Below are 55,193 nucleotides of genomic sequence, written 5' to 3' on the forward strand. Positions count from 1 at the left end.
TGGAAGAGTAGGACGTCGCCAAGCACGAACAACCGACCGCAGTCATGCGGTCGGTTTTTTGTTGTTTGGTTTCGGTTTACCTCGCATGTGCGTAATATATGATGAAGAGATGATATCCATCTATATCCTCCCAGAAACAATATGCTGATATTTATAAGCTATGCGACGAATTCAGGTATAAATGTGCGTGATCCGCCCAAGATAATAAGGGAACCTGGAGCATGAAGCCACTTGACCTTTTGAAAAAATTGCGTATAATAAAGTTAAAGTCAAAGAAAGTCAAAGTCAATTTAACTAAAAACTTTGACGATTTAGACTTTAACGGTAGAAGTAGCCGTTGGTTGTTTTGGCAACTTAGGGAGGTTGGCGAAATGCGCAACATTTCCGATCTCATTGAGCAGTATTTGAAGCATATGCTGCAGGAAAGCTCTGATGGCGCAGTTGAACTACAGCGCAATGATCTGGCAGAACGTTTCTCATGTGTTCCGTCCCAGATCAATTACGTCATCAGCACGAGATTCACACTGGAAAAGGGCTATTTTGTGGAGAGTAAGCGAGGCGGAGGCGGTTATATTCGTATCCAACGTGTTGAACTTCCTTCACTAACCGCTCTTCAAGGCCATATTGTACATACAATTGGCGATCAGGTGGATCAAGGTGCGGCAGAGGGATTGATCTATCAGCTGGAGGAAGCGGAATTCATTACTCGCCGGGAAGCAAATTTGCTTCGGGCAGCGATATCCCGCGACTCCATTGCAGTCAAACTCCCGCTGCGTGACGAAATTCGGGCAAGGCTTCTAAGAGCAATGCTGATAACACTGCTTATCAAGTAAAACTGCGCGCCTTGGAGATATAAGAAATGGTCGATGATCCAGCTTATATTTTTAAGGGAAGAACATCATAACCCCAGTTAAGCGAGGGTGATTACGATTTCTTCTTAGCCTTGCAAGAGGAGGGATTGTGCGGAATGCTTTGTCAGGAATGCGGCAAGAAGCCGGCGACACTTCATTTTACGAAGATTGTAAATGGAGAGAAGACGGAGTTTCACATTTGCGAAACATGTGCAAGGGAAAAAGGTGAAGGAATTCCGGGCGCTTCGAACGGATTTTCGATCCACAGTCTGTTATCAGGCTTACTCGATTTTGAACCGAGCAGTTTTGGAGCTAAGCCCCCACAAATCCGTTGTGAGGAATGCGGGCTGACCTATACCCAGTTTAGCAAAATGGGACGTTTTGGCTGCAGCAACTGCTATAAACAGTTTGGCAGCAGGTTAGATCCGATACTCAAGCGCGTGCATGGCAATACCGTTCATGTGGGCAAAATTCCGAAGCGTACCGGCGGACAGATTCAGCTCAAGCGAGAAATTGAAGAGCTCAGACGGAATTTACATGAGCTGATCGATCGTGAAGAATTTGAGGATGCGGCCCAAATCCGCGACCGGATTCGTGAGCTGGAACGAAATGTAGCAGATGTGTAGGTGCCCTTAGGATGGAGGATTCGGGATGACAAAACGATCTTTTGCAGACGAGGCATTGAGTGATTGGATGAAGGGAACCGGCCCTGATGCGGACATCGTCATCAGCAGCCGTATACGAATCGCCCGTAATTTACGAGGCCATCCATTTCCGATGCTGGCAACCAATCAACAAGCTCATGAAGTAATGGAACAGCTGACATCAGTTGCTGAGACAGGTAAATTAAATGATCTCGGTGAATTTGATACGATAGAATTAACCGATCTAACCGAGCTTGAACGAAGAGTTCTTGTGGAGAAACATTTGATCAGCACCAATCTTGCGAATGAATCACGCAGCGGAGCGGTTATACTCAGTGCGAATGAATCCGTAAGTATCATGGTGAATGAAGAGGATCATCTGCGGATTCAATGCTTATATCCCGGGTTTCAAATAAAAGAAGCATGGGAGCTTGCAAGCCGCATTGACGATATTTATGAAGAAGTCGCTAATTATGCATTTGACGAGCGAAGAGGTTTCTTAACAAGCTGCCCTACGAATGTCGGTACCGGTATTCGTTCGTCCGTCATGATGCATTTGCCAGGGCTTGTGCTGACTCAGCAAATTAACCGCATTTTATCAGCAATCACCCAAGTGGGGCTGGCAGTACGCGGTACGTATGGCGAGGGCAGCGAGGCGCTTGGCAACCTGTTTCAAATCTCCAATCAGATCACATTAGGTCAGTCAGAAGACGAGATTATCGAGAATCTGCACAGCGTCGCTAAGCAAATCATTGAACATGAAAGAGCGGCACGTCTGCGTATGCTGAATGAGTCCCGGGTTCGGCTGGAGGATCGGGTATACCGTTCCTACGGTATATTGTCCCATGCTACGATCATGGACTCGAAGGAAGCAGCTCAGCGGCTGTCTGATGTTAGACTTGGTGTTGACTTAGGTCTGATTCAGGATGTATCTCCACAGGTAATGAATGAAATGGTGGTTTTAACGCAGCCGGGTTTTCTCCAACAGGTATTCAATGAAAAAATGACTCCTGAGCAGAGAGATATAAGGCGTGCAGAACTTATACGACAGCATTTACATCGTAAATCCGATCATGGGGGTGTATGAACATGATGTTTGGTAGATTCACGGAACGAGCACAGAAGGTGCTTGCGTTAGCACAGGAAGAAGCGGTTCGTCTCGGTCATAACAACATAGGTACGGAGCATATTTTGCTCGGCCTTAACCGAGAAGGGGAAGGAATCGCAGCCAAAGCTCTGATTGGTCTTGGTTTAAGCCTTGAGAAGATTCAAGATGAAGTAGAAACTTTGATTGGCCGAGGCCAAGAGCAGCCGACCAATATAGCCTACACGCCGCGCGCAAAAAAAGTGATTGAGCTTTCGATGGATGAAGCTCGTAAGCTTGGACATACGTACGTTGGTACAGAGCATATTCTGCTCGGTCTTATTCGTGAAGGCGAAGGGGTTGCTGCACGGGTACTCAATAACCTTGGTATCAGCTTGAATAAAGCACGTCAGCAAGTGCTGCAGCTTCTGGGCAGCAGCGAGGCTGTTTCAAGCAGCCACGGAGCTCCTGCTAATGTAAGCACGCCGACACTCGACGGATTAGCTCGTGATTTGACCGCTTATGCGAAGGATGGCAATCTTGATCCCGTCATCGGACGGAGTAAAGAAATTGAGCGCGTTATTCAGGTGCTTAGCCGAAGAACGAAGAACAATCCGGTTCTAATCGGGGAGCCTGGAGTTGGTAAAACAGCGATTGCCGAAGGGCTCGCTCAGAAAATAATCGCTGGTGAAATTCCCGAGACGCTCCGCGACAAACGCGTCATGACGCTCGATATGGGCTCTGTCGTGGCTGGAACGAAGTACCGTGGGGAATTCGAAGATCGTCTTAAAAAGATCATGGATGAAATTCGTCAAGCCGGCAATATCGTGTTGTTCATCGATGAGCTTCATACGCTAATCGGTGCAGGCGGGGCTGAGGGTGCTATCGATGCTTCCAATATCCTCAAACCGGCTCTTGCTCGGGGAGAATTGCAATGCATCGGCGCAACAACTCTTGATGAATATCGCAAATATATTGAGAAGGATGCTGCGCTTGAGCGCCGCTTCCAGCCAATTACGGTCGATCAGCCATCGCCGGATGAAGCGATTCAAATTTTGCATGGCCTGCGTGACCGTTATGAAGCCCATCACCGGGTGAAAATTACGGATGAAGCAATTGTGCAAGCCGTTAAACTCTCTGATCGTTATATAACAGATCGATTCCTGCCGGATAAAGCGATCGACCTTATCGATGAGGCGAGCTCCAAAGTAAGGCTTAAATCGTATACGGTTCCGCCTAATCTTAAGCAGCTGGAGAACCGTCTGGAGGATATCCGCAAGGAGAAGGATTCAGCGGTTCAAAGCCAAGAGTTCGAGAAGGCAGCGGCGCTTCGTGATACGGAACAAAAGATCCGTGAAGAGCTGGATGTCACTAAGAACCAATGGAAAGAAAAACAAGGCCGTACCGATTCCGAGGTTACTCCTGAAGATATCGCTCAGGTTGTCGCGAGCTGGACGGGAATACCGGTCAGCAAGCTGGCTGAGGAAGAAACACAGCGTCTTCTAAAAATGGAAGATATTCTTCACGACCGCGTCATCGGTCAGCAGGAAGCAGTTAAAGCGGTGTCGCGTGCGATCCGCCGGGCTCGTGCAGGTTTGAAGGATCCGAAACGCCCAATGGGCTCTTTCATCTTCCTTGGTCCGACAGGGGTCGGTAAGACGGAGCTTGCGCGTGCGCTTGCCGAAGCGATGTTCGGTGATGAGAATGCCGTAATTCGCATCGACATGTCGGAGTATATGGAGAAGCATTCGACTTCCCGTCTGGTTGGAGCGCCTCCAGGATACGTCGGCTACGAAGAAGGCGGTCAGCTGACGGAGAAAGTTCGTCGCAAACCGTACTCGGTTGTGCTGCTTGATGAAATTGAGAAAGCACATCCAGACGTATTCAACATTCTGCTGCAGGTGCTTGAGGATGGCCGATTGACCGATTCAAAAGGCCGCGTAGTCGATTTCCGCAATACGCTGATCATCATGACATCTAATGTCGGTGCCGATCAAATCAAACGTAATTCCTCGCTTGGCTTTACTGCGACGCAGGATGCGGGCCGAGACTTTAATGTCATGAAAGATAAAGTGCTGACTGAGCTCAAGAAGAGCTTCCGTCCAGAGTTCTTGAACCGGATCGATGAAACGATCGTATTCCATTCCCTTGATAAAGAGCATATCGCGCAAATCGTGACCTTAATGTCCGATGAGCTGCGTAAACGTCTTCGCGAGCAGGAAGTGGATTACACGCTCACTGATAAGGCGAAAGATTTCCTGGCTAAGGAAGGCTTTGATCCTCAGTATGGCGCGCGTCCTCTCCGCCGTGCGATTCAGAAGCATATCGAGGACCGGTTGTCCGAAGATCTGCTTCTCGGCAAAATTGCTAAAGGCGACACCCTTTTCATTGATGAGAAGGATGGCGAATTAACGGTAACGAAGGATGTTAAAGCAACTGAAGAGACAGCGACTAAATAAAGTATCAGATAGTTGAAATGCCCTTGTTCAATGCCTTTGATTAGGCAGAAGAGCAAGGGTTTTTTCCTTATGCGCCTCTTGAACGATTCGGAACATTTGTTTCTAGTTCTAAGGATTGGTAAACTATATGAATGGCATTAAGGTTGTACAGAATTAAAGCTTTCGGATTAAGCAGAGTATTCCATGAGAAATTTCTAGAAGATTCTACCTATGAAAATTGCTGCAACGGCGGAATTTTCAATAAGCTATTTTTTCATCATGGAAGCTAAAGATTACTTAAAACGGTTAATTGGCTGTAGAAATAGGTTTATCCTAACCGACAGAAATGGTAAACTTTGAATGATACGTTATAGTATAAGGAGCCGTATATGGCAAAACTTAAAATAAAGTTCGCGTGCACGGAATGCGGGACGGAAACACCGAAATGGCTGGGGAAATGCCCGGGTTGCGGTTCATGGAACACGATGGTTGAAGAGAAAGAGACTGTTGTCAAGACGCAAGGAATGGGTTCTTCGATCATTCAGACGAAAGAAAAGCCGCGTCCTATCATACATATAGAAAGTGGTGAGGAGCAGCGCATTGAGACAACGCTCAAGGAGCTTAACCGGGTTCTCGGCGGAGGTGTAGTACCAGGCTCGCTAATCCTAGTCGGTGGAGATCCCGGCATCGGGAAATCGACCCTTCTTCTGCAGACCTCTCATGCGCTTGCTTCTAAAAAACTGACCGTTCTCTATATCTCCGGGGAAGAATCGGTACGCCAAACCCGCCTTCGGGCGGATCGGCTGGGAGCGCTGACCGATAAGCTTTACGTGCTGTGTGAAACGAATATGGAGCAAATTAATGATGCGATTGAATCGGTTCAGCCTGATTTTCTCGTTATTGACTCGATTCAAACGGTGTATGATCCAGGGGTTCAATCGGCGCCTGGGAGTGTTTCGCAGGTTCGAGAATGCACGGCGCATTTCATGCGTGTGGCCAAGATTAAAGGGATTGCTACTGTCCTTGTCGGTCACGTAACCAAGGAAGGCGCTATCGCTGGTCCGAGGATGCTGGAGCATATGGTAGACTGCGTGCTTTATTTTGAAGGGGAACGCCATCATTCATATCGACTATTGCGCGCAGTGAAGAATCGCTTCGGCTCGACGAATGAAATTGGAATTTTTGAAATGGGCGAAGAGGGACTTCGGGAAGTCAGCAATCCGTCCGAATTATTTTTATCCGAAAGACCATTAGGCGTGTCCGGTTCTACTGTAGTGGCGAGTATGGAAGGAACAAGGCCTGTACTCGTTGAGCTTCAGGCACTGGTTACGACAACAAATTTCCCTTCGCCGCGCCGGATGTCCACGGGGATTGACCATAATCGGATGGCGCTTATTATCGCTGTACTGGAAAAGCGCATGGGTATGTTCCTTCAAACCCAGGATGCTTATCTCAATGTGGCTGGCGGGATCAGATTGGATGAACCCGCCGTCGATTTGGCGGCTGCGGTGAGTATTGCCTCCAGTTTCCGTGATGCTCCGACAAGGCCATTTGATGTATTCTTTGGTGAAATCGGACTGACCGGAGAGGTAAGGGCTGTTTCAAGGGCTGAGCAGCGGGTAAAGGAAGCACAGAAGCTCGGATTCAAGCGGGTAATCATGCCCTCGAAGAGCCTGAAGGGCTGGACCCCGCCGTCTGGCATCGATATTATTAGCGTGGAGACCGTGGCAGAGGCGCTGACGGCAGCGTTTGGATAGAGGGGGGAAATGATGAAAGAGCCTAGTCAACTAGAGATTATGAACCAGCTGCTGCAAATGGTTGCACCTGGAATGGCATTCCGAGAAGGACTTGACAACGTACTGCGTGCGAAGACGGGGGCACTGATCGTTGTTGGATACAGTCCAGAGGTGATGGAAGTAGTCGATGGTGGATTTTCTATCAATTGCGACTTCTCCCCTAACTATCTGTATGAGCTGGCGAAGATGGACGGCGCCATTATCCTAAGCGAGGACCGCAAACGAATCTTGTATGCAAACACGCAGTTGATTCCGGATAGCTCGATCTCTTCCATAGAAACAGGTATTCGGCATCGGACAGCGGAGAGGGTAGCCAAGCAAACGGGGAAACTGGTTGTCTCCATCTCACAGCGCCGGAATGTGATTACCTTGTATCAGGGGCAGCTCCGATATTCACTTAAAGATATGGCGGTCATACTTACGAAAGCTAATCAAGCGATTCAAACGTTGGAGAAGTATAAGGTTGTGCTGAATCAGTCTTTCACCAATTTATCTGCGCTTGAGTTTGAGGAAATGGTTACGCTGCAGGAGGTTGCCCATGTCATAAAACGGGTAGAGATGGTTATAAGAGTCAAAATGGAAATCAAGCGTTACGTGAATGAGCTGGGGACGGAAGGCCGTCTGATCAGTATGCAAATGGAAGAGCTTGTAGGCGGGGTGGAGGAAGAAGCGTGGTTCCTGCTTAAGGATTATGCGAAGGAAGCCAATGAAGAGAAGATCCGCGATATTCGTGCTGCCATTCGCAAACTGAATGCGGAGGAGCTGCTGGAGCTGCCCCAAATCATCAAGCTGCTCGGTTATTCAGGAATGAGTGCTGCATCAGAGGATATGGTTGCACCGCGGGGGTATAGACTGCTCAGCCGCATCCCGCGTTTACCGGCTGCCATTATGAATAATTTGGTGGAACGTTTTGAAAATTTACCGCATATTCTTATGGCAACCATCGAGGAATTGGATTCTGTGGATGGCATCGGAGAAGTCAGAGCGCGTGCGATCAAAGAAGGGCTCAAACGGATCCAAGAGCAGATGTTCATTGACAGACAAATCTAAATCCCATACAATGTGAGAATGCAGAAGTCTGTTGTTTAGACCTTACACTATCACTCCATTTCAGAAAACTTGGGCAAGAAGTTTTCATTTTAAGGTTCAAATAAATAAGGAAGAAACTAACTACGTCTTGGTGTATGGCACGGAATCCTCCGTAACCCCATTCGCGAGGCGCAAGCCGGATCTTCTTAACTGCTGCATTACTGCAAATAGCAGTTTTGGGGCATAGTAAAGATGAGGTGGAGCAAAATGATTACGAAGTCGATACCGAGTCTTTTTACGGTGGCGAACCTATTCCTGGGTATCGTTGCCATAATTCTCGTGTTTCCTGAAAATGCAAAGCCCGAAGTAGCTGCGATGATGGTTATTATCGCAATGCTCATGGACGGCGTGGATGGCCGAGTAGCACGAGCACTCAATGCACAAAGTGAATTCGGAAAAGAGCTCGATTCGCTATCGGATGTCATCTCCTTCGGAGTTGCGCCCGCATTTATTATGTACAGTGTTGCTTTTCAAGAGTTAACTCCTGCACCTGCTTGGATTATAACAGCACTGTTTCCGATATGCGGAGCGTTGCGATTGGCAAGATTTAATGTTATTTCCAGCATGCCTGGTTACTTTATCGGGCTGCCGATTCCAGCTGCGGGTGGTGTACTAGCTACATTAGCGCTATTTCATCATGAGATTGCCGTATCTGTTCTTATGGCCAGCACATTAATTCTTTCATTTCTCATGGTTAGCACCATTAAATATCCCAATTTCAAGAAAGTCGGCATTCCCAAAAATGCCATTTGGGTCATACCGATTATTGTTGTTATTGCAGTCGTTCTGGGCATTCTGTTCCCGCATCATTTATCGAAGATCATTTTCGTTCCTTTGGTGCTTTATGCGCTGTACGGTCTAAAAAAAAACGTTGATCGGCGTCTCCCCGGCAGAAAACGCAAACGTCGGATGATCGAAGCGCAGCTGCCGGAAGAGCCGGCAGAACACAGCGCTTAAAGGGATACGCCGTCTTAAACGAAAACCGCCCTGCTTTCTCCGTTAATCGGATGAAGCAGGGCGGTTTTTGTTTAAGACCATTAATGAAAGGAACAAAAACAGAATCTAGGTTAAATTAAATAATCCTAAAGTGGAGCATTTGTCAGACTCATTGGCAACAACATTATCAAGCTGAATCCCGAGCAAATTGCACATTGCAGACATGTAAAACAAATTACGGCCCAGCTCATTTTGAATCGCATCTCTGCAATGTTCGCAGAGTTCGCCATTAATGTGATGGTGAAGCTTAATTTTGGCCTGCTCCAGATTAAAATCATCTTCATACTCTTGTTTCCGTGCATTGAGCTCAATACAGCCGCATTCCGTTACGGATTTGGCTACAGCACGATTAACGGAAGCGCCGGATTGGCCGTATTTCGATAAAACATCAAGTAAGCTGCGATGCCGCAGCAGCAATTCAGATACCTGCTGCTGGAATTGCTCCAACGTTGGGGCGCCCATCGATTCCACCTCGTTTCAGGATTGCGTTGCTATCTCCTATTATAAGCCTGATGGACGGTTAATTCAAAACGGATTTTCCTGTTTTGTCCGATTTTGGGCGCAAGTTAATAAATTCTAATCGTTTCTTCCCTTTCGAACGATTAACGTGCGAATAATTGGCACATAATTGTAATGGAGGTGGATTTATGTGATGAAACGAATAATTCAGTTGATCGGTTTACTGTTCGGCGGTGTACTCGGTGCTCAAATACATAGTTGGATGAGCGCGGGTGCGATCTGGACAGATGCAACGTATGGCATGATGCAGCAATCAGGCGGATATTATCTGAATGTTGGTATCGGTGCGCTTTGCGGACTTGCGGCAGCAACTGTACTGGCTGCCCCTTTCCTGCGCTGGATGCAGCAAGGTGCTGATCGTGCGGCTGCAATGCCAACGGGAGAGCTGATGTCTGGAGCTGGCGGCTTGCTTGTTGGTCTTGCAATATCGGCACTATTGTTCCCGGCTGTTTCCGGATTCTCCGGGGCAGGCATATTCATACCCATTGTTATGACGCTCTTTTTCGGTTATGTGGGTTTGCGGATTGGTTTAAGTAAACGGGAAGAACTCGCTGAGCGATTCTCAACCTTTTTTGAACGAAGGGTTAAAGCGGCAGAAATCGATGAGGAAAGCAGCTATGAAGAACATAAAATTTTAGATACGAGCGTCATTATCGATGGACGGATCGCCGACATTTGCAAAACCGGATTTATTGAAGGGACACTCGTCATTCCAGAATTTGTTCTCGAGGAGCTGCAGCATATCGCGGATTCATCAGATTTGCTGAAGCGCAACCGGGGCCGTCGCGGACTTGATATTCTGAACAAAATTCAGAAAGAGCTTGATGTTAAGGTTCTTATTTATGAAGGCGATGTAGAGGATGGGGAAGTCGACAGCAAGCTTGTTAAGCTGGCGAAGGTGCTGCACGGCAAAGTAGTGACGAATGATTTTAACCTCAACAAAGTTTGCGAACTTCAAGGCGTATCGGTATTAAACATCAATGACCTTGCCAATGCGGTTAAGCCGGTCGTCCTGCCTGGAGAAGAAATCGTTGTTCAGGTCATTAAGGATGGCAAGGAGCATGGCCAAGGTGTCGCTTATTTGGACGATGGCACGATGATCGTTGTAGAAGGCGGCCGTGATTACATCGGCATGACGATGGAAGTGCTGGTGACAAGCGTGCTGCAGACCTCTGCAGGACGGATGATTTTTGCAAAGCCGAAGTTGTTGGAAAAAGCGCTGTAACACGGTATGATAGTACACGGATGATGATTCGCCGGTTTCCGGCAGTCGTCTTACGTTACAGCGAGGCGGTTGAAAGGCATGGAGGCAGCACAGTCAGGTTGGGGCATCGTCGTGGTTGCAGCGGGCCGCGGAACGAGAATGGGCACAGTAGAGAGTAAACAGTACCTGCTGCTGAAGGACAAGCCTATCATCGTGCATACACTTGAATTATTCGAGCATATGGATGAAGTTATAGAGATTGTTCTCGTCGTAGGTGCCCAGGATCTTGCACGCTGCGAAGCATTCGTTCAAGCGTATCGTCTGACAAAAGTAACGGCGGTACTCGAAGGGGGCAGCGAGCGTCAGCATTCTGTACGGCTCGGGCTGCAGGCATTGACTGGCAGCTGGGTTATGGTGCATGACGGCGTTCGCCCGCTTGTGAGCGCTAAGGCGGTTCGTACCTGCATGGCAGCAGCGCTTAGCACTGAGGCCGCTGTGCTGGCCGTACCTGTGAAAGATACAATCAAGCAAGTGAATGAAGCCGGCGTCATTATAGCGACTCCGGACCGTCGAAGCTTGTGGGCGATTCAAACGCCGCAAGCTTTTCGACGTTCCCTGCTAATTCAGGCGCATGAGCATGCTGAGCAGGATGGATTTCTGGGAACGGATGATGCTATGCTCGTGGAGCGGCTGGGTGTTCCTGTGTCCGTTACAGAGGGAGAGTACACAAATATTAAGATTACAACACCTGAGGATCTGCCTTGGGCGGAGTTCTTGCTTAACGGGAGAGGGGATAAGGAACGATGATTCGGGTAGGACAAGGGTTTGACGTACATCAGCTGGTTGAGGGAAGGCCTTGTATTATTGGAGGCGTAACGCTGCCCTATGAGAAAGGGCTGCTTGGACACTCGGATGCGGATGTGCTGCTGCATGCCATTAGTGATGCTGTGTTGGGAGCATTAGGGCTTGGGGATATCGGCAAGCATTTTCCCGATACGGATCCTGCCTTCAAGGATGCAGACAGCTTGAAGCTGCTGCAGCATATCTGGAAGCTGGTCAAAGAACGCGGGTATAAGCTCGGCAACGTGGATTCCACCATTATCGCGCAGCGGCCGAAAATGGCGCCATATATTCCGCAAATGATTGAGATCATCGCAGATGTACTTGAGGCGGACGACTTATCACAGGTCAATGTGAAAGCCACGACGACAGAGCAGCTTGGTTTTACCGGAAGAGGCGAAGGAATCGCCGCACAATCGGTTGTCTGCCTTGTAAAGGTTATGCTATGATCGTGCAATACGCTAAATGACGGAAGGGGTATGAGTATCATGACACAACCGATCCGGGTGCGTTATGCACCTTCGCCGACGGGGCACTTACATATTGGTAATGCAAGAACGGCCTTATTTAATTATTTATTCGCACGCAATCTTGGCGGCAAATTCATTATTCGTATAGAGGATACGGATGTGAAACGCAATGTTGCGGGAGGCGAAGAGAGTCAATTAACTTATCTAAAGTGGCTTGGCATCGATTGGGATGAAAGTGTCGACATCGGCGGAGGATATGGACCCTATCGCCAAACGGAGCGACTTGATATCTATAAAGAATATTGGCAGGAGCTGTTGGACCGCGGCCTTGCTTACAAATGCTACTGCACCGAAGAAGAGCTCGAGAAGGAGCGGGAAGAGCAGACGGCACGCGGTGAAACGCCGCGTTATTCCGGACAGCACCGTAACCTTACCGAGGAGCAGCGGCAGTCGTTTGAAGCGGAAGGGCGCATTCCGAGCATTCGGTTCCGTGTTCCTGAGGGAAAGACCTACAGCTTCAACGATCTCGTTAAAGGGCAAATCAGCTTCGATACGGAAGGCACCGGTGACTTTGTCATCGTGAAGAAAGATGGGATTCCGACCTATAACTTCGCCGTTGCGCTTGACGATCATTTGATGGCGATCAGTCATGTTCTCCGCGGTGAAGATCACATTTCCAATACGCCCCGGCAATTGATGATCTATGAAGCTTTCGGCTGGGAGCCGCCAATATTCGGTCATATGACGCTTATCGTCAATGATCAGCGCAAGAAGCTTAGCAAACGTGATGAGTCGATTGTTCAGTTTATTGAGCAGTATGATAAACTCGGCTATTTGCCTGAAGCGTTGTTTAATTTTATTGCACTGCTCGGCTGGTCGCCGGAAGGTGAACAGGAGATTTTCACACGCGATGAGCTCATTCAGGTATTCAATGCGTCCCGCCTAAGTAAAAGTCCTGCTGTATTCGATGCGAATAAGCTCAGCTGGATGAATAACGAATATCTCAAGAAAACGGAGCTTCCCCGCGTCGTTGATCTGTGCGTGCCGCACCTTCAGCAAGCAGGCCGCTTATCTGAGAATCTGGATGCTGATGCAAGAGCTTGGGCATCCAGTCTGGTTGCACTTTATCAGGATAAGCTCCGTTATGCAGCCGAGATCGTCCCGCTTACTGAGCTGTTCTTCCTTACCGAGGTAACGGATGAAGAGGAAGCTGCGGCCGTTCTTGCTGAAGAGCAGGTGCCTGCGGTATTGCTTGCATTTGCTGAGCAGATCGCTAGCCTTGATCCATTAGAGGTGGACAGCATCAAGGCGGCGATTAAATCGGTTCAGCAGTCGACTGGTTTTAAAGGCAAGCAGCTGTTTATGCCGATTCGTGCAGCGCTTACTGGACAAACTCACGGACCTGACCTTAACCAGACTATCGTGCTGCTTGGTAAATCCAAGGTGGAAGAGCGGATTCGCCTTCGTCTGGGCTAAAGTTTATTTTCGCTAGGAATTGAAGGAAGCCTGTCCAAGGTACTTGTCAGTTATTCGACAGTCAGCTATACTTGAAATACTTCTTTATTTGAGTCGATGTTTAATTCTAAGTACAAAGCTTTGAACAGGAACGTTCATTTTCGTAAGAGGCATTATCAGAGAGGGCGACCTTTTGAGCGGAGCCGCTGCTGCTTTTTTGTAAATGCATGCAAGTTTCGTAAGAATGGCTGAGAGTCGTTTAATCCTTGAAATGAACATTGCGCCTGGGAGCTGCACTATTGAACCGTGCCAACGCTTGATAACATCAAGCTTTGCTGCATGGGGTAGGTGGTGACGAATGATCCGCGTTAAGGATCTTGAGATGGGATTCCGTTATCGTTCGTTGACAATGGACAGTCCCATGCAGAGTGGAACCGCGTTAATGACGCCTCTGCAGCCGTTGGGCTGCAGAGGCTTTTATTTATTTTCCCAGGTACGTGGAAGTTTGAGAGGAGTCTTGACCATGTTTCGTCATTTGAAATCCGACATTCAGACTGTGATTGACAATGACCCGGCCGCTCGCAATAAATTTGAGGTGGTATTCACCTACTCTGGATTACATGCCATTTGGGCGCACCGCATTGCACATTATTTCTACAAGAAGCACTGGTACACGGTTGCCCGCATGATTTCACAGGTGAGCCGATTTTTCACGGGAATTGAAATTCATCCGGGTGCGAGAATCGGGGATGGTCTTTTTATTGATCATGGTATGGGTGTTGTTATCGGTGAAACATGTGAGATTGGGAATAACGTCGTTATTTATCAGGGTGTCACGCTTGGCGGTACGGGTAAAGAAAAGGGGAAACGCCATCCCACCATCGGTAATAATGTTGTCATCGGTTCAGGGTCAAAAGTTCTTGGATCGTTCGAAGTTGGGGACAATGTTAATATCGGTTCTAATTCAGTTGTTCTTCGGGAAGTCCCTTCCAACAGTACGGTCGTTGGAAATCCTGGACGGATTGTAAAGCGGAATGGGGAGCGGGTTAGGGATCGGCTTGATCATACGAAGCTTCCCGATCCGGTTATCGAAATGCTGCGTGCGATGCAGAAGGAAATTTATGATTTGAAAGCTGAAATGGAATCAATGCGGCTGAAGATGCAAGGGGAAGAACAGCAAGAGTTGCCTGAATGGGAAGAGCAGACCATAGCTGGAGGAGAAAGAAGAAAATGAGCCTGCGCATATATAATACAATGAGCCGTGAGAAAGAAGTATTTGAATCGCTTGAGCCGGGTAAAGTGAAAATGTACGTATGCGGACCGACGGTATACGACTATATTCATATTGGCAATGCGCGTCCGGTAATATTTTTTGATGTGGTGCGCCGCTACTTGGAATCCACAGGTTATGAAGTCAGATATGTGGTTAACTTTACAGATGTGGATGATAAATTAATCCGCAAGGCGGAGCAGCTGAATGTAACGGTACCGGAAGTGGCGGAGAAATTCATTGATGCATTCAACGAGAACATAGAAGCCATCGGTGTTCATAAAGCGTCACTGAATCCGCGCGTAACGGAAAACATGGATGAAATTATCGCGTTCATACAGGAGCTGGTCGATCAAAACTACGCCTATGAGAACGGCGGCGATGTATTCTTCCGTACGAACAAGTTTACCGATTACGGGAAATTATCGCATCAGAATATGGATGAGCTTCAGCTTGGGATTCGTATAGGCGTTGATGCACGCAAGGAGAATGGGCAGGATTTTGTGCTTTGGAAGGCAGCCAAGCAAGGGGAGATCTACTGGGAAAGCCCATGGGGAGCGGGTCGCCCGGGATGGCATATTGAATGCTCCGCGATGGCGCGCAAATACTTGGGTGATACATTAGACATCCATGGCGGCGGTCATGATCTTCAATTCCCGCATCATGAATGCGAGATCGCGCAATCGGAATCCTTAACAGGAGAGCCGCTTGCCCGTTACTGGATGCATAATGGGTACATTCATATCAATAATGAGAAAATGTCCAAATCACTGGGTAACGGAATTACGGTAAATGAGCTTGTGAAACGATTAAAGCCTGCGGTCATCCGCTATTTTATGCTTTCCGCTCATTATCGCAGCCCGCTTAATTTCAGTGAAGAAACAATCGCACAGGCTGAGAACAGCGTGGATCGTGTCATTAACTGCGTCATTAATCTGCATCACCGTTTATCCGTAGCTGTAAGTACGGATGATGAGGAAACAGAGGCGCTTCGCGGTAGAGTGAAAGCTATCAAGGAGCAGTTCCAAACGAAGATGGATGATGATTTCAATACACCGGACGCGATTACGGCTTTATTCGATCTTGTAAGCGAAACGAATCAGCATTTGCAAAGACCTATTGTATCGGCTGAGAGCCTGCAGCTCCTTGTGGATACGTTTGAATCCTTCGATCAAATTCTTGGACTGCTGCCGGCCTTGCACAAAGAAGGTTTGCTGGATGCGGACGTTGATGCGCTTATTGTGGAGCGAGTCGAGGCGCGCAAGTCGAAGAACTGGGCGCGTGCCGATGAAATTCGCGACCTCTTGGCAGAACAGGGAATCGTACTGGAGGATACCCCGCAGGGTATTCGTTGGAGACGCAAATGATGGATGTCATGGAGCAAGGCTGGTGGATTCATTCACCAAACAAACCAGTGCAGCTGCTTAACCCGATCGTTCTGGCCTATATCGGAGATTCCGTCTTTGAGCTGCTGGTGAGACAATATTTAGTCTCACAGCCTAATCATAAGCTTCATCACCTCCATAAACAGGCAACCCAATTTGTATCAGCCAAAGCACAGCGGGTGCTGCTCGAGAAGTGGCAGCCCCTGCTGAGCGAGGAGGAAGCAGATGTGGTACGCCGCGGCCGCAACGCCAAATCCGGTACGCCTCCCAAAAATGCGGATACGGCTGATTATCGGCAAGCGACCGCTTTGGAGTGCTTGATCGGGTTTTTATATTATTCCAAACAAAGTGAACGGCTGCGCGAACTGATGGCGGTAGCTTTCGATGAACAAAGTTGAGGGCGAAGGCCACGTTTAAGGAGGAAGAAGAATGACTGAGCACGATCAGGAACATGATGAATCGCAAGAATGGATAGCCGGTAAGCATCCGGTCATGGAAGCCATTCGGTCTGGCCGTGAAATTAATAAGCTCTGGATCGCGGAGCAAGCACAGAAGAATGCAGCGCCTATTGTTGCAGAAGCGAAGAAAGCGGGAATCATCGTTCAGTTTGCGGACAAGCGCAAGCTGGATCAGATGGTCGGAGGCGTGAATCATCAAGGTGTTGTCGCTCAAGCGGCAGCTTACCGCTATTACGAAATAGATGAGATATTGGAAGATGCGCGCAAGAACGGCGAAATGCCATTTTTGTTGCTGCTGGACGAGATTGAGGATCCGCATAACTTAGGTTCAATCCTGCGGACTGCGGAATGCACAGGTGTTCATGGAGTTATTATACCTAAACGCCGTTCAGCTTCGTTGACCGCAACGGTATCCAAAATCTCCGCCGGAGCAGTGGAGTATGTACCGGTTGCCCGCATTACCAATATGGCGCAGACAATCGATAAGCTCAAAGAAGCGGGAATCTGGATTGCGGGAGCAGACGTTGGGGCATCGCAGGATATGTTTGTCTCAAAGACAAGCTTTGATATGCCGCTGGCCATTGTCATTGGCAACGAGAGTAAGGGGATCGGGCGACTCATCAAGGAAAAATGTGATTTCCTCATCAAACTGCCGATGAATGGACGGCTCAACTCGCTGAATGCCTCGGTTGCAGCCGGTGTGTTGATGTACGAAGTGGTGCGTCAGCGCCAAAGCCGCTAACCATGCGCCGTCGTGAGGATGTGCTGCTTGTCGATGGCTACAATATGATTGGGGCATGGCCTATGCTGGCATCTTTGCGGGATAATCAACTGGAAGATGCGCGTGATCGGTTATTGGAAATGCTCGCAGATTATCAAGGCTATACCGGGATGGAGGTCATCGTTGTGTTCGACGCACATCAAGTTCCGGGAACCGGATCGACCTTCAGTCAATACCGCATAACAGTAGTCTACACAAAGGAAAAGGAAACGGCGGATGCATGCATCGAACGCCTTGCCTCGGAGCTGGCCATGCGCAGCCGCGATCTGTATGTGGCAACCTCTGATTTAGTGGAGCAGCATGTGGCCTTTGGTAAAGGGGCATTGCGTATTTCAGCAAGAGAACTCCTTATTAATATTCAACAAAATCGTAAAGCGATTGAAAAATCAATGGATTACGAAATGAAAACGCGCAATGAACTGAATAATAACCTTAGTTTAGAAGTTAAAACTCAACTCGAGAGATGGAGAAGAGGCCAAACCTAATGATGGTTAATGGTTAGAAATTTATGTTATGTTTTCTGACATTAACCGTTCATTATACGGGGGAAAATTCCAGAATTGCTAGATAATTAACGAACATTCGACATGAACTTGATTGACGCTTCAAGGTTACATAATGTATACTGAGTCTATGTTTCTTTTGAGAGAACGGTAGAATAAACCAATTTGTCCTATTAGTGTGATGAATAGGATCTCTTTTTTGAATGAGATGGTAAGTCGTCAAATTAGATTATAGCTTTAGTATTACGGAATGTACGCCTTTCGAACCGGAGGGATTGTTCGTGAGCATCGACCTCAAAGAATGGAAAACGCTGGACTTTGACTGCAGAACGGACGAAGACATTGTAGAAGCGGTTCGTGAAGGTGAAAGTGAAGCGCTGGAATATCTAATCAATAAGTACAAGAATTTTGTCCGTGCTAAAGCGCGTTCCTACTTTCTTATTGGGGCTGACCGCGAGGATATTGTTCAAGAAGGAATGATAGGATTATACAAAGCAATACGAGATTTCAAAGGCGATAAGCTTGCGTCCTTCAAGGCGTTTGCAGAGCTCTGTATAACGCGCCAAATCATTACAGCCATTAAGACGGCGACGCGGCAGAAGCATATTCCTCTGAATTCTTATGTTTCTTTGGACAAGCCCATCTACGATGAAGACTCCGATCGAACGCTGCTTGACGTTATCTGCGGGACGAGGGTTTCTGACCCGGAAGAATTAATTATCAATCAAGAAGAATTTATAGGTCTTGAAGACAAGATGTCAGAGATCTTGAGCGATTTAGAACGCAAAGTTCTGATGCTCTATCTCGATGGCCGGTCCTATCAGGAGATCGCGGTAGATTTGGATCGTCATGTGAAGTCAATTGATAATGCGCTTCAACGGGTTAAACGTAAATTGGAGCGTTATCTCGAAGTGCGGGACATAACCAATTAATTTCGATTGTTAGAGAGCCTTCGCGGCTCTTTTTTATTTGCGATAGTAGATTGATGGTTTGAAAAGAGGCTTGGCTGGAAATAATGAGCAAAGCGAGAGTCGGAAAACGGTCTATTTGCTGTGCGGAAATGCCTGTGTGCAGGGTGGAAATTACCAAGTGAATGTTATGGATTACGAATAGTTTCACGTTGACACTCCCCTATTGCTTATGATAAAGTGTTTTAGGTAGCCCTAAATTAGGTCTTTTTTTATGATGGGTACTGAATCAGGCGAGTTCCACATACAAACGCTTCAAACTTTTTTTATTTATGGTTGTTCGGGAGGTGTACAGCAATGCGGGTAATTATTACGTTGGCTTGCACAAACTGCAAACAAAGAAACTATGCTTCAAGCAAGAATAAACGGAATCACCCAGACCGCATCGAGATGAAGAAGTTCTGTAAGTATTGTAACGAACATACTCCTCATCGCGAAACTAGATAGGTCAATTGGAGGTGTGGACGTGGCATTTTTAGCTAAACTGAAGCAAAGCTTCGGATCGACGTTTTCCTTCTTTACCGACAGCTTCGCAGAATTGAAGAAAGTCCGCTGGCCAAGCCGGAAAGAGCTGACAAGCTATACACTCGTTGTTTTGATCACGATTATAGCGGTTACGATCTACTTTTGGGTGCTTGACATTGGAATTTCCGCACTGGTCGAACTGATTGTTTAAGAAGGGGCCAAGGGTGGCTTGTTATGGAAAAAGAAATGGAAAAAAGATGGTACGTTGTCCATACCTATTCTGGGTATGAAAACAAAGTAAAAGCGAACTTAGAGAAGCGTGTTGAATCTATGGGCATGGAAGATAAAATTTTCCGCGTGCTCGTTCCGATGGAAGAAGAAGTGGTGAACAAAGACGGCAAGTCAAAAGTCGTCATGCGTAAAGTTTACCCTGGATACGTCCTCGTAGAAATGGTTCAAACCGATGACTCTTGGTATGTTGTTCGCAATACACCTGGTGTTACTGGATTTGTCGGTTCGACAGGTTCAGGCTCGAAGCCAACTCCGCTGCTGCCTGATGAAGTGGAAGGAATCTTGCGTCACATGGGTATTGATGAGCCGAAACCGAAAATCGAATTCGATTTGCGGGAAACAGTTCGCGTCAAAGTTGGACCATTCGCTAATTTTGTCGGTACGGTGGAAGAAATTCTGCTCGACAAAAGCAAGTTGAAGGTTCATGTTAACATGTTTGGCAGGGAAACGCCGCTTGAACTCGATTACACGCAAGTGGAAAAGATTTAACGGTTCCATAACTGTCTAACAACATGTATAGTTGTAATGATGTAATGTCATTATGACGATGTGGATTACTCTGGCAAGGAGGTGTCAACATGGCAAAAAAAGTCATCAAGATGGTAAAACTGCAAGTTAATGCGGGTAAAGCGAATCCGGCTCCGCCGATCGGTCCTGCGCTAGGTCAAGCGGGTGTAAACATCATGGCGTTCTGTAAAGAGTTTAATGCTCGTACAGCCGACCAAGCTGGTTTGATCATTCCGGTTGAGATTACGGTATTTGAAGACCGTTCTTTCACATTTATCACTAAGACTCCACCAGCTGCTGTTCTTCTTCGCGTCGCAGCAAAGATTGAAAAAGGATCTGGTGAGCCTAACAAGAAGAAAGTTGCTACAGTTAAACGTGCAACAGTGCGTGAAATCGCTGAGCAAAAAATGCCTGACCTTAACGCAGCTTCAGTTGAAGCAGCTATGCGTATGGTTGAAGGTACAGCGCGCAGTATGGGCGTAGTAATCGAGGACTAATTCGATTCTCGCTGCTGCTGCAGGGCACGCCAGATGGCGTTGTCTGACTGAGGGGACTTATGGTCTCGCTCGGGTGGGAGGATCTCCATCAATGGAGGATTTTCCGTTATTACCACACAAGGAGGAGATTTTCATGGCTAAGAACGGTAAAAAATATCAAGAAGCTGTAAAGCTAATTGACAGCGAAGCTGCTTATGAGTCATTGGAAGCCATTGAACTCGTTAAGAAAGCAGCTACTGCAAAGTTCGACGAAACAGTTGAAGTTGCTGTTCGTTTGGGCGTAGATCCTAAGAAACAAGACCAAGCCGTTCGTGGGGTAGTTGTACTTCCGCATGGTACTGGTAAAACAAAACGCGTTCTCGTTTTTGCAAAAGGTGAAAAAGCCAAAGAAGCAGAAGCTGCAGGCGCAGATTATGTCGGCGATGCTGATGTAATCGCGAAAATCCAACAAGGCTGGTTCGAATTCGACGTTTGCGTCGCTACTCCGGACATGATGGCTGAAGTTGGTAAACTCGGACGTATTCTCGGTGGTAAAGGTCTCATGCCGAATCCGAAAGCGGGTACGGTAACATTTGATGTTACTAAAGCCGTGCAAGAGATCAAAGCCGGTAAAATCGAGTACCGTCTCGATAGAGCAGGTCAAATCCATGCGCCAATCGGTAAAGTATCGTTTGATGCAGATAAGCTGAACGAAAACCTTCGTACACTGGTAGATGCGCTTAACCGTGCGAAACCGGCAGCTGCTAAAGGGGTTTACCTGAAAAACATCGCCGTTTCCTCAACGATGGGCCCAAGCGCTCGTCTTAACGTTTCTGTATACCGTTAAGAGGATCGGAACTAAGAATTGAATATGCATACCGTAGACAGTAGGTGCCGGGAGGCTTAATTTCCTACCGAGGTGTTATGATAAACGTGTTTGTAAGCTTTTCGCCTTTATGGTTGAAATGATATACGGACCATCATGGCCTTCGCAATGTCTGCGGAGGCCTTTCTCATGCATCGCGGGAAAGGAATCCGCTGCAGCAATCGGGATGTGGATAACATAACGGGAGGTGTACATTATGGCAAACGCAAAAATCATCCAAGGTAAAGAACTGGCTGTTGGTGAGATTACGTCGAAACTTCGCGAAAGCTCCTCCTCAGTTGTTGCTGATTACCGTGGATTGAACGTGAAGCAAGTAACTGAGCTGCGTAAGCAATTGCGTGAAGCGAACATTGAGTTTCAAGTATTGAAAAACTCCTTGGTTCGCCGTGCTACTGCGAATGCTGAATTGACTGAACTTGATGCTATTTTGGCAGGCCCAACGGCTATCGCTTTCAGTAAAGAAGATGCAGTTGCTCCAGCTAAAATTTTGGCTGACTTCGCTAAGAAAAACGACGCTTTGAAATTGAAAGGCGGCGTTGTTGACGGGCAAGTGTTTAACGCGGATCAAATCAAAGCATTGGCGGATCTTCCGTCACGCGAAGGTTTGCTTTCCATGCTCCTCAGCGTCCTTCAAGCTCCTGTGCGCAACTTCGCCCTTGCTGTTAAAGCAGTGGCTGAGAAGCAAGAGGCTTAAGATTCGTATGATTAAGTTCGGCTTGCCGGACATCTTATTACCAAATAATAAAACAAACTACTGGAGGTTTATCTCATGAGTAAAGAGCAAATCTTGGAAGCCATTAAAGGCATGAACGTTCTTGAATTGAACGACCTGGTTAAAGCAATCGAAGAAGAATTCGGCGTAACAGCAGCAGCACCAGTTGCAGCTGGCGGCGGCGCAGCAGCAGCTGTGGTTGAAGAGCAATCTGAATTTGACGTAATCTTGGTTAGCGCTGGCGCTTCCAAAATCAACGTTATCAAAGCAGTTCGCGAAATCACAGGTCTTGGCCTGAAAGAAGCGAAAGACGTTGTTGATGGCGCTCCTAAAGCAATCAAAGAACGTGTTGCTAAAGAAGAAGCAGACTCAATCAAAGCAAAACTTGAAGCAGCAGGCGCTTCTATCGAAGTTAAGTAATAGCTGTACAGGTATAGCGGCGAACCCCTTGAGGCGAAAGCTTCAAGGGGTTCGCTTTATTGATTGGATCATTTCGATCAACGCAATGAAGTCCGTTGTTCTCAATCTCATTCTCGCAGGAGGGATATGATGTCGGACCATTACTACACACAGAAGCCTAGTGTAAAGAGTGAAAAACAGCAGCTGGAGACCACATTGCGTGGTCATAAAATGCGATTTAACACGGATTCTGGCGTTTTTTCCAAAACAGGCATTGATTTTGGCAGCCGCGTATTAATTGAAGCATTGGATTTAGATGATGCTGCACAAGTACTTGATGTTGGCTGTGGATATGGACCGATCGGTATTACAGCGGCTATGCTTGCTTCAAAAGGTCATGTGACCATGATTGATATTAATGAACGAGCTATCGAACTGGCTTTAGAGAATGCGAAGCTTAATGGCGTTTCCAATGTTTCGGTTCTGCAAAGCGATCTGTTCGAACGCGTATCCGATTTGAAGTTTGATGTAATCATCACCAATCCGCCCATTCGCGCGGGTAAGGAGGTTGTGCATCGGATCTTCGAGGACGGTGAGAAACTGCTGAGACCTGGTGGTTCGATGTGGGTGGTTATACAGAAGAAGCAGGGAGCTCCGTCGGCTTTAGCGAAACTTGAATCGTTATTTGCAAAAGTGGAAGAAGTAACGAAAGACAAGGGATATCGCATTTTCCGGGCAAAAAAGGAAGAAAAGGAAAAGCCTTATTAATTTGTTGACTTGACAACATCGATGTGGTATCATTATAAAATGTCAGCATTAAAATGGGCTCAATGTCTTTAGTCGACTAAAATGTCAAGCGCTATTTTAAAGCCCTAAAAATAACAATTATTTTTAGGAATAGAATTAGCGGGTTTGACGTATAATGTTTACGTTTTGGGCAAAATTATTTGGTAGGGGACTTTTGCGGTTGATAGACCGCAGAGGTGCGATTGACAGAAACATGCTCTTTTTTCGAGTTATCGATAAGGGCTTTTCTTTATTGGATCAGAATTTGCCTGCTGCACATTCTGATTTTGTGAATACAAGATCTTTGTTCACTTTCTGTGAAGCAGACATGAGGGGTGAGGTTAAGTTGGCAGGACAACTTGTTCAGTATGGGCGACGCATGCGTAGAAGCTATGCCCGCATCCGCGAGGTGCTTGAAGTTCCGAACCTGATTGAAATCCAACAAAAATCGTACGAGAAATTTTTGGAGAAAGATTTATTAGAGCTTTTCCAAGATATCTCGCCGATTCAGGATTTTACAGGTAATTTGATGCTTGAGTTCATCGATTATTCGCTCGGTGAGCCGAAGTATTCGGTCGATGAATCGAAAGAGCGCGACGTAACCTATGCAGCACCGCTGCGCGTTAAAGTTCGGCTCATCAATAAGGAAACCGGCGAAGTGAAAGAGCAAGAAGTGTTCATGGGCGATTTTCCGCTGATGACCGAAACAGGCACCTTTATTATTAATGGTGCGGAACGGGTTATTGTAAGCCAATTGGTTCGCTCACCTAGCGTCTACTTTAGCACGAAAGTGGACAAAAACGGCAAGAAAAATTATACGGCTACAGTAATTCCGAACCGCGGCGCTTGGCTGGAGCTTGAAACCGATGCGAAGGACATCATTTATGTCCGGATTGACCGCACACGTAAAATCCCGGTGACGGTTCTTCTTCGTGCGCTCGGCTTTGGTACAGATGCTGAGATTCTAGATTTGCTTGGTCATGACGAATATATTCGCAATACACTCGATAAAGACAACACGGATTCCACGGAGAAAGCGCTCATTGAGATTTACGAACGTCTTCGTCCGGGTGAGCCGCCGACATTGGATAATGCAAAGAGCTTGCTGGTCGCACGTTTCTTTGATCCAAAACGCTATGACCTAGCGAATGTCGGACGTTACAAAATCAATAAGAAGCTTCATATCAAGAACCGGTTGTTCAATCAGAGGCTTGCAGAAACGCTGATCGATCCTTCCACAGGAGAAATCCTTGCTGAAGCAGGTCAAATGATTGATCGTCGACTTCTTGATGAGCTTATCCCTCATTTGGAGAATAACGTAGGCTTCAAAACTTACCACGTTGCTAACGGTGTTCTTGATGCCGATAGTATTCCACTCCAAACGATCAGCGTATTCTCTCCGCTGGATGAAGCTAAAGTTATTAAAGTCATTGCTAATGGAATTATAGATAAAGGGGTTAAGCATATTACCCCTGCTGACATCATCTCGTCGATCAATTACTTTATTGATCTGCTGCATGGTGTGGGAAGCACGGATGACATTGACCATCTTGGTAACCGTCGTTTGCGCTCCGTTGGCGAATTGCTGCAAAACCAGTTCCGTATTGGTTTATCCCGGATGGAACGTGTTGTTCGTGAGCGTATGTCCATTCAGGATGCCAATGCCATTACACCGCAGGCGTTGATTAATATCAGGCCGGTAATCGCGTCCATAAAAGAGTTCTTTGGTTCATCCCAGCTTTCGCAATTTATGGATCAAACGAATCCGCTAGCTGAGCTGACGCATAAACGCCGTTTATCCGCACTCGGACCCGGCGGTTTGACGCGTGAGCGCGCGGGCTTTGAGGTACGTGACGTTCATAACTCTCACTACGGCCGTATGTGCCCGATTGAGACGCCAGAGGGACCGAACATTGGGTTGATCAACTCCTTGTCCACGTTTGCCCGTATTAACGAATATGGTTTCATTGAAGCTCCATACCGTTGGGTAGATCCGAAGACAGCGATCGTAACGGAACAAATTGCATATTTGACTGCGGATGAAGAAGACAATTACGTCATCGCACAAGCGAATGCGAAGCTGAATGATGATGGTACATTCGTTGAAGATGCAGTTATCGTTCGTTACAACAAACAAGCGGATAACATCTTGACGATGCCGACAGAGCGTGTAGACTACATGGACGTTTCACCGAAACAGGTTGTATCGGTTGCGACGGCTCTCATTCCGTTCCTCGAGAACGATGACTCTAACCGCGCATTGATGGGTTCCAACATGCAGCGGCAGGCTGTCCCTCTCCTTATACCGAAGGCTCCACTTGTCGGTACAGGCATGGAGCATAAGTCTGCGAAAGACTCAGGTGTATGTATTGTTGCCAAATACGATGGAATTATCGAGCGTGTTTCAGCTAACGAGATTTGGCTTCGCCGCGTTGAGTTAGTTGATGGCAAGCCGGTTACAGGAGACCTTGTCAAACAGAAACTGCATAAATTTATGCGTTCTAACCAAGGTACATGCATCAACCAACGTCCGCTTTGCCGTAAAGGCGATATCGTGAAGAAAGGCGATATTCTTGCAGATGGCCCTTCCACTGAAATGGGCGAACTAGCTCTTGGACGTAACGTAGTAGTTGCGTTTATGACATGGGAAGGCTACAACTACGAGGATGCCATTCTTCTAAGTGAGAAGCTCGTTAAAGAAGATGTATATACTTCTATTCATATTGAAGAATATGAATCCGAAGCTCGTGATACGAAGCTTGGGCCTGAAGAAATTACTCGCGATATCCCGAATGTCGGGGAAGAAGCGCTTCGCAACTTGGATGAGCGCGGAATTATCCGTGTAGGTGCTGAGATTAGTGCTGGAGACATTCTAGTTGGTAAGGTAACGCCTAAGGGTGTTACGGAGCTGACGGCTGAAGAACGTTTGCTTCATGCTATCTTCGGTGAGAAAGCTCGCGAAGTTCGCGATACAAGCCTTCGAGTGCCGCATGGTACAGACGGTATTGTCGTTGACGTTAAAGTATTTACCCGTGAGAACGGCGATGAACTGCCGCCAGGCGTTAACCAGCTCGTTCGTGCGTACATCGCGCAGAAACGTAAAATCTCCGAGGGAGATAAAATGGCTGGTCGTCACGGTAACAAAGGGGTTATCGCTCGTATTCTTCCGGAGGAAGACATGCCGTTCCTTCCTGATGGTACGCCGGTAGAGGTTGTTCTAAACCCGCTGGGGGTTCCTTCACGGATGAACATCGGTCAAGTGCTTGAAGTCCACCTTGGTATGGCATGTAAACACCTAGGTATTCATGCAGCGACACCGGTATTCGACGGAGCGCGTGAGCATGACGTGTTTAACTCCATGGAAGAAGCAGGCATGCAGCGTAACGGTAAGACTGTTCTCTACGATGGCCGCTCTGGTGAAGAGTTCGAGCGTGAAGTTACAGTCGGCGTCATGTACATGATTAAACTGGCTCACATGGTTGATGATAAAATCCATGCCCGTTCCACAGGTCCTTACTCACTTGTTACTCAGCAGCCGCTGGGTGGTAAAGCGCAGTTCGGTGGACAGCGTTTCGGGGAGATGGAGGTTTGGGCGCTTGAGGCTTATGGTGCGGCTTATACGCTGCAGGAGATTTTGACTGTTAAATCCGATGATGTCGTCGGACGTGTCAAAACCTATGAGTCTATCGTTAAGGGCGAGAATGTCCCGGAACCAGGCGTACCGGAATCGTTTAAGGTTTTGATCAAAGAACTCCAGAGCTTAGGTATGGATGTTAAAATCTTAACCGAGAACGAAGAAGAGATTGAAATGAAAGAAATCGACGACGAGGATGATGGAGCTAGCGATAAGCTCAATCTAAACCTTGAAGGAACCGAGGTAGGCGTCGAATAACGGTTGTAAGGATGTAAGACAAGATAGATCGCCAATCCGCCTTCACGGACGGAGCCCATGCCGGACTGCAGAGCCTAGGTTCTGCAGTCCGGCATGGAATGGCATGTACGGTACGTAAACATAAGTGAACCATAACGAAGGAGGGTTGCTCCTTGTTGGACGTGAACAACTTCGAGTATATGAAGATTGGATTGGCATCTCCGGATAAAATCCGCTCTTGGTCCCGTGGAGAAGTGAAGAAGCCGGAAACGATCAACTATAGAACGTTGAAACCGGAAAAAGAAGGCCTCTTCTGTGAGAAGATCTTCGGACCAACGAAAGATTGGGAGTGCCATTGCGGCAAGTATAAACGCGTTCGTTACAAGGGCGTTGTCTGTGATCGTTGCGGCGTTGAAGTAACTCGTGCTAAAGTCCGTCGCGAACGGATGGGGCACATTGAGCTTGCTGCTCCTGTATCACATATTTGGTACTTCAAAGGGATTCCAAGTCGTATGGGGCTTGCACTGGATATGTCACCGCGTTCGTTGGAAGAGATTATTTACTTTGCATCTTATGTTGTAACTGATCCAGGGGATACGCCGCTTGAGAAAAAGCAGCTGTTATCCGAGAAGGAATACCGCAGCTACCGTGAGAAATACGGTTATGGGTTCCATGCTGGCATGGGTGCTGAGGCGGTTAAGAAACTTTTACAGGACATCGATGTAGAACGTGAACTTGAGACGTTGAAGGAAGACCTTCGCACAGCTCAAGGACAGCGTCGTAATCGTGCCATTAAACGTCTTGAAGTCATTGAAGCATTCCGTAACTCTGGCAATATGCCGGAATGGATGATTCTTGATGTGCTTCCGGTTATCCCGCCTGAACTGCGCCCAATGGTACAGCTCGACGGTGGCCGTTTTGCAACTTCTGACCTTAATGATCTGTATCGTCGTGTTATTAATCGTAACAACCGTCTAAAACGTCTTTTGGATCTCGGTGCACCTGATATTATCGTGCAGAACGAGAAACGGATGCTTCAAGAAGCGGTTGATGCGCTGATCGATAACGGCCGTCGTGGACGTCCGGTAACAGGTCCGGGTAACCGTCCGCTTAAATCCCTCAGTCATATGCTGAAAGGTAAGCAGGGACGTTTCCGTCAGAACCTACTAGGTAAACGGGTTGACTACTCTGGCCGTTCCGTTATCGTTGTAGGGCCTAGTCTCAAAATGTATCAATGCGGTCTTCCTAAAGAAATGGCGCTTGAGCTTTTCAAGCCTTTCGTCATGAAAGAGCTTGTTAATAAAGGCTTGGCGCATAACATTAAGAGCGCAAAACGCAAAGTTGAACGCGTAAGTCCAGAGGTTTGGGATGTCCTTGAAGAAGTCATTAAGGAGCATCCGGTTCTTCTGAACCGTGCCCCGACCCTTCACAGATTGGGTATCCAAGCATTTGAGCCGATTCTCGTAGAGGGACGCGCAATCAAACTGCATCCGCTCGTATGTACCGCTTATAACGCGGATTTCGACGGTGACCAAATGGCTGTTCACGTACCATTGTCTGCTGAAGCACAAGCGGAAGCAAGACTTCTTATGCTGGCATCGGGTAACATTTTGAACCCGAAAGACGGTAAACCGGTCGTTACACCTTCACAGGATATGGTTCTAGGAAGCTTCTACTTAACAATGGATAATAAAGAAGCCAAGGGCAGCGGATCTGTATTTGCTTCCGTTAATGAAGCGATTTCTGCGTACCAACGTGGTATCGTATCCCTGCATGCGCGGATTTTCATGCCAGTTAAAGTGTTGAATAAGGTTCTCTTTACGGAAGCTCAACAAAAATCGCTGATCTCAACTACGGTTGGTAAAGTTATTTTCAATGAGATTTTCCCTGAGGATTTCCCTTATATCAATGAGCCTACTAAAGTTAACCTGCTGCAAGGAACACCGGATAAATATTTCGTGTACGAAAAAGGTGCAGACCTTATTAAGTTTATGAACGAAGTACCTCAAATGGGCGGTGTTGGTAAAGAGTACCTCGGTCTTGTGATCGCGGAATGCTTCCGTCAATACCACACAACGAAGACTTCGATTATGCTCGATAAGATCAAACAACTCGGATTCACTTACTCCACACGTGCGGGTATCACAATCGCGGTTTCAGACGTTATCGTTCCGCCGGAGAAAGTTGACATTCTGAAGGAGTCTGAAGACAAGGTCAAAGTCGTTTCCAATCAATACCGCAGAGGTTTGATTACGAACGAAGAGCGTTATGACCGCGTTATTGATATCTGGGGTAAAACCAAAGATGCCATTACGGATATCCTCATGAAATCGATGGATCGTTACAACTCCATCATGCTCATGGTTGATTCCAAAGCACGGGGTAACAAATCACAAATTACACAGCTTGGCGGTATGCGTGGTCTGATGGCGAATCCATCGGGTCGGATCATCGAGTTGCCAATCAAATCGAATTTCCGTGAAGGTCTGACCGTTCTCGAGTACTTTATCTCGACGCATGGTGCTCGTAAAGGTCTTGCCGATACGGCGCTTCGTACAGCGGATTCCGGTTACTTGACTCGTCGACTTGTTGACGTTGCACAAGATGTTATCGTTCGTGAAGACGATTGCGGTACAGACAAAGGATTTACAGTTAGCAAAATTCAAGACGGTAAAGAGGTTATTGAGGATCTCTATGACCGTATTGAGGGACGCTACTCCTTTGAAACGGTCCGCAATCCGCAAACTGGCGAAATCATTCTTCACCGCAACCAGCTTATCGACTCAAACAAAGCGGAAGAAGTAATCGAAGCCGGTGTAGAGAAACTGCAAATTCGTTCTGTTCTTAGCTGCCGTGCGCGTCACGGGGTTTGTAAGATTTGTTATGGACGGAACCTTGCGACTGGTAAGTTCGTTGAAATCGGTGAAGCGGTTGGTATCATTGCCGCACAATCCATCGGTGAGCCAGGAACGCAGCTTACAATGCGTACGTTCCATACCGGCGGTGTGGCGGGAGACGATATTACACAAGGTTTGCCGCGTATTCAAGAGCTTTTCGAGGCGCGTAATCCTAAAGGCCAAGCGATCATTTCCGAACTCGACGGTGTTATTAAAGACATCCGTGAAACGAAGGATCGCCGTGAAATAGAAGTGCAGGGTGAAGCGGAATCGAAAGTCTATGCAGTCACCTATGGTTCCCGTATTCGTGTTACCAAAGGCAAGCAGATCGAAGCCGGCGATGAGCTGACAGACGGTTCTATCGATCCGAAAGATATGCTTCGCATTAAAGGTATCCGCGGCGTACAGAACTATATCCTGCAAGAGGTTCAGCGTGTTTACCGTAACCAAGGGGTAGAAATCAACGATAAGCATATCGAAGTTATGATCAAACAGATGCTTCGTAAAATCCGTATCGTTGAAGCTGGTGAAACACCGCTGCTGCCGGGTGCGTTTGTAGACATTCATGAATACGAGGCGAATAACCGTGAGGCTATCCTCTCTGGTAAAGAGCCTGCTGTCGCAAAACCTGTATTGCTTGGTATTACGAAAGCATCTCTTGAGACAGATTCCTTCTTGTCAGCCGCGTCATTCCAGGAGACAACTCGTGTCCTCACCGACGCAGCAATTAAAGGTAAAGTTGACCAATTGCTCGGACTGAAAGAAAATGTTATCATCGGTAAGCTCATCCCGGCTGGTACGGGAATGCAGCGTTACCGGGGCATTAGACTTTCAGGCGCAGGGATGGACGATTATGCCGTTCAGGCAGAGGAACAACAAGAAGCAGAAACCGTTACGGTTGAATAGAATATAGTAGTGGTACTGTAACTCTATAGTTGCATGCCGCAAAGAGCGAACGGATACGATCTGCCTTTGCAGACCGGACCCAATCGCTCTTTGCGCCGTCATGCGAATATAGGTTTACAAAATCTGCATCATCATTATGTATAAAGCAGCTTGACATAACAGTAAGCTAGATGCTAATATGTCGAAGTGTGCCTAATTGCAAAGCCCCTGCACTGGTCCTTTCAGAACTTTTATCTACTTAAAAGATTGAGTTTTGACTTGGTTTAGAAGGATGGGATTGCATGCAGTTTGTTATCGGTAGTAAACAGACGACGAAGATGGTAGAGCAAGGCAAAGCCACTGAAGTCTATGTTGCACAAGATACAGATCCGCGATTGAAGGACAACATTGTCCGACTATGCGAAGCGGCGAACGTTCCAATCTCTTGGGTTGAAACGATGAAGATTCTTGGGGAAACTTGTGGAATTGAAGTCGGGGCTGCGATGGCGGCGGTGGTAATACCGGAAAAAGAATAAGGAAATATCGTTTTTACCGAGAGAAGGATGCGGTAAGAACTTTCATTTGTTTCTTTATGAACCGCCTGGATCTGTGGGCTTAAATAGCCAGTATCGCTTGAAAGGTTTATTAATGTGGGAAGGGGGTGGCAACATGCCAACTATTAACCAGTTAGTCCGTAAAGGCCGTGAAGCGAAAGTCGTTAAATCGAAATCGCCAGCGCTGCAAAGAGGATTTAACGCATTGAAACGTGAGGAAACAAACCTTAGCGCGCCTCAAAAACGCGGTGTTTGTACTCGTGTAGGCACGATGACGCCGAAGAAACCTAACTCCGCTTTGCGGAAATATGCGCGTGTTCGTTTAACTAACCGCGTAGAGGTTACAGCTTATATCGGAGGTATCGGTCACAACTTGCAAGAGCATAGCGTGGTATTGGTTCGCGGAGGCCGGGTTAAAGATCTTCCGGGTGTACGTTACCATATCGTTCGCGGTGCGCTTGATACTGCAGGTGTGAACAACCGTAAGCAAGCACGTTCCAAATACGGTACTAAACGTCCTAAAGTTAAGAAATAAGACATAACTGCAAGCAGTTCGTGTTATCCTAAACGAAATGAATATGAAGAAAGGGGGACTTCCTCATGCCACGCAAAGGTCCAGTAACAAAACGTGATGTTTTGCCAGATCCGATGTACAGCAGCAAACTCGTTACTCGTTTGATCAACCGTATCATGGTCGACGGTAAACGCGGTGTAGCAGCAACAATTTTGTATGATGCGTTCAAGCTAATCAACGAACGTACAGGCAAAGATCCGATGGAAGTTTTTGAAGTAGCAATTAAGAACATTATGCCAGTGCTCGAAGTTAAGGCACGTCGTGTCGGTGGTTCGAACTATCAAGTACCGATCGAAGTTAAACCTGAACGTCGCACGGCGCTTGGTCTCCGTTGGCTCGTGAATTACTCACGTAACCGCGGTGAGAAAACGATGGAAGAGCGTTTGGCTGCTGAGATTATCGACGCATCCAATAACACTGGTTCATCTGTTAAAAAACGCGAAGATACGCATAAAATGGCTGAAGCGAATAAAGCATTCGCTCACTATCGTTGGTAGAATTCGCTTAATCGAAAGGAGACGAGATTATGGCAAGAGAGTTCTCCTTGAAAAATACTCGTAATATCGGGATCATGGCGCATATTGATGCTGGTAAAACGACCACGACAGAGCGGATCCTGTTCTACACAGGCCGTACCCACAAGATCGGTGAAGTGCATGAAGGTGCAGCAACGATGGACTGGATGGAGCAGGAACAAGAGCGCGGAATTACGATTACTTCCGCGGCTACGACAGCTCAATGGGATGGTCACCGCATTAATATTATCGACACCCCGGGGCACGTTGACTTCACGGTTGAAGTTGAACGTTCCCTGCGTGTATTGGACGGGGCTGTTGGGGTTTTCAGTGCTAAAGAAGGCGTAGAGCCACAATCCGAAACGGTTTGGCGTCAAGCTGACCGTTACAACGTTCCACGGATCGCATACGTTAACAAAATGGACATCATCGGCGCAGACTTTTTGAATGTTATCAAAGACATGCGCACACGTCTACAAGCTAACGCTGTTGCAATTCAACTGCCGATCGGTGCTGAGAATGACTTTTTAGGCGTAATCGACTTGCTTGAGCGAGTTGCTTACAAATATAAAGACGATCTCGGTAAAGAACCGGAAAAAGTTGAAATTCCTGAAGAATACAAAGAGCAAGTTGAAGAACTCCGCTTAGAACTTATCGAGAAAGTTGCTGAGCTTGATGAAGAGCTCACAATGAAATACCTCGAGGGTGAAGAAATTACAGTTCCAGAGATCAAAGCAGTATTGCGTAAAGGTGTCTGTGACGTTAAGATCTTCCCAGTTATTTGTGGTTCATCATACCGTAACAAAGGCGTTCAAATGATGCTTGATGCTGTAGTAGATTACCTGCCAGCTCCGATTGATGTTCCAGATATCAAGGGTACTCTTGAAGATGGAACAGAAACGGTTCGTAAATCAGCAGACGATCAGCCGTTCGCGGCACTAGCATTCAAAATCATGACGGATCCATATGTTGGTAAGTTGACGTTCTTCCGTGTGTACTCTGGTGTACTGCAATCAGGTTCGTACGTGCTAAACTCTACTAAGGGTAAACGCGAACGTATCGGTCGTATTCTCCAAATGCATGCTAACGCTCGTCAAGAAATTGCTATCGTTTACTCCGGAGATATCGCTGCTGCAGTTGGTCTTAAAGATACAATAACAGGCGATACGCTTTGCGATGAGAAAGAACCGGTAATTCTCGAATCCATGAACTTCCCTGATCCGGTAATTTCGGTTGCTATTGAGCCGAAAACAAAAGCCGATCAAGATAAACTTGGAATCGCGATTTCCAAACTTGCTGAAGAAGATCCTACGTTCCGAGCGCATACGGACGAAGAAACAAACCAAACGATTATTTCAGGTATGGGTGAGCTTCACCTTGAGATCCTCGTTGACCGTATGCTTCGCGAATTCAAAGTCGAAACAAACGTTGGTAAGCCTCAAGTAGCTTATCGTGAAACGTTCCGTACGCCTGCGAAAGTCGAAGGAAAATTCGTTCGTCAGTCTGGTGGTCGTGGTCAATTCGGACATTGCTGGGTTGAATTCTCGCCTCAAGAAGCAGGTACAGGCTTTATATTCGAGAATAAAACTGTCGGTGGATCCATTCCACGGGAATTTATTGCTCCAATTCAAGCAGGTATCGAAGAGTCAATGAAGAATGGTGTTATTGCAGGTTTCCCGCTTGTTGACATCAAAGCAGTTGTCGTTGACGGATCTTACCATGACGTTGACTCCTCGGAGATGGCGTTCAAAATTGCTGGATCGATGGCACTTAAAGCAGCGAAGGATAAATGTCATCCCGTACTGCTTGAGCCTATCATGAAGGTTGAAGTAACGGTTCCTGAAGAGTACATGGGTGATGTAATGGGTATGTTGAACTCCCGTCGTGGTCGTATTGAAGGTATGGATTCCCGTGCTGGTGCACAAATCATCCGTGCTAAGGTACCTCTTTCCGAGATGTTTGGATATTCAACAACTCTACGTTCTGGTACGCAGGGCCGCGGTGTATTCTCCATGGAGCTTTCACACTATGATGAAGTACCAAAATCGATTTCGGAAGAAATCATTGCAAAATCAAAAGGCGATTCCTAATAGGAACGTTTTAACAACTTGTTACGCATAAGTTGTAAACCGGTCGAATGACGGAAAGCCTTGATGCTTGCCCATTCGGCCTACCACATAGATTTCTATATATTAAGGAGGAATTAGTTCAATGGCTAAGGCAAAATTTGAACGTAACAAACCGCACGTTAATATCGGTACTATCGGTCACGTCGATCATGGTAAAACAACTTTGACTGCTGCTATCACAACTGTACTTTCCAAACGTTATGGTGGTGCTGCTGTAGCATTCGACCAAATCGATAAAGCTCCAGAAGAGCGCGAGCGTGGTATCACAATCTCCACAGCTCACGTTGAATACGAAACTCCTAACCGTCACTATGCACACGTTGACTGCCCAGGCCATGCTGACTATGTTAAAAACATGATCACTGGTGCTGCACAAATGGATGGCGCGATTCTCGTTGTATCCGCTGCAGACGGTCCTATGCCACAAACACGTGAGCACATCTTGCTCTCCCGTCAAGTAGGCGTACCTTACATCGTAGTATTCCTTAACAAATGCGATATGGTTGAAGACGAAGAGTTGCTTGAACTCGTTGAGATGGAAGTTCGCGACCTTCTTAGCGAATATGAGTTCCCAGGTGACGACACTCCAATCATCCGCGGAGCTGCTCGTGAAGCTTTGTCCAACCCAGATGGTCCTTGGGCTGACAAAATCATTGAGTTGTTCGAGCAAGTTGACACTTACATCCCAACTCCACAACGTGATACTGAAAAACCATTCCTTATGCCAGTTGAGGATGTTTTCACAATTACAGGTCGTGGTACAGTTGCTACCGGACGTGTTGAGCGTGGCGTAGTTAAAGTCGGCGACGAGGTTGAAATCGTTGGTATCGCTGAAGAAACTCGCAAATCCGTTTGTACGGGTGTTGAGATGTTCCGTAAATTGCTTGATTCCGCTCAAGCAGGCGACAACATCGGCGCATTGCTTCGTGGTGTGGATCGTAAAGATATCGAGCGCGGCCAAGTTCTTGCTAAGCCAGGTTCGGTTAAACCGCACACGAACTTCACAGCTCAAATCTACGTTCTGACTAAAGAAGAGGGCGGACGTCACAAACCTTTCTTCACAGGTTACCGTCCACAGTTCTACTTCCGTACAACTGACGTAACTGGTATCATCAGCCTGCCTGAAGGTACTGAAATGGTTATGCCTGGTGATAACATCACAGTTACAGTTGAGCTGATCAACCCGATCGCTATCGAAGAAGGTACTCGCTTCGCTATCCGCGAAGGCGGACGTACTGTTGGCGCTGGAGCAGTAGCATCCATCCAAAAATAATTATGAATGGCGGCGCAAGCCATCACTCAGAGCCCTCACTCCGGTGAGGGCTTTTATTTATTTCTATATTTTGAGGTTTGAATAATATTGTTTCTTCTATAATAATAGTAAAGACAGTTCTCCCAAGAACGGCATCCTCGGGTAACACAAATCAAATTATCCACAATTCATTCCTGGTTCACACAATGTGGATAACTTTCTCGGAACGATCTACTATACATGTGATGATAGATGAGTTTTGATAAGAGACTTCGTTATTCAAACATAGCAGCTGTATTTGATTTGGCGGTAAGTGCAATGAGGAAGTGGAATCGTGTTAGAAACGATGCTTTCAATGAAGCCCAATATTGTTGTTGCATTCGCCCGCCAATTCAGATATAATAGTGAGCGTTGGTCTGTGACGTTGCGATGATGCAAGAGGTTGCCGACACACACGGCTCCTTTGCCATGAGGAGCGTGTCGGGTTTTCTTGCGGAGTATGTCCGATACTAAATTGGGCGATAGAAGGAGGGACTTATATGGCTAAGCAAAAAATTCGTATTCGTTTGAAAGCGTACGATCACAGAATTTTGGACCAGTCAGCAGAGAAGATTGTAGAAACTGCTAAACGTTCCGGTGCAGGTGTTTCTGGGCCGATTCCGCTTCCAACTGAGAAGCAAATCATCACTATTCTGCGTGCGGTACACAAGTACAAAGATTCAAGGGAACAATTCGAAATGCGCACACACAAGCGCTTGATCGACATTGTAAACCCAACGCCGCAAACGGTTGATGCATTGATGCGCTTGGATCTGCCATCCGGTGTAGATATCGAAATTAAACTGTAAAGCATAACGGAAAATGGAAAGGAAATGAGGTGTCAACATGAAAGGTATCTTAGGGAAAAAACTTGGAATGACTCAAGTGTTTACTGCAGAAGGCAACGTTATTCCGGTAACGGTTATCGAAGCAGGACCTTGTGTTGTTTTGCAAAAGAAGGACCAAGAAAACGATGGCTATGAAGCTGTTCAAATTGGTTTCTCCGACAAGAAAGAAAAAAGAGCAACTAAGCCAGAAATCGGCCATGCAAAGAAGGCTGAAACGGCTCCTAAGCGCTACGTTCGTGAATTTCGCGGTATTACACTTGGCGAATATGAAGTTGGCCAACTTTTGAAGGCTGATCATTTTGCACAAGGCGAGTTCGTTGACGTAACATCAACATCCAAAGGTAAAGGTTTCCAAGGTAACATTAAACGTTGGAACCAAAGCCGTGGACCAATGGCTCACGGATCGCGTTATCACCGTGGACCAGGTTCGATGGGTTCTATCCAAGCGAACCGTGTACCGAAAGGCAAACACCTTCCAGGACACATGGGACATGAAACAGTTACGATTCAAAACCTTGAGATCGTACGTGTTGATGCAGAACGCAATGTATTGCTCATTAAAGGCTCCGTACCGGGTCCTAAAAATAGCTTTGTAAAAGTTAAATCCACGGTGAAGAAATAACCGTCTATAAGAAAGGAGGAACAAGAAATGCCGAAAGTAGCACTTTTAAGCGTGAACGGCTCGCAAGTTGGTGAAGTTGAACTATCGGAAACGATTTTCGGTATCCAACCTAACGTTCATGTGTTGCATAGTGCAGTTCTGCTTCAACAAGCTTCTGAACGCAGAGGAACGCACAAAACTAAAGGTCGCTCTGAAGTACGCGGCGGCGGACGTAAGCCTTGGAAACAAAAAGGAACAGGTCGCGCTCGTCAAGGTAGCATTCGCTCCCCGCAATGGGTTGGCGGCGGTACTGTATTTGGACCGACACCACGCAGCTATAGCTTCAAATTGCCTAAGAAAGTTCGTCGCTTGGCAATTAAATCCGCTTTGTCTTCCAAGGTGATTGACAACGATCTGATCGTGCTTGATCAACTGGCGTTCGCGCAACCGAAGACAAAAGAATTCACAGCAATCCTGAACAACCTGAAAGTGGCTCGTAAAGCACTTGTTGTAACAGCATCCTACGAAGATAACGTAGCATTGTCTGCTCGTAATATTCCTGGTATCAAGTTCGTTGCAGCGGATGGCATTAATGTTCTGGACGTCATGAAACATGACAAGCTAATCATCACTAAAGAAGCGATTGAAAAAGTACAGGAGGTGCTTGCGTAATGAAAAATCCTCGCGATATTATCAAGCGCCCCATCATTACGGAACAAACGAGTGACTTCATGGCTAACAAGAAATATGTATTTGAAGTCGATATGCGTGCTAACAAAACGGAAATCAAACTCGCTATTCAACAAATTTTTAAAGTTAAAGTTACAAGTGTAAATACGCTTCGTATGCCTGCCAAGCCTAAACGCTACGGTAAACATAGCGGATATACATCTGAGTGGAAAAAAGCGTATGTTCAACTAAGCGCTGACAGCAATGAACTTGAATTTTTCGAATCAGTCTAAAATCATCTGAGCTTATGAGCTCGGATTGTCTAATAGACAGATAGATAAAAGTTAAGGAGGGAATCGAAGTGCCGATCAAGAAGTATAAACCGACTTCTCCAGCTAGACGTAACATGTCTGTCTCTACATTTGAAGAGATTACGACAAGTACTCCGGAGAAATCGCTTCTTGCGCCGCTTTTCAAAAAAGCCGGCCGCAACAATCAAGGTAAAATTACGGTTCGTCATCACGGTGGTGGACATAAACGTAAATACCGGATCATCGACTTCAAACGGAATAAAGACGGAATCGTTGGTAATGTAGCTACGATCGAGTATGATCCGAACCGTACATCCAACATCGCACTTATCCACTATGTGGATGGCGAGAAAGCTTACATCATCGCACCAAAAGGACTTAAAGTTGGGGATAAAGTCGTTTCCGGAGCAGGATCGGATATCAAAGTGGGTAATGCAATGCCGCTTGAGAACATTCCTGTAGGTACGGTTATCCACAATATCGAATTGAAGCCTGGTAAAGGCGGGCAATTGGTTCGTTCTGCTGGTACTTCTGCACAACTTCTTGGTAAAGAAGAGAATTACGTTACAATTCGCTTGACGTCAGGTGAAGTGCGTCGTATTCTGAAAAAATGCCGCGCGACAATCGGTTCAGTTGGTAACGAAGATCATGAGCTTATCAGCATTGGTAAAGCCGGTCGTTCCCGTTGGATGGGCAAACGCCCTGAAGTACGTGGTGTTGTTATGAACCCGAACGATCACCCACACGGTGGTGGTGAAGGCCGTGCTCCAATCGGACGCAAATCGCCTATGTCCCCATGGGGCAAACCAACACTTGGTTTCAAAACGCGCAAAAAGAAAAAAGCATCAAGCCAATATATTGTTCGTGGACGTACGAAGTAATAGGCGCATGAGCGCCACCTACATGACGCGCTGCGTCGCGTAACGTTAGCGTGAAGGGAGGAACATCCATGGGTCGCAGTTTGAAGAAAGGTCCGTTTATTGACGGTTACCTGCTTAAAAAGGTTGAAGTGCTGAACCAAGCGGAGAAAAAAGTTGTTATTAAAACTTGGTCCCGCCGTTCGACAATTTTCCCGCAATTCATCGGTCATACGCTTGCAGTCTATGATGGACGTAAACATGTACCGGTTTATGTGACGGAAGATATGGTTGGCCACAAGCTCGGTGAGTTTGCACCGACTCGTTCGTACAAAGGTCACGGTAGTGACGACAAGAAAACAGGTCGTCGTTAATCGGTGAAACAAATAATATTGTCACAGTGATTGAAAGGAGGTTCATCCATGCAACAAGCTAAAGCGTTCGCTAACCACGTGCGCATTGCACCTCGTAAAGCGCAGCTGGTTGTCGATTTAATTCGCGGCAAGCAAGTAGGCGAAGCAATCGCGATTTTGCGTCATACGCCGAAATCGGCTTCCCCTATCGTGGAGAAGCTTTTGAATTCTGCTATTGCTAATGCGGAGCACAACTACCAATTGGACGTTAATAAATTGGTGATTACACAAGTATTCGTAAACCAAGGTCCAACAATGAAACGTTTCCGTCCGCGGGCAATGGGTCGTGCTAGCCGGATTAACAAAAGAACCAGCCACATTACTTTGGTGGTATCCGAAAAATAAGGAGGGAAAACGTGTGGGACAAAAGGTAAATCCCGTCGGATTTCGAATTGGTGTTATCCGCGATTGGGAATCCAAATGGTTCGCAGGTAAAGATTTTGGCGAATTGCTCATAGAAGATGTTAAAATTCGTGAGTTCCTTAAAAACAAGCTGAAAGATGCAGCTGTTTCTCGTTTTGAAATTGAACGTGCTGCTAACCGCGTTAACGTTACAATTAACACGGCTAAACCTGGTATGGTTATCGGTAAAGGTGGTTCCGAAGTTGAAAACCTTCGCGCTGCTCTTTCGAAAATCGCTAAAGGTAAAAAAGTTCATATCAACATCGCAGAAATCAAACATCCAGAACTTGATGCAGTCTTGGTCGCAGAAAGCATTGCTCAACAACTTGAGCGCCGTATCTCGTTCCGTCGTGCAATGAAACAATCGATTCAACGTACGATTCGTTCAGGTGCTAAAGGTATCAAAACTTCGGTCAGCGGTCGTCTTGGCGGTGCCGAAATTGCTCGTCAGGAAGGTTACAGCGAAGGTACAGTTCCGCTTCATACACTTCGTGCTGATATCGATTATGGCACAGCTGAAGCAGCAACAACATACGGCCGTATAGGCGTAAAAGTATGGATCTATCGCGGCGAAATCCTTCCAACGAAGAAGAAAGCTGCTCCCCAGGAAGGAGGCAACTAATCATGTTGGTACCAAAACGTGTCAAACATCGTAAACAACAACGCGGTCACATGAAAGGTCGCGCAAAAGGCGGCACTGATGTTACCTTTGGTGAATTCGGTTTGCAAGCACTAGAACCGTCATGGATCACAAACCGTCAGATCGAAGCGGCTCGTATCGCTATGACTCGCTACATCAAACGTGGCGGTAAAGTATGGATCAAAATCTTCCCTTCGAAACCAATTACCCAAAAGCCTCTTGAAGTACGTATGGGTAGCGGTAAAGGTAACGTTGAGAAATGGGTTGCAGTCGTAAAACCGGGCAAAATTATGTTCGAGCTTGCAGGTGTATCTGAAGAGATCGCTCGCGAAGCAATGCGTCTTGCAGCACATAAACTCCCAATTAAAACGAAGTTCGTGAAACGCGAAGAAGTGGGTGGTGAAGCAAATGAAAGCTAATGAATTCCGCAACCTGACTTCTGTTGAGCTTGAACAGAAAGTCGCTGGATTTAAAGAAGAGCTTTTTAACCTTCGTTTTCAATTGGCTACAGGCCAACTGGAGAACCCTACTCGCATCCGTGATGTGCGTAAGGATATCGCTCGCGCCAAAACGATTCTTCGCGAAAGAGAACTTGGAATTAGCAGCTAATTGTTAAGATCCGGGTTGGGATACGAATTGTTTTATTGTAAGGAAGGAGGAAGAACATGAGCGAACGTAATGCCCGCAAAGTTCAAGTCGGTAAAGTCGTAAGCGACAAAATGGATAAAACGATCGTTGTTGCTGTTGAAACATACAAAAAACATGATCTGTACCATAAACGCATCAAATATACGAAAAAATTTAAAGCGCATGATGAGAATAACCAAGCTAAGATTGGCGATGTCGTCAAAGTTATGGAAACTCGTCCGCTTTCGAAAGACAAACGGTTCCGCCTTGTTGAAATCGTTGAAGTAGCTGTTATCTTGTAAAATTGCTTTCGATAAGCATTTTCTCGAAAGGAGGACGTTGAAATGATTCAACCATTTACGCGTTTGGCCGTCGCTGACAACTCCGGCGCGAAAGAACTTATGTGCATTCGTGTGCTGGGTGGTACAGGACGTCGTGTTGGCCACATCGGTGATTTGATCGTCTGCTCCGTAAAACAAGCAACACCCGGTGGCGTTGTCAAAAAGGGTGATGTAGTAAAAGCGGTTATCGTTCGTACGAAACGTGCGGTTCGCCGTAAAGACGGTTCATACATTGCATTTGATGAGAATGCAGCAGTTATTGTTAAAGAAGACAAGAGCCCGCGCGGCACACGTATCTTCGGACCAGTTGCTCGCGAACTTCGCGATCGTGACTTTATGAAAATCGTATCGCTTGCTCCGGAAGTTATCTAAACAACTTGCGCAAAGCGCGCATGAACGCAGGAGGTGTAACTCATGCCACGGTTGAAAAAAATATTAGAGTCCCACAACAATAAAATGCACGTGAAAAAAGACGACTCCGTTATCGTAATCACCGGTAAAGACAAAGGTAAAAAAGGCCGCGTCATCGCAGCTTATCCACGTCAAAACCGCGTTCTTATCGAAGGCGTCAATATGGTTAAGAAACATACTCGTCCATCACAAGCTAACCCACAGGGCGGTATTATCGAACAAGAAGCGGCCATTCACGTTTCGAACGTTATGCACATTGATCCGAAAAGCGGTAAAGTAACTCGCATTGGATACAAAGTGCTTGATAACGGTAAAAAAGTTCGGATCGCTAAAAAATCCGGCGAAGTAATCGATTAATTGACCGAATTGGAAAGGAGGTATAGGTTACATGGCAGTAAGAATGAAAGATCGTTTCCTGAATGAAATCACACCGGCTCTCATGCAGAAGTTTAACTACTCAACCGTCATGCAAGTGCCGAAAATCGAGAAAATCGTTATCAACATGGGTGTTGGTGAAGCTGTTTCCAATTCCAAGGTTCTCGATGTTGCAGTAGAAGACATGCGTCTGATCTCTGGTCAAAAACCAGTTGTCACTCGTTCCAAGAAATCAATTGCTGGTTTCAAACTTCGCGAAAATATGCCAATCGGGGTTAAAGTAACACTGCGCGGTGAGCGTATGTACTACTTCCTTGATAAATTGTTGAATGTTACTCTTCCACGCGTACGTGACTTCCGCGGCGTATCGAACAAAGCATTTGACGGTCGTGGCAACTATACGCTCGGTTTGAAAGAACAATTGATCTTCCCGGAGATCGAGTATGACAAAGTAGACAAAGTGCGTGGTATGGACGTCGTTATCGTCACGACGGCAAAAACGGACGAAGAAGCTCGTGAACTGCTGACCCAATTGGGCATGCCGTTTACGAAGTAATCCACAGGAGGTGTAACACCAAGTGGCAAAAACTTCGATGAAGGTTAAGCAGCAACGTACACCTAAATTCAAAGTGCAGGCTTACACACGCTGCGAACGTTGCGGCCGTCCGCATTCCGTTTTGCAAAAGTTTAAAATTTGCCGGATTTGTTTCCGTGAATTAGCACATAAAGGCCAGATACCTGGCGTTAAAAAAGCAAGCTGGTAATCAGCCTAGTTCAGGAAGGAGGTTTACACAATGGTTATGTCTGATCCTATCGCAGATATGCTTACACGCATTCGCAATGCAAACGTTGTGCGTCATGAGACCGTGGAAATGCCGGCTTCGAAAGTGAAGAAGCAAATCGCTGAAATTTTGAAACGCGAGGGCTTCATCCGTGATGCTGAGTATATCGAAGATAACAAACAAGGGATTATCCGTATCTTTTTGAAATACGGCCCTAACCAAGAACGTGTTATTACGGGTCTGAAACGTATCAGCAAACCGGGATTACGCGTTTACACGAAAAGCACTGAAGTTCCTCGCGTACTAGGTGGACTTGGAATGGCGATCATCTCGACTTCCCAAGGCATCATGACTGATAAAGAAGCACGTCAAGTTAAATCCGGCGGAGAAGTTGTCTGCTACGTTTGGTAATAAACTGTCACAACGATTGGAGGTGTAACAATGTCTCGTATTGGCCGTAAGCCGATCCAAGTCCCAGGTGGCGTAAACATCGACTTGGACAACAGCTTCATTACTGTTAAAGGACCTAAAGGTACACTTAGCCGTGAACTGCACAAGGATATGAAAATCGTAGTTGCGGACAGTGTCATCACAGTAGAGCGTCCTTCTGACAATAAATTGCATCGTTCCCTACACGGTACAACTCGTAGCGTCATCGCTAATATGGTGAGTGGTGTTACAGAAGGGTTTGCTAAGAACCTTGAGCTTGTAGGCGTTGGTTACCGTGCAAACAAAACTGGCGAAAAAATCGTTCTTAACGTTGGTTACTCCCATCCGGTTGAAATCACACCGGAAAACGGTATTGAGTTTGAAGTTCCTTCAAACACTAAAATTACTGTTCGTGGAATCGACAAAGAATTGGTTGGAGCTACAGCTGCGAAAATTCGTTCCGTACGTGAGCCTGAGCCGTATAAAGGTAAAGGAATTAAGTACGAAGGTGAGCGTATTATTCGTAAAGAAGGTAAAGCTGGTAAGAAGAAATAAGCAAGCCGTCCTGGCTGCTTAATCGGATAGCATCATAAGCCTTATAAGGAAGGAGTGTACAACGAATGATTACAAAAGGCGATAAGAACAAAGCGCGTTTAAAACGTCACCTACGTGTACGTAAGAAAATTAACGGAACAACGCAGCGTCCGCGTCTCTCTGTATTCCGTTCTTCTAAACACATCTATGCACAACTGATTGATGATGTTCTAGGCGTAACGGTCGCTTCCGCGTCTACGCTCGATAAAGAAATCGCTGGTCAAGTCACTAACGGTGGTAACACCGAAGCGGCTCGTAAAATTGGCGAACTTATCGCAAACCGCGCTAAAGCGAAAGGCGTTGAGCAAGTTGTCTTTGATCGTGGCGGTTACTTGTACCATGGAAGAATTCAAGCACTAGCAGATGCAGCTCGCGAAGCTGGTCTAGAATTCTAATTGATAATACTTATTTAAGGAGGTAAGACGACTTGCGTATAGATCCGAATGCGTTAGAACTGACTGAAAAAGTAGTCCAAATCAACCGCGTATCGAAAGTTGTAAAAGGCGGACGCCGTTTCAGCTTTAGTGCTCTAGTAGTGGTTGGTGACGGCAAAGGATACGTTGGCGCAGGGATCGGTAAAGCAGGAGAAGTTCCTGATGCGATCCGTAAAGGCATCGAAGATGCTAAGAAAAACCTGATCCACGTACCTTTCGTAAAAACAACGATTCCGCATCAAGTGCTTGGACACTTCGGCGCAGGACGCGTACTGCTTAAACCGGCATCTGAAGGTACCGGAGTTATTGCAGGCGGCCCTGTTCGTGCGGTTCTTGAACTTGCTGGTGTTGGCGATATCTTGACGAAATCGCTTGGATCATCCAATTCCATGAATATGGTTAATGCTACACTTGAAGGACTTTCCCGTCTGAAACGTGCAGAAGATGTTGCCAAATTGCGTGGAAAAACAGTAAAAGAGCTTTTGGGCTAAGGAGGAGAATACGATGGCAAAATTGCAAATCACCCTCGTTCGCAGCCTAATTGGTCGTAACGAGAAGCAGCGTGCGACTGTTACATCGCTTGGTCTTCGCAAAATTCGTCAATCGGTTGTCCACAACGACAGCCCGGCTATCCGCGGCATGATTAACCATGTCAGCCACTTGGTATCAGTAGAAGAAGTAAAAGCGTAAATCGTCAGCCATGACGAATGAAATACAAATCGGCACTTGCTTCTGAATCGAGTTTTATATCTATGAAGCTCGATCAAGAAGTGGCGCAAAACCTAGCATAAACTTCCAAGGTGATTTTGCTTAACTGCAAATTACTCAAGGAAGTGGCGCAAAACTTTAAGGAGGTGCAACGTACGATGAAATTGCATGATCTCAAACCAGCACCGGGTTCTCGTAAAGAGGGCTTCCGCGTTGGCCGCGGTATCGGTAGCGGCAACGGTAAAACGTCCGGTCGCGGTCACAAAGGTCAAAACAGCCGCTCCGGCGGTGGTGTTCGTCCGGGCTTCGAAGGCGGTCAAAACCCGTTGTATCGTCGCTTGCCTAAACGCGGATTTAACAATCCATTCCGCAAAGAGTATGCGATTGTGAACATCGATCAACTGAACGGCTTCGCTGCAGGTACAGAGGTAACTCCTGAACTGCTGCTCGAGCAAGGTATCGTTAAGAACCCACAAAGCGGCATTAAAATTTTGGGAACTGGCGAAATTACTGTTCAGATTTCGGTAAAAGCAAGCAAGTTCTCTCAATCTGCGGTAGAGAAAATCCAGGCTGCCGGCGGTAAAACCGAGGTGATCTAATTGTTCAAGACCGTGTCCAACATTTGGAAAGTGGAAGACCTTCGCAAGCGGATTTTGTTCACATTGTTCATCTTGCTTGTCTACCGGATCGGTTCATTCATCCCGGTTCCTGGTGTCAATAAGGATGTTTTTACACAAGTAGATCAATCCGGTTCTGATCTGTTCGGTTTGCTTAACACATTCTCAGGTGGGGCATTGTTCCAGTTCTCGATTTTCGCGATCGGGATCATGCCTTACATTACGTCATCAATCATCGTACAGCTATTGTCGATGGACGTAATTCCGAAATTTGCTGAATGGGCAAAAGAAGGCGAAAATGGTAAACGCAAACTTGCACAAATCACACGTTATGGTACAGTTATTCTTGGCTTGGTTCAAGGTTTCGGTACTGCGATCGGCTTTAACCGGTCATATCAATATGATATGATTCCTGGTGCAACGTTTACGGATTATCTCATGATTGCGATAATTCTTACGGCAGGTACGGCCTTCCTCATGTGGCTCGGTGAGCAAATCACGGAGAAAGGCATTGGGAACGGGATTTCCGTTCTAATCTTTGCCGGTATCGTTGCTGCTATTCCAAAGCATATTCGCTCCATCTATCAGCAAGAATTCGTTGATGCTGGAGATGCAACATTCCTTAACATCATTAAGGTAATCGTTATACTGATTGTTATCGTTGCGATTATCGTTGGCGTAATATTTGTTCAACAAGGTATTCGCAAAATTCCGGTACAATACGCTAAACGTGTTGTAGGACGGAAAATGTATGGCGGTCAATCAACTCATATTCCGCTGAAAGTAAACGGAGCAGGTGTTATCCCGGTCATCTTCGCGGTCTCACTTCTGATGTTCCCGATTACAATCGCGCAATTCTGGTCCACACATAGCTGGGCAACATGGGTTCAAAACCATATGTACTATGACAAGCCACTAGGCATGACTTTGTACGTATTGCTGATTATCGCTTTCACATTCTTTTACACTTTTGTGCAAATTAATCCGGTGCAGATGGCTGATCAAATGAAGAAAAACGGCGGCTATATTCCAGGCATTCGTCCTGGCAAGCCAACGTCTTCCTACATCACGCGCGTCATGTCGAGGATTACGCTAAGCGGTGCGATATTCTTGTCGGTTATCTCGATCCTGCCAGTAATCTTCGGCACGCTCGCAGATTTACCTCGTGACGTTAAGCTTGGTGGTACCTCTTTGCTAATCGTTATTGGGGTTGCACTTGATACGATGAAGCAAATAGAGACTCAACTGATCAAGCGCCACTACAAAGGGTTTATCAATAAATAATGATAGGTTCGCAAGCGGGCTTCCGCGCATCTTACCATGTGAGGGATCCCGGCCGAGCCTATTGTGCTTAAAGCGAGGAACACGCTAATGAATATTTTATTCATGGGTCCTCCAGGAGCTGGAAAAGGAACGCAAGCCGAGCGTATCGTGGAAACTTTCGGGATTCCTCATATCTCTACCGGTGATGCATTCCGCTTGGCAATGAAACAAGGTACTCCGCTGGGTCAGAAAGCAAAGGAATTCGTTGATCAAGGTCTTCTTGTACCGGATGAAATTACGAACGGCATTGTTCGTGAACGTCTGCTCCTTGAGGATTGCGATAAAGGTTTCCTGCTTGATGGTTTTCCACGGACACTTCAACAAGCCGAAGCACTGGATGGAATGCTTACTGAGATGGGACGCAGCATCGATCATGTTGTCAACTTAAAGGTAGACCGGGGATTGCTGCTTGCGCGTCTGACCGGTCGTCGCATTTGCAAGGCTTGCGGTGCAACATATCATGTTATGTTTAACCCGCCTAAGCAATTAGACGTATGTGATAAATGCGGCGGCGAGCTGTACCAGCGGTCAGACGATACGGAAGCTAAAGTCGGAACTCGTCTTGATGAATACATTTCCAAGACTGCTCCATTGCTTGATTATTACTCAAGCAAAGGCAATCTTAGAGAAGTAGATGGAGAAAAAGAGATCGACGAAGTAACCGCGGATATCGTAAACTGCTTAAGAGGCCAAGCCGAATGATTATTTGCAAATCCGAAGTGGAATTGCAATATATGAGAGAAGCTGGCCGCATCGTTGCGGAAACGCATCGATTGTTGAAAGAAGCGATCCGTTCAGGCATAACTACAGATGAACTCGATGGGATCGCTGAATCGTACATTCGCAGTCAGGGCGCAACACCTTCTTTTAAAGGTTTATACGATTTCCCTGCCAGCATTTGTGCTTCTGTAAACAATGAGCTGGTACATGGCATTCCGGGAACACGAAAGCTGAATGATGGTGACATTATCAGCATTGATATTGGCGCACAGTTCGAAGGCTACCATGGCGACTCCGCTTGGACCTACGGTGTGGGCAAGATCAGTGAAGAATCGAAGCGGCTGCTTGCTGTAACTGAAAAGTCGCTGCATGCAGGACTCGATTTAGTGAAACCGGATGTTCGTTTGTTCACCATCTCGCATGCCATTCAACAAGTGATTGAAGCTGCTGGTTTCTCCGTCGTTCGTGATTATTCAGGTCATGGCATAGGTGCAAACCTCCATGAAGCTCCTGAAATTCCGAATTATGGCTTACCTGACCGCGGACCTCTGCTTAAACCTGGTATGGCTTTGGCTATCGAGCCGATGGCCAATATCGGTGAACGGTATGTGCGTACGCTGGAGGATAATTGGACGGTTGTTACCGAAGACGGTTCATGGTGCGCTCATTTTGAGCATACTGTTGCAGTCACGGAGAATGGCTGCGAAATTTTAACCCTACCCAGGGAGCAGGCAGGTTGAGCGCATTGGAATACATGCCAGAAATCGGTCGCGTTGTTAAAGTGCTACGAGGTAAAGACGAAGGCTCATATGCCGTGATCGTCGGCATTGTCGATGATCGGTTCGTCCAGATCGTAGATGGAGATAAGCGACGCTTTGATCAGCCAAAGAAGAAGAACGTTCTGCATCTAGAGATGCAACCGGTCGTCAGTCATGAAGTGACGGACAGCATGCGGGAAACCGGGCGTGTAACAAACGCGAAGCTGCGTTTTGTGATTCAGAAGGCAGTGCAAGGAAAGGAGAATGACTGTGGCTAAAGAGGACGTCATTGAAGTCGAAGGTACGGTATTAGAACCGCTACCCAACGCCATGTTCAAGGTGGAACTTGAAAACGGACACCAGATTCTCGCCCATGTATCGGGCAAACTCAGAATGCATTTTATTCGTATTCTGACTGGAGATAAGGTTGTCATTCAGTTATCACCTTATGATTTGTCTAGAGGACGCATTACCTATCGGAAGTAGGCTGTAAATCAGCACTGCTTACGAGAGAATTCGGGAGGTAATCACAATGAAGGTTAGACCGTCGGTCAAGCCAATTTGCGAAAAATGTAAAGTCATACGTCGCAGAGGCAACGTTATGGTGATTTGTGAAAATCCGAAACACAAACAAAAACAAGGATAAGGAGGGATAACCATACATGGCACGTATTGCTGGTGTAGACTTACCGCGTGACAAACGCGTTGTCATCGCTTTGACGTACATTTTCGGTATCGGCACAACAACAGCTCATAAAATTTTAGCTGAAGCTGAAATTAATGAATCAACTCGCGTTCGTGATCTGACAGAAGACGAAGTTAGTAAACTACGCGAAACGATCGATAAAACAACTAAGGTTGAAGGCGATCTTCGCCGCGAAATTTCGCTTAACATTAAGCGTCTGATCGAAATCGGCTGTTATCGTGGCGTTCGTCACCGTCGTGGTCTTCCAGTCCGTGGTCAACGGACTAAAACAAATGCTCGTACTCGTAAAGGTCCTCGCCGGACTGTAGCGAACAAGAAAAAATAATAAGGGGGGATAACCGAAATGGCTAAACCTAAAAAAGTGGTTCGTACTAAACGTCGCGACCGTAAAAATATCGAATCTGGCGTAGCGCACATTCGCTCGACATTCAATAACACGATCGTAACGATTACCGATCCGCACGGTAATGCGATTTCCTGGGCAAGCTCAGGTAACCTTGGATTCAAAGGTTCCCGTAAAAGCACGCCTTTCGCAGCTCAAATGGCTGCTGAATCCGCTGCAAAAGCAGCTATGGAACACGGCATGAAAGCTGTTGAAGTAATGGTTAAAGGTCCAGGCGCAGGCCGCGAAGCAGCGATTCGTTCGTTGCAAGCAGCAGGTCTTGAAGTTAACCTCATTAAAGACGTAACGCCAGTTCCGCACAACGGATGCCGTCCGCCGAAACGTCGTCGCGTATAGTGATCTACGTGTGGTATCAAATGTCAACAACTTGTAAATAATGGTTGTGAAGGTTTGCCATACTACATGATTAGACTTCTAATGCGATAATGGTAACGGAGCGACGTTTTGAAGGAGGGTATTATTAGTGATTGAAATCGAAAAGCCGAAAATCGAAACCGTTGAGCTGAACGAAGATGGCACATACGGACGTTTCGTAGTCGAACCGCTAGAACGCGGATATGGCACGACGCTTGGGAATTCGCTTCGCCGAATCCTATTGTCGTCACTGCCAGGTGCAGCAGTTACCTCGGTTCAAATCGATGGTGTGCTTCATGAGTTCTCAACGGTTCCAGGAGTGGTGGAAGACGTAACTGAAATCATCCTGAACCTCAAAGGCCTCTCGCTGAAAATCCATTCCGACGAAGAGAAGGTATTGGAAATCGATGCGGAAGGTGAAGGAAACGTTACGGCTGGCGATATTCGCGCAGACAGCGATGTCGAGATTTTAAGCCCTGATCTTCATATCGCGACGCTGGCCTCCGGTGCACGTCTCCACATGCGGGTATTCGCTAACCGTGGACGCGGTTATGTCCAAGCGGATCGTAACAAGCGGGATGATCAACCGATTGGTGTTATTCCTGTGGATTCGATCTACACGCCGATTACCCGCGTCAACTACAGCGTAGAAAATACTCGCGTCGGTCAAGTAACTAACTATGACAAGCTGACTCTGGAAGTATGGACCGATGGCAGTATTCGACCGGAAGAGGCAGTTAGTCTCGGAGCCAAAATTTTGACTGAGCATCTCGATCTGTTCGTCGGTTTGACCGATGAAGCGAAAGATGCTGAGATCATGGTTGAAAAAGAAGAAGACAAGAAAGAAAAAGTACTCGAGATGACGATCGAGGAACTGGATCTTTCCGTACGTTCGTACAATTGTCTTAAGCGTGCAGGTATCAACACCGTTCAAGAGCTGATCACGAAAACCGAAGAAGATATGATGAAAGTCCGTAACCTCGGACGCAAGTCTTTAGAGGAAGTACAAGAGAAGCTTGAAGAACTCGGTCTTGGCCTCCGCATGGAAGAATAGAGAGCAGCGTAAACTAACGTTTGCAATGCTTACTAAGCGTTAAGGAGGGGAAATTTCACGATGGCATATTCTAAATTGAGCCGTGACGCTAGTTCCCGGAAAGCACTTTTCCGCGACCTCGTTACTGACTTGTTCCTGTATGAGCGCATCCAAACGACAGAAGCGAAAGCGAAAGAACTTCGTCCAATCGCTGAGAAGTTGATCACACTTGCAAAACGTGGAGATCTTCATGCTCGCCGTCAGGTTGCTGCTTTCGTTCGCCGCGAGACTATTACTGGTGGCGAGCAAGATGCAATTCAAAAATTGTTCTCCGATCTGGCTACTCGTTACTCGGAACGTCCGGGCGGATACACGCGTATTTTGAAACTAGGACCTCGTCGCGGAGACGCGGCACCTATGGTTTACCTGGAACTGGTTGATCGCGCGTAACAAACGAAGGGTGGACCTTGCGGCCACCTTTTTTTGTTGCCTGGATTCATGGTGTGGTGGGAGAATGCCATGATAACCGGTTCGGATGAAGCTTGGTGAAATGCAGGTTATTACTTGTGATTCGGTTAACACTCACATGCCTTAGACGGGCTCAAACATGCAGTGAAGGAGGTGTGGGATGAGGAATATCAAGATGATTGTCAGTTACGACGGTACGAAGTACTACGGCTTCCAGACGCAGCCGATAGGTAATACGATTCAAGACATAATTGAGCAAGCGCTTCAAGTGCTTACCGGTGAGAAAATTAGTATAACCGCATCAGGCCGAACAGATGCCGGTGTACACGCCCGGGGACAAGTATTTAATTTTATTACCATGTCTCCGATACCGATCGAGCGCTGGGCATTGGCGCTTAACTCAAGACTGCCCAGAGACATACGCATTCAAAGAGCAGATGAGGTATCGCTTGATTTTCATTCCAGTCATTTTGCGATACGAAAAACATATCGATACTCCATTGATACAAACAAGTTTGCGGATGTATTTGAACGACATTATCGATTTCATTACCCCATGCCTCTTCGCGTTTTAGAGATGAGAGAAGCTTTGTCAAAGGTCGTAGGGGAGCATGATTTTACTTCCTTTGCTTCTCAACGCTCGACGAAGCCAACTCATGTACGTACGATTCTGGATGTGCGGCTAGAAGAGGATGTGGGCAAGATTGATATTTTCGTAACCGGCAACGGTTTCCTTTATAATATGGTTCGTATCATTGTCGGGACGTTGTTATGGGTTGGAGAAGGTAAGATCACTGCAGCAGATTTTGAGCGGATTTTGCAGGCTGCAGACCGCTCAGCAGCTGGTCCCACAGCAATGTCTCATGGGCTTGTCCTATGGGAAGTGGAATATGAATAAGATTGTATCATTTAACCAATGCTGCTTTTGCAAAGCGCCCAAACAAATGACTTGCACTTATGAATTGTATATAGTAGAATATAACTTGTGCTTTCTTAGTGGCTCTCCCACAGCCCCGACTAAGAACGGCCATTTCAATTACAACTAATGAAATTGCAATCGAACCGTTACAGCGGTTAACGTATCATACATGAGAACGATTGTTTAATGAACAAGGAGGATCACCCATGCGCATTACCTATATGGCTAAGCCAAATGAAGTTGAACGCAATTGGTTCGTCATTGACGCTGAAGGCAAAACGCTCGGTCGTCTTGCGAGCGAAGCGGCAAGCCTCATCCGTGGTAAGCATAAACCACAATTCACCCCGCACGTTGATACTGGTGACTTTGTAGTTATTATCAACGCTGAGAAAATTTTCTTAACGGGTAAAAAACTTCAAGACAAAATGTACTACCGTCATTCCATGTACCAAGGCGGTTTAAAAATCACTTCGGCACAAGACATGATCAAAAACAAACCAGAACAAGTTCTTGAGCAAGCTATTCATGGCATGCTTCCTAAGAACCGTCTGGGTGACAAAATGAAGCTTAAACTTAAAGTTTATGCAGGACCGGAACATCCACATCAAGCACAAAATCCACAAGTTTACGAACTTCGCGGATAAATAGAGGGAGGACAGTTTCATGGCTCAAGCTCAATACTATGGAACGGGTCGTCGTAAACACTCTGTTGCACGTGTACGTCTCGTGCCGGGTGAAGGACGAATCATTATTAACAAACGTGACCTAAGCGAATACTTTGGTCTTGACACACTTAAACTGATTGTTAAACAACCACTGACTCTTACAGACACTACAGGCAAATACGATGTTCTCGTTATTGCTCATGGTGGCGGTATTTCCGGTCAAGCTGGTGCAATCCGTCACGGTATTTCTCGTGCTCTGCTTAAAGCAGATCCTGAATTCCGTCCGGCATTGAAACGTGCAGGCTTCCTGACACGTGACCCACGTATGAAAGAGCGTAAGAAATACGGTCTTAAAGCAGCACGTCGTGCACCACAATTCTCGAAGCGTTAATCGTTTCTTGTCTCAATGCCCTCTCTGTCAATCAGAGAGGGCATTTTTGATTTTTGGAGCATTTAGGGCATTGAAGTATAGGTGTGTTTTAACGTATAATCTAATGTAGATCTCTTTACTAGGTTTTCAATAGGAGCGGAGGGTATAACATGAATCTTTTTGAAAAAGAAGCACTTATTAACACGAAGGCTGTAGAGCTTGAGAACGCATCGCCTGAGGCGATTCTGCGATATGCAGTTGAAACGTTTCCGAACATTACTTTTGCCTGCAGCTTTGGTGCTGAAGATGTTGTTCTTGTCGACATGCTGCAAAAGATCAGCCCAAAATCAGATATCTTTTATCTGGACACAGATTTTCACTTTAAAGAAACCTATGAGACCCGTGATAAGATGGAAGAAATTTATGGCCTCAAGTTTGTACAAGTGAAACCAGAGATTACACCTGAAGAGCAGGCTGAGCAGTTTGGGGCTGAGCTCTGGAAAACCAATGCAAACCAATGCTGTGGTATTCGTAAAGTAAATCCACTTACACAAATCTTGTCTAAGTATGAAGCTTGGATTACGGGTATCCGCCGTGATCAGGCTCCAACTCGTGCCAATGCGAAGAAAATCGAATATGATACCAAATTCGGACTTGTGAAGTTTAATCCTTTGGCTGATTGGACTTCAGAAGATGTGTGGAATTATATCCGTACGAATAATGTATATTACAATCCGCTGCATGATAACCATTATCCAAGCATTGGCTGCGAGCATTGCACTCGTCAAGTTATGCCAGGAGAAGATCCACGTGCAGGACGTTGGTCCGGTCAAGAAAAAACAGAATGTGGTTTACACAAATAAGGGAGGCATTTGCATATTATGAGCAACATTAAGCCGCATGGCGGCGTACTCATCAATCGAGTCGCAAATGGAGCCGAGCGCGAGGTGTTGCTTGCAGAAGCGACAGCTTTGCAATCCATCATCGTGAATACATGGGCAATATCAGATTTGGATTTGATCGGCGTCGGCGCTTTCTCGCCACTTACTGGCTTCATGAATGAAGCAGATTATCGCTCTGTAGTGGAGAATATGCGTCTGGCTAATGGATTAGTATGGAGTATCCCGGTTACACTAGCAGTTGAAGAAGATCGTGCAGCGGAGCTTTCCGTCGGTCAAAGAGCATCACTCGTCGGCGAAGATGGCGTGATCTATGGTGTTATTGATATCGAAAGCATCTATAAAGTCGATCAGAAGCACGAAGCAGTTAACATTTTCAAAACAGATGACATTGAGCATCCGGGTGTTGCAAAACTTTATGGTCGTCCATCAACTTATGTGGGTGGAGCAATTACGATTTTAAACCGTCCAGTACCTGAGAAATTCAATGAATTTTATTTTGATCCGTCGGAAACACGCCGTATTTT

Annotated in this window: 69 protein-coding genes and 1 other annotated feature (1 of these 70 running past the window's edge); of the genes, 68 read left to right on the top strand and 1 reads right to left on the bottom strand. The window is 46.6% G+C overall.

The window, feature by feature from the left end; translation table 11 throughout:
* Positions 1–371: 371 nt before the first annotated feature.
* From ACFPYJ_RS28555 to pssA, 7 genes are all read left to right on the top strand, one after another.
* Complete coding sequence (locus ACFPYJ_RS28555) at positions 372–833, top strand: CtsR family transcriptional regulator (RefSeq protein WP_379191652.1); 462 nt, start codon at positions 372–374, stop codon at positions 831–833.
* Between the two features lie 134 nt (positions 834–967).
* On the top strand, positions 968–1,477 hold the full coding sequence (locus ACFPYJ_RS28560; protein ID WP_379191653.1) for a UvrB/UvrC motif-containing protein: 510 nt from the start codon (positions 968–970) through the stop codon (positions 1,475–1,477).
* A gap of 25 nt (positions 1,478–1,502) precedes the next feature.
* A complete protein-coding gene (locus ACFPYJ_RS28565; protein ID WP_379191654.1) occupies positions 1,503–2,582 on the top strand; it encodes a protein arginine kinase in 1,080 nt (359 codons plus the stop codon).
* A gap of 2 nt (positions 2,583–2,584) precedes the next feature.
* Entirely contained in the window at positions 2,585–5,038 is a 2,454-nt protein-coding gene (locus ACFPYJ_RS28570; RefSeq protein WP_379191655.1) for an ATP-dependent Clp protease ATP-binding subunit, read from the top strand.
* Positions 5,039–5,406: 368 nt separating this feature from the next.
* The gene (radA, locus tag ACFPYJ_RS28575) at positions 5,407–6,774 is read left to right on the top strand and encodes a DNA repair protein RadA (RefSeq protein WP_379191657.1); all 1,368 of its coding nucleotides are present in this window, start codon (positions 5,407–5,409) and stop codon (positions 6,772–6,774) included.
* Between the two features lie 12 nt (positions 6,775–6,786).
* A complete protein-coding gene (gene disA, locus ACFPYJ_RS28580) occupies positions 6,787–7,863 on the top strand; it encodes a DNA integrity scanning diadenylate cyclase DisA (RefSeq protein WP_379191658.1) in 1,077 nt (358 codons plus the stop codon).
* A 246-nt stretch (positions 7,864–8,109) separates the two neighbouring features.
* Positions 8,110–8,859: a CDP-diacylglycerol--serine O-phosphatidyltransferase gene (pssA, locus tag ACFPYJ_RS28585; protein ID WP_379191659.1), complete on the top strand. Its 750-nt coding sequence runs from the start codon at positions 8,110–8,112 to the stop codon at positions 8,857–8,859.
* A 105-nt stretch (positions 8,860–8,964) separates the two neighbouring features.
* Here the strand turns inward: pssA and ACFPYJ_RS28590 are convergent, their stop codons facing one another.
* Positions 8,965–9,360: a nucleoside triphosphate pyrophosphohydrolase family protein gene (locus ACFPYJ_RS28590; RefSeq protein ID WP_379191660.1), complete on the bottom strand. Its 396-nt coding sequence runs from the start codon at positions 9,358–9,360 to the stop codon at positions 8,965–8,967.
* Between the two features lie 190 nt (positions 9,361–9,550).
* On the opposite strand from ACFPYJ_RS28590, the gene ACFPYJ_RS28595 reads away from it, so the two are divergent.
* The 61 genes from ACFPYJ_RS28595 to sat all read left to right on the top strand — a co-directional run.
* Positions 9,551–10,642, top strand: a complete 1,092-nt coding sequence (locus tag ACFPYJ_RS28595; RefSeq protein WP_379191661.1) for a PIN/TRAM domain-containing protein — start codon at positions 9,551–9,553, stop codon at positions 10,640–10,642.
* Between the two features lie 78 nt (positions 10,643–10,720).
* A complete protein-coding gene (gene ispD / locus ACFPYJ_RS28600) occupies positions 10,721–11,428 on the top strand; it encodes a 2-C-methyl-D-erythritol 4-phosphate cytidylyltransferase (RefSeq protein ID WP_379191662.1) in 708 nt (235 codons plus the stop codon).
* Positions 11,425–11,910: a 2-C-methyl-D-erythritol 2,4-cyclodiphosphate synthase gene (ispF, locus tag ACFPYJ_RS28605; RefSeq protein ID WP_379191663.1), complete on the top strand. Its 486-nt coding sequence runs from the start codon at positions 11,425–11,427 to the stop codon at positions 11,908–11,910. The genes ispD and ispF overlap by 4 nt, the downstream gene beginning before the upstream one ends.
* A gap of 39 nt (positions 11,911–11,949) precedes the next feature.
* Entirely contained in the window at positions 11,950–13,407 is a 1,458-nt protein-coding gene (gltX, locus tag ACFPYJ_RS28610) for a glutamate--tRNA ligase (RefSeq protein ID WP_379191664.1), read from the top strand.
* 502 nt (positions 13,408–13,909) lie between these two features.
* Positions 13,910–14,620: a serine O-acetyltransferase gene (gene cysE / locus ACFPYJ_RS28615; protein WP_379191715.1), complete on the top strand. Its 711-nt coding sequence runs from the start codon at positions 13,910–13,912 to the stop codon at positions 14,618–14,620.
* Positions 14,617–16,023, top strand: coding sequence for a cysteine--tRNA ligase (gene cysS, locus ACFPYJ_RS28620; protein ID WP_379191665.1), 1,407 nt, complete (start codon positions 14,617–14,619; stop codon positions 16,021–16,023). Before cysE ends, cysS begins: the two co-directional genes overlap by 4 nt.
* Positions 16,020–16,439, top strand: a complete 420-nt coding sequence (locus ACFPYJ_RS28625) for a Mini-ribonuclease 3 (protein WP_379191666.1) — start codon at positions 16,020–16,022, stop codon at positions 16,437–16,439. Before cysS ends, ACFPYJ_RS28625 begins: the two co-directional genes overlap by 4 nt.
* A 31-nt stretch (positions 16,440–16,470) precedes the next feature.
* Complete coding sequence (gene rlmB / locus ACFPYJ_RS28630; protein ID WP_379191667.1) at positions 16,471–17,241, top strand: 23S rRNA (guanosine(2251)-2'-O)-methyltransferase RlmB; 771 nt, start codon at positions 16,471–16,473, stop codon at positions 17,239–17,241.
* Between the two features lie 2 nt (positions 17,242–17,243).
* Complete coding sequence (locus ACFPYJ_RS28635) at positions 17,244–17,765, top strand: NYN domain-containing protein (protein WP_379191668.1); 522 nt, start codon at positions 17,244–17,246, stop codon at positions 17,763–17,765.
* 299 nt (positions 17,766–18,064) lie between these two features.
* A complete protein-coding gene (gene sigH, locus ACFPYJ_RS28640) occupies positions 18,065–18,715 on the top strand; it encodes an RNA polymerase sporulation sigma factor SigH (RefSeq protein ID WP_379191669.1) in 651 nt (216 codons plus the stop codon).
* 333 nt (positions 18,716–19,048) lie between these two features.
* Positions 19,049–19,198 (top strand): 50S ribosomal protein L33, encoded by a 150-nt coding sequence (gene rpmG, locus ACFPYJ_RS28645; RefSeq protein WP_090583192.1) that lies wholly within the window; start codon positions 19,049–19,051, stop codon positions 19,196–19,198.
* A gap of 19 nt (positions 19,199–19,217) precedes the next feature.
* Positions 19,218–19,427, top strand: a complete 210-nt coding sequence (secE, locus tag ACFPYJ_RS28650) for a preprotein translocase subunit SecE (protein WP_379191670.1) — start codon at positions 19,218–19,220, stop codon at positions 19,425–19,427.
* A gap of 35 nt (positions 19,428–19,462) precedes the next feature.
* Positions 19,463–19,996 (top strand): transcription termination/antitermination protein NusG, encoded by a 534-nt coding sequence (gene nusG / locus ACFPYJ_RS28655; protein WP_379191716.1) that lies wholly within the window; start codon positions 19,463–19,465, stop codon positions 19,994–19,996.
* A gap of 89 nt (positions 19,997–20,085) precedes the next feature.
* Positions 20,086–20,511: a 50S ribosomal protein L11 gene (rplK, locus tag ACFPYJ_RS28660; protein WP_379191671.1), complete on the top strand. Its 426-nt coding sequence runs from the start codon at positions 20,086–20,088 to the stop codon at positions 20,509–20,511.
* 133 nt (positions 20,512–20,644) lie between these two features.
* Positions 20,645–21,337, top strand: a complete 693-nt coding sequence (gene rplA, locus ACFPYJ_RS28665; protein ID WP_379191717.1) for a 50S ribosomal protein L1 — start codon at positions 20,645–20,647, stop codon at positions 21,335–21,337.
* Positions 21,338–21,350: 13 nt separating this feature from the next.
* Positions 21,351–21,514: a sequence feature (ribosomal protein L10 leader region), on the top strand.
* Positions 21,515–21,572: 58 nt separating this feature from the next.
* The gene (gene rplJ / locus ACFPYJ_RS28670) at positions 21,573–22,070 is read left to right on the top strand and encodes a 50S ribosomal protein L10 (RefSeq protein ID WP_379191672.1); all 498 of its coding nucleotides are present in this window, start codon (positions 21,573–21,575) and stop codon (positions 22,068–22,070) included.
* A 75-nt stretch (positions 22,071–22,145) separates the two neighbouring features.
* Positions 22,146–22,508, top strand: coding sequence for a 50S ribosomal protein L7/L12 (gene rplL / locus ACFPYJ_RS28675; protein WP_379191673.1), 363 nt, complete (start codon positions 22,146–22,148; stop codon positions 22,506–22,508).
* Between the two features lie 129 nt (positions 22,509–22,637).
* Complete coding sequence (locus tag ACFPYJ_RS28680) at positions 22,638–23,255, top strand: class I SAM-dependent methyltransferase (protein WP_379191674.1); 618 nt, start codon at positions 22,638–22,640, stop codon at positions 23,253–23,255.
* Between the two features lie 346 nt (positions 23,256–23,601).
* Positions 23,602–27,165, top strand: coding sequence for a DNA-directed RNA polymerase subunit beta (gene rpoB, locus ACFPYJ_RS28685; RefSeq protein WP_379191718.1), 3,564 nt, complete (start codon positions 23,602–23,604; stop codon positions 27,163–27,165).
* A 179-nt stretch (positions 27,166–27,344) separates the two neighbouring features.
* Complete coding sequence (gene rpoC, locus ACFPYJ_RS28690; RefSeq protein ID WP_465263372.1) at positions 27,345–30,947, top strand: DNA-directed RNA polymerase subunit beta'; 3,603 nt, start codon at positions 27,345–27,347, stop codon at positions 30,945–30,947.
* Positions 30,948–31,228: 281 nt separating this feature from the next.
* The gene (locus ACFPYJ_RS28695; protein ID WP_379191676.1) at positions 31,229–31,462 is read left to right on the top strand and encodes a ribosomal L7Ae/L30e/S12e/Gadd45 family protein; all 234 of its coding nucleotides are present in this window, start codon (positions 31,229–31,231) and stop codon (positions 31,460–31,462) included.
* 133 nt (positions 31,463–31,595) lie between these two features.
* Entirely contained in the window at positions 31,596–32,015 is a 420-nt protein-coding gene (rpsL, locus tag ACFPYJ_RS28700) for a 30S ribosomal protein S12 (RefSeq protein WP_125663892.1), read from the top strand.
* A gap of 65 nt (positions 32,016–32,080) precedes the next feature.
* Positions 32,081–32,551 carry a 30S ribosomal protein S7 gene (gene rpsG / locus ACFPYJ_RS28705; protein WP_161705072.1) on the top strand — a complete coding sequence of 157 codons (471 nt, stop codon included), beginning with the start codon at positions 32,081–32,083 and terminating at the stop codon, positions 32,549–32,551.
* 29 nt (positions 32,552–32,580) lie between these two features.
* Positions 32,581–34,659: an elongation factor G gene (gene fusA, locus ACFPYJ_RS28710; RefSeq protein ID WP_379191677.1), complete on the top strand. Its 2,079-nt coding sequence runs from the start codon at positions 32,581–32,583 to the stop codon at positions 34,657–34,659.
* 121 nt (positions 34,660–34,780) lie between these two features.
* Positions 34,781–35,971, top strand: a complete 1,191-nt coding sequence (gene tuf / locus ACFPYJ_RS28715) for an elongation factor Tu (RefSeq protein ID WP_379191678.1) — start codon at positions 34,781–34,783, stop codon at positions 35,969–35,971.
* Between the two features lie 518 nt (positions 35,972–36,489).
* Positions 36,490–36,798 (top strand): 30S ribosomal protein S10, encoded by a 309-nt coding sequence (gene rpsJ / locus ACFPYJ_RS28720; protein ID WP_005544556.1) that lies wholly within the window; start codon positions 36,490–36,492, stop codon positions 36,796–36,798.
* Positions 36,799–36,835: 37 nt separating this feature from the next.
* Positions 36,836–37,459 carry a 50S ribosomal protein L3 gene (gene rplC, locus ACFPYJ_RS28725; protein WP_379191679.1) on the top strand — a complete coding sequence of 208 codons (624 nt, stop codon included), beginning with the start codon at positions 36,836–36,838 and terminating at the stop codon, positions 37,457–37,459.
* Between the two features lie 27 nt (positions 37,460–37,486).
* Positions 37,487–38,110, top strand: a complete 624-nt coding sequence (gene rplD / locus ACFPYJ_RS28730; RefSeq protein ID WP_379191680.1) for a 50S ribosomal protein L4 — start codon at positions 37,487–37,489, stop codon at positions 38,108–38,110.
* A complete protein-coding gene (gene rplW / locus ACFPYJ_RS28735) occupies positions 38,110–38,400 on the top strand; it encodes a 50S ribosomal protein L23 (protein WP_379191681.1) in 291 nt (96 codons plus the stop codon). Before rplD ends, rplW begins: the two co-directional genes overlap by 1 nt.
* A gap of 68 nt (positions 38,401–38,468) precedes the next feature.
* Positions 38,469–39,299: a 50S ribosomal protein L2 gene (gene rplB / locus ACFPYJ_RS28740; RefSeq protein WP_379191682.1), complete on the top strand. Its 831-nt coding sequence runs from the start codon at positions 38,469–38,471 to the stop codon at positions 39,297–39,299.
* 68 nt (positions 39,300–39,367) lie between these two features.
* The gene (rpsS, locus tag ACFPYJ_RS28745) at positions 39,368–39,649 is read left to right on the top strand and encodes a 30S ribosomal protein S19 (RefSeq protein WP_379191683.1); all 282 of its coding nucleotides are present in this window, start codon (positions 39,368–39,370) and stop codon (positions 39,647–39,649) included.
* Positions 39,650–39,697: 48 nt separating this feature from the next.
* Positions 39,698–40,033 (top strand): 50S ribosomal protein L22, encoded by a 336-nt coding sequence (rplV, locus tag ACFPYJ_RS28750; protein WP_090986326.1) that lies wholly within the window; start codon positions 39,698–39,700, stop codon positions 40,031–40,033.
* A gap of 13 nt (positions 40,034–40,046) precedes the next feature.
* Positions 40,047–40,712, top strand: a complete 666-nt coding sequence (gene rpsC, locus ACFPYJ_RS28755) for a 30S ribosomal protein S3 (RefSeq protein ID WP_379191684.1) — start codon at positions 40,047–40,049, stop codon at positions 40,710–40,712.
* Between the two features lie 2 nt (positions 40,713–40,714).
* Entirely contained in the window at positions 40,715–41,149 is a 435-nt protein-coding gene (rplP, locus tag ACFPYJ_RS28760; protein ID WP_379191685.1) for a 50S ribosomal protein L16, read from the top strand.
* On the top strand, positions 41,139–41,339 hold the full coding sequence (gene rpmC, locus ACFPYJ_RS28765; protein WP_379191686.1) for a 50S ribosomal protein L29: 201 nt from the start codon (positions 41,139–41,141) through the stop codon (positions 41,337–41,339). Before rplP ends, rpmC begins: the two co-directional genes overlap by 11 nt.
* A 56-nt stretch (positions 41,340–41,395) precedes the next feature.
* The gene (gene rpsQ, locus ACFPYJ_RS28770; protein ID WP_379191687.1) at positions 41,396–41,659 is read left to right on the top strand and encodes a 30S ribosomal protein S17; all 264 of its coding nucleotides are present in this window, start codon (positions 41,396–41,398) and stop codon (positions 41,657–41,659) included.
* Positions 41,660–41,701: 42 nt separating this feature from the next.
* On the top strand, positions 41,702–42,070 hold the full coding sequence (gene rplN / locus ACFPYJ_RS28775; RefSeq protein WP_090583243.1) for a 50S ribosomal protein L14: 369 nt from the start codon (positions 41,702–41,704) through the stop codon (positions 42,068–42,070).
* 42 nt (positions 42,071–42,112) lie between these two features.
* On the top strand, positions 42,113–42,466 hold the full coding sequence (gene rplX, locus ACFPYJ_RS28780; protein WP_379191688.1) for a 50S ribosomal protein L24: 354 nt from the start codon (positions 42,113–42,115) through the stop codon (positions 42,464–42,466).
* Positions 42,467–42,497: 31 nt separating this feature from the next.
* Positions 42,498–43,040 (top strand): 50S ribosomal protein L5, encoded by a 543-nt coding sequence (rplE, locus tag ACFPYJ_RS28785; protein ID WP_379191689.1) that lies wholly within the window; start codon positions 42,498–42,500, stop codon positions 43,038–43,040.
* A 22-nt stretch (positions 43,041–43,062) separates the two neighbouring features.
* Positions 43,063–43,248: a type Z 30S ribosomal protein S14 gene (locus ACFPYJ_RS28790; RefSeq protein ID WP_115995323.1), complete on the top strand. Its 186-nt coding sequence runs from the start codon at positions 43,063–43,065 to the stop codon at positions 43,246–43,248.
* Positions 43,249–43,278: 30 nt separating this feature from the next.
* Complete coding sequence (gene rpsH, locus ACFPYJ_RS28795) at positions 43,279–43,677, top strand: 30S ribosomal protein S8 (protein WP_125663921.1); 399 nt, start codon at positions 43,279–43,281, stop codon at positions 43,675–43,677.
* A 30-nt stretch (positions 43,678–43,707) separates the two neighbouring features.
* The gene (gene rplF / locus ACFPYJ_RS28800; RefSeq protein WP_379191690.1) at positions 43,708–44,250 is read left to right on the top strand and encodes a 50S ribosomal protein L6; all 543 of its coding nucleotides are present in this window, start codon (positions 43,708–43,710) and stop codon (positions 44,248–44,250) included.
* A gap of 65 nt (positions 44,251–44,315) precedes the next feature.
* Entirely contained in the window at positions 44,316–44,684 is a 369-nt protein-coding gene (gene rplR / locus ACFPYJ_RS28805) for a 50S ribosomal protein L18 (protein WP_379191691.1), read from the top strand.
* A 32-nt stretch (positions 44,685–44,716) separates the two neighbouring features.
* Entirely contained in the window at positions 44,717–45,214 is a 498-nt protein-coding gene (rpsE, locus tag ACFPYJ_RS28810) for a 30S ribosomal protein S5 (protein ID WP_379191692.1), read from the top strand.
* Between the two features lie 13 nt (positions 45,215–45,227).
* Complete coding sequence (gene rpmD / locus ACFPYJ_RS28815) at positions 45,228–45,413, top strand: 50S ribosomal protein L30 (protein ID WP_379191693.1); 186 nt, start codon at positions 45,228–45,230, stop codon at positions 45,411–45,413.
* A 176-nt stretch (positions 45,414–45,589) separates the two neighbouring features.
* Complete coding sequence (gene rplO / locus ACFPYJ_RS28820; protein ID WP_379191694.1) at positions 45,590–46,030, top strand: 50S ribosomal protein L15; 441 nt, start codon at positions 45,590–45,592, stop codon at positions 46,028–46,030.
* Positions 46,031–47,332: a preprotein translocase subunit SecY gene (secY, locus tag ACFPYJ_RS28825; RefSeq protein WP_379191695.1), complete on the top strand. Its 1,302-nt coding sequence runs from the start codon at positions 46,031–46,033 to the stop codon at positions 47,330–47,332.
* Between the two features lie 87 nt (positions 47,333–47,419).
* A complete protein-coding gene (locus ACFPYJ_RS28830) occupies positions 47,420–48,073 on the top strand; it encodes an adenylate kinase (RefSeq protein WP_379191696.1) in 654 nt (217 codons plus the stop codon).
* Complete coding sequence (gene map / locus ACFPYJ_RS28835) at positions 48,070–48,831, top strand: type I methionyl aminopeptidase (RefSeq protein WP_379191697.1); 762 nt, start codon at positions 48,070–48,072, stop codon at positions 48,829–48,831. The genes ACFPYJ_RS28830 and map overlap by 4 nt, the downstream gene beginning before the upstream one ends.
* Before the next feature lie 14 nt (positions 48,832–48,845).
* A complete protein-coding gene (locus ACFPYJ_RS28840; RefSeq protein WP_379191719.1) occupies positions 48,846–49,127 on the top strand; it encodes a hypothetical protein in 282 nt (93 codons plus the stop codon).
* Positions 49,120–49,335 (top strand): translation initiation factor IF-1, encoded by a 216-nt coding sequence (infA, locus tag ACFPYJ_RS28845; RefSeq protein WP_125663939.1) that lies wholly within the window; start codon positions 49,120–49,122, stop codon positions 49,333–49,335. The genes ACFPYJ_RS28840 and infA overlap by 8 nt, the downstream gene beginning before the upstream one ends.
* A gap of 46 nt (positions 49,336–49,381) precedes the next feature.
* Complete coding sequence (gene rpmJ / locus ACFPYJ_RS28850) at positions 49,382–49,495, top strand: 50S ribosomal protein L36 (RefSeq protein WP_122906754.1); 114 nt, start codon at positions 49,382–49,384, stop codon at positions 49,493–49,495.
* Positions 49,496–49,511: 16 nt separating this feature from the next.
* Positions 49,512–49,880 carry a 30S ribosomal protein S13 gene (gene rpsM, locus ACFPYJ_RS28855; protein WP_379191698.1) on the top strand — a complete coding sequence of 123 codons (369 nt, stop codon included), beginning with the start codon at positions 49,512–49,514 and terminating at the stop codon, positions 49,878–49,880.
* Positions 49,881–49,898: 18 nt separating this feature from the next.
* Positions 49,899–50,294: a 30S ribosomal protein S11 gene (rpsK, locus tag ACFPYJ_RS28860; protein WP_148933645.1), complete on the top strand. Its 396-nt coding sequence runs from the start codon at positions 49,899–49,901 to the stop codon at positions 50,292–50,294.
* A 127-nt stretch (positions 50,295–50,421) separates the two neighbouring features.
* Complete coding sequence (locus ACFPYJ_RS28865) at positions 50,422–51,366, top strand: DNA-directed RNA polymerase subunit alpha (RefSeq protein WP_379191699.1); 945 nt, start codon at positions 50,422–50,424, stop codon at positions 51,364–51,366.
* A gap of 60 nt (positions 51,367–51,426) precedes the next feature.
* Complete coding sequence (gene rplQ / locus ACFPYJ_RS28870) at positions 51,427–51,795, top strand: 50S ribosomal protein L17 (protein WP_379191700.1); 369 nt, start codon at positions 51,427–51,429, stop codon at positions 51,793–51,795.
* 178 nt (positions 51,796–51,973) lie between these two features.
* On the top strand, positions 51,974–52,711 hold the full coding sequence (truA, locus tag ACFPYJ_RS28875; protein ID WP_379191702.1) for a tRNA pseudouridine(38-40) synthase TruA: 738 nt from the start codon (positions 51,974–51,976) through the stop codon (positions 52,709–52,711).
* 227 nt (positions 52,712–52,938) lie between these two features.
* On the top strand, positions 52,939–53,376 hold the full coding sequence (gene rplM / locus ACFPYJ_RS28880) for a 50S ribosomal protein L13 (protein ID WP_379191703.1): 438 nt from the start codon (positions 52,939–52,941) through the stop codon (positions 53,374–53,376).
* Between the two features lie 19 nt (positions 53,377–53,395).
* Entirely contained in the window at positions 53,396–53,788 is a 393-nt protein-coding gene (gene rpsI / locus ACFPYJ_RS28885) for a 30S ribosomal protein S9 (RefSeq protein ID WP_379191704.1), read from the top strand.
* A gap of 149 nt (positions 53,789–53,937) precedes the next feature.
* A complete protein-coding gene (locus ACFPYJ_RS28890; protein ID WP_379191705.1) occupies positions 53,938–54,630 on the top strand; it encodes a phosphoadenylyl-sulfate reductase in 693 nt (230 codons plus the stop codon).
* 18 nt (positions 54,631–54,648) lie between these two features.
* Positions 54,649–55,193, top strand: the start of a protein-coding gene (gene sat, locus ACFPYJ_RS28895) for a sulfate adenylyltransferase (RefSeq protein WP_379191706.1). It continues 622 nt past the right edge of the window; 545 of the gene's 1,167 nt are visible here — the first part of the coding sequence; its start codon is at positions 54,649–54,651; its stop codon lies beyond the right edge, outside the window.

Origin of the sequence: Paenibacillus solisilvae, assembly GCF_042656405.1 — a bacterium.
Classification (GTDB): Bacteria; Bacillota; Bacilli; order Paenibacillales; family Paenibacillaceae; genus Paenibacillus_Z; species Paenibacillus_Z solisilvae.

What these genes read in the sequence shown, in the direction of transcription:
- ACFPYJ_RS28555 (WP_379191652.1), top strand. Translation starts at nt 372, where the DNA reads ATGCGCAACATTTCCGATCTCATTGAGCAGTATTTGAAGCATATGCTG.
- ACFPYJ_RS28560 (WP_379191653.1), top strand. Translation starts at nt 968, where the DNA reads ATGCTTTGTCAGGAATGCGGCAAGAAGCCGGCGACACTTCATTTTACG.
- ACFPYJ_RS28565 (WP_379191654.1), top strand. Translation starts at nt 1,503, where the DNA reads ATGACAAAACGATCTTTTGCAGACGAGGCATTGAGTGATTGGATGAAG.
- ACFPYJ_RS28570 (WP_379191655.1), top strand. Translation starts at nt 2,585, where the DNA reads ATGATGTTTGGTAGATTCACGGAACGAGCACAGAAGGTGCTTGCGTTA.
- radA (WP_379191657.1), top strand. Translation starts at nt 5,407, where the DNA reads ATGGCAAAACTTAAAATAAAGTTCGCGTGCACGGAATGCGGGACGGAA.
- disA (WP_379191658.1), top strand. Translation starts at nt 6,787, where the DNA reads ATGAAAGAGCCTAGTCAACTAGAGATTATGAACCAGCTGCTGCAAATG.
- pssA (WP_379191659.1), top strand. Translation starts at nt 8,110, where the DNA reads ATGATTACGAAGTCGATACCGAGTCTTTTTACGGTGGCGAACCTATTC.
- ACFPYJ_RS28590 (WP_379191660.1), bottom strand. Translation starts at nt 9,360, where the DNA reads ATGGGCGCCCCAACGTTGGAGCAATTCCAGCAGCAGGTATCTGAATTG.
- ACFPYJ_RS28595 (WP_379191661.1), top strand. Translation starts at nt 9,551, where the DNA reads ATGAAACGAATAATTCAGTTGATCGGTTTACTGTTCGGCGGTGTACTC.
- ispD (WP_379191662.1), top strand. Translation starts at nt 10,721, where the DNA reads ATGGAGGCAGCACAGTCAGGTTGGGGCATCGTCGTGGTTGCAGCGGGC.
- ispF (WP_379191663.1), top strand. Translation starts at nt 11,425, where the DNA reads ATGATTCGGGTAGGACAAGGGTTTGACGTACATCAGCTGGTTGAGGGA.
- gltX (WP_379191664.1), top strand. Translation starts at nt 11,950, where the DNA reads ATGACACAACCGATCCGGGTGCGTTATGCACCTTCGCCGACGGGGCAC.
- cysE (WP_379191715.1), top strand. Translation starts at nt 13,910, where the DNA reads ATGTTTCGTCATTTGAAATCCGACATTCAGACTGTGATTGACAATGAC.
- cysS (WP_379191665.1), top strand. Translation starts at nt 14,617, where the DNA reads ATGAGCCTGCGCATATATAATACAATGAGCCGTGAGAAAGAAGTATTT.
- ACFPYJ_RS28625 (WP_379191666.1), top strand. Translation starts at nt 16,020, where the DNA reads ATGATGGATGTCATGGAGCAAGGCTGGTGGATTCATTCACCAAACAAA.
- rlmB (WP_379191667.1), top strand. Translation starts at nt 16,471, where the DNA reads ATGACTGAGCACGATCAGGAACATGATGAATCGCAAGAATGGATAGCC.
- ACFPYJ_RS28635 (WP_379191668.1), top strand. Translation starts at nt 17,244, where the DNA reads ATGCGCCGTCGTGAGGATGTGCTGCTTGTCGATGGCTACAATATGATT.
- rpmG (WP_090583192.1), top strand. Translation starts at nt 19,049, where the DNA reads ATGCGGGTAATTATTACGTTGGCTTGCACAAACTGCAAACAAAGAAAC.
- nusG (WP_379191716.1), top strand. Translation starts at nt 19,463, where the DNA reads ATGGAAAAAAGATGGTACGTTGTCCATACCTATTCTGGGTATGAAAAC.
- rplK (WP_379191671.1), top strand. Translation starts at nt 20,086, where the DNA reads ATGGCAAAAAAAGTCATCAAGATGGTAAAACTGCAAGTTAATGCGGGT.
- rplA (WP_379191717.1), top strand. Translation starts at nt 20,645, where the DNA reads ATGGCTAAGAACGGTAAAAAATATCAAGAAGCTGTAAAGCTAATTGAC.
- rplJ (WP_379191672.1), top strand. Translation starts at nt 21,573, where the DNA reads ATGGCAAACGCAAAAATCATCCAAGGTAAAGAACTGGCTGTTGGTGAG.
- rplL (WP_379191673.1), top strand. Translation starts at nt 22,146, where the DNA reads ATGAGTAAAGAGCAAATCTTGGAAGCCATTAAAGGCATGAACGTTCTT.
- ACFPYJ_RS28680 (WP_379191674.1), top strand. Translation starts at nt 22,638, where the DNA reads ATGTCGGACCATTACTACACACAGAAGCCTAGTGTAAAGAGTGAAAAA.
- rpoB (WP_379191718.1), top strand. Translation starts at nt 23,602, where the DNA reads ATGAGGGGTGAGGTTAAGTTGGCAGGACAACTTGTTCAGTATGGGCGA.
- rpoC (WP_465263372.1), top strand. Translation starts at nt 27,345, where the DNA reads ATGAAGATTGGATTGGCATCTCCGGATAAAATCCGCTCTTGGTCCCGT.
- ACFPYJ_RS28695 (WP_379191676.1), top strand. Translation starts at nt 31,229, where the DNA reads ATGCAGTTTGTTATCGGTAGTAAACAGACGACGAAGATGGTAGAGCAA.
- rpsL (WP_125663892.1), top strand. Translation starts at nt 31,596, where the DNA reads ATGCCAACTATTAACCAGTTAGTCCGTAAAGGCCGTGAAGCGAAAGTC.
- rpsG (WP_161705072.1), top strand. Translation starts at nt 32,081, where the DNA reads ATGCCACGCAAAGGTCCAGTAACAAAACGTGATGTTTTGCCAGATCCG.
- fusA (WP_379191677.1), top strand. Translation starts at nt 32,581, where the DNA reads ATGGCAAGAGAGTTCTCCTTGAAAAATACTCGTAATATCGGGATCATG.
- tuf (WP_379191678.1), top strand. Translation starts at nt 34,781, where the DNA reads ATGGCTAAGGCAAAATTTGAACGTAACAAACCGCACGTTAATATCGGT.
- rpsJ (WP_005544556.1), top strand. Translation starts at nt 36,490, where the DNA reads ATGGCTAAGCAAAAAATTCGTATTCGTTTGAAAGCGTACGATCACAGA.
- rplC (WP_379191679.1), top strand. Translation starts at nt 36,836, where the DNA reads ATGAAAGGTATCTTAGGGAAAAAACTTGGAATGACTCAAGTGTTTACT.
- rplD (WP_379191680.1), top strand. Translation starts at nt 37,487, where the DNA reads ATGCCGAAAGTAGCACTTTTAAGCGTGAACGGCTCGCAAGTTGGTGAA.
- rplW (WP_379191681.1), top strand. Translation starts at nt 38,110, where the DNA reads ATGAAAAATCCTCGCGATATTATCAAGCGCCCCATCATTACGGAACAA.
- rpsS (WP_379191683.1), top strand. Translation starts at nt 39,368, where the DNA reads ATGGGTCGCAGTTTGAAGAAAGGTCCGTTTATTGACGGTTACCTGCTT.
- rplV (WP_090986326.1), top strand. Translation starts at nt 39,698, where the DNA reads ATGCAACAAGCTAAAGCGTTCGCTAACCACGTGCGCATTGCACCTCGT.
- rplP (WP_379191685.1), top strand. Translation starts at nt 40,715, where the DNA reads ATGTTGGTACCAAAACGTGTCAAACATCGTAAACAACAACGCGGTCAC.
- rpmC (WP_379191686.1), top strand. Translation starts at nt 41,139, where the DNA reads ATGAAAGCTAATGAATTCCGCAACCTGACTTCTGTTGAGCTTGAACAG.
- rpsQ (WP_379191687.1), top strand. Translation starts at nt 41,396, where the DNA reads ATGAGCGAACGTAATGCCCGCAAAGTTCAAGTCGGTAAAGTCGTAAGC.
- rplN (WP_090583243.1), top strand. Translation starts at nt 41,702, where the DNA reads ATGATTCAACCATTTACGCGTTTGGCCGTCGCTGACAACTCCGGCGCG.
- rplX (WP_379191688.1), top strand. Translation starts at nt 42,113, where the DNA reads ATGCCACGGTTGAAAAAAATATTAGAGTCCCACAACAATAAAATGCAC.
- rplE (WP_379191689.1), top strand. Translation starts at nt 42,498, where the DNA reads ATGGCAGTAAGAATGAAAGATCGTTTCCTGAATGAAATCACACCGGCT.
- rpsH (WP_125663921.1), top strand. Translation starts at nt 43,279, where the DNA reads ATGGTTATGTCTGATCCTATCGCAGATATGCTTACACGCATTCGCAAT.
- rplF (WP_379191690.1), top strand. Translation starts at nt 43,708, where the DNA reads ATGTCTCGTATTGGCCGTAAGCCGATCCAAGTCCCAGGTGGCGTAAAC.
- rplR (WP_379191691.1), top strand. Translation starts at nt 44,316, where the DNA reads ATGATTACAAAAGGCGATAAGAACAAAGCGCGTTTAAAACGTCACCTA.
- rpmD (WP_379191693.1), top strand. Translation starts at nt 45,228, where the DNA reads ATGGCAAAATTGCAAATCACCCTCGTTCGCAGCCTAATTGGTCGTAAC.
- rplO (WP_379191694.1), top strand. Translation starts at nt 45,590, where the DNA reads ATGAAATTGCATGATCTCAAACCAGCACCGGGTTCTCGTAAAGAGGGC.
- ACFPYJ_RS28830 (WP_379191696.1), top strand. Translation starts at nt 47,420, where the DNA reads ATGAATATTTTATTCATGGGTCCTCCAGGAGCTGGAAAAGGAACGCAA.
- map (WP_379191697.1), top strand. Translation starts at nt 48,070, where the DNA reads ATGATTATTTGCAAATCCGAAGTGGAATTGCAATATATGAGAGAAGCT.
- ACFPYJ_RS28840 (WP_379191719.1), top strand. Translation starts at nt 48,846, where the DNA reads ATGCCAGAAATCGGTCGCGTTGTTAAAGTGCTACGAGGTAAAGACGAA.
- rpmJ (WP_122906754.1), top strand. Translation starts at nt 49,382, where the DNA reads ATGAAGGTTAGACCGTCGGTCAAGCCAATTTGCGAAAAATGTAAAGTC.
- rpsM (WP_379191698.1), top strand. Translation starts at nt 49,512, where the DNA reads ATGGCACGTATTGCTGGTGTAGACTTACCGCGTGACAAACGCGTTGTC.
- rpsK (WP_148933645.1), top strand. Translation starts at nt 49,899, where the DNA reads ATGGCTAAACCTAAAAAAGTGGTTCGTACTAAACGTCGCGACCGTAAA.
- rplQ (WP_379191700.1), top strand. Translation starts at nt 51,427, where the DNA reads ATGGCATATTCTAAATTGAGCCGTGACGCTAGTTCCCGGAAAGCACTT.
- truA (WP_379191702.1), top strand. Translation starts at nt 51,974, where the DNA reads ATGAGGAATATCAAGATGATTGTCAGTTACGACGGTACGAAGTACTAC.
- rplM (WP_379191703.1), top strand. Translation starts at nt 52,939, where the DNA reads ATGCGCATTACCTATATGGCTAAGCCAAATGAAGTTGAACGCAATTGG.
- rpsI (WP_379191704.1), top strand. Translation starts at nt 53,396, where the DNA reads ATGGCTCAAGCTCAATACTATGGAACGGGTCGTCGTAAACACTCTGTT.
- ACFPYJ_RS28890 (WP_379191705.1), top strand. Translation starts at nt 53,938, where the DNA reads ATGAATCTTTTTGAAAAAGAAGCACTTATTAACACGAAGGCTGTAGAG.